The sequence below is a fragment of the Limnohabitans sp. TEGF003 genome, from assembly GCF_055395455.1.
The window spans coordinates 1,052,320-1,105,644 of sequence record NZ_AP029225.1; the positions used below are offsets into that span (position 1 = coordinate 1,052,320).

Genomic DNA, 53,325 nt, shown 5'->3' on the forward strand with positions numbered 1-53,325 from the left:
AGCTGACTACAGTCCCGGCAAGCGCATGGCCCTTGTGGGAGGGGCAGGCTCCTCATCGGCGTCATATCTTCATTTGTGCATAAGCAAACAACAAATGATTGGTTTGAAATGGCCGCAAACCCCGCCAGAATGCGAAGCTTCCACATTTGAGCACCCGATCCGGGTCCAGGTCGAGCAAAAAACCATGGTCGCAGATCACCGAGGCGTTGTATTGATATGACAATCAAGTCTGTTTGCGTTTTTCATGCGCTCCCCAACACCCGCCGTCAGTTGCTGCAAGGCGTTGCAGCAACTGGGGTTTGCGCTTCACTCTGGCCTTGGCCCTCCCTGGCCGCGGCCTCGTCGGTGTTTGATACCAAAAGCCTGGCCCAGTTGGCCAAGGCCTTGGGGGCCAAATCGGTCACGGCCAGTGCCGAGGTGCGCCTGAATACGCTGGATTACGCCGAGAACGGGGCGGCAGTGCCGGTCGATATCGCGACATCGCTGACCGGTGTCGAGCGTATTGCCCTGTTCGTCGAAAAAAATCCCACGCCACTGGTGGCGGTGTTCGCGCCCGGTGAATTGCTCGACACCGCCCTGACTTTGCACACCAAGATGGCCCAGACCTCGGCGGTGTATGCCTTGGCGGTGCTGGCCGATGGCCGGGCGCTGTTCGCCAAAAAGGATGTGAAGGTGATCCTGGGCAGTTGTGGTGCGGTGTCCGACACCCCGGACAACGTGGACGCCAAACGCGTCACGGAGCCCACGCGCATCCGTGCGCAAATCCAAGGCGAGTCAGCACTCGTTCGCATGCGAATGGCCCACGAGATGGAGTCCGGCCAACGCAAGAATGCGGCCGGCAAGCTGGTGCCTGCCTGGCACATTGAGCTGGTGACTGTTCAGCTGAACGGCAAACCGGTCCTTACGGCCCAATGGGGCCCTGGGGTAGCACGCAACCCTTATTTGCAATTCAGCCTCAAAAAAGCAGGGGCTGGTGACAAGCTCTCAGTCAGCTGGCGCGACAACCGGGGTGCCTTGCGCGTTGATGACTGGCAGTTGGGATGACCCATTGCCTGTATCAGACATTTTGAGAGAGCCCCAATTTTTTCGTGCCACCCCGCTGGCTTTGAGCCCGCAGCTGAGCCTGCATGGTGGATGGCATGCGGAATTGGGTGACAATTGAAATTCTTTCGTGATCCATGCCAGGAGCGTGCATATGGTCAAAGCGACCAAAAAATCTGCAGAAATTCCGTCTATAGCTGTATCAGATGCACAAATTGAAAAGGCTGCAGAGGTATTTCGCGTGATGTCCGCTCCCATGCGTTTACGGATCATCAGTTGTTTGTGCAGTGGTGAAAAGAACGTGGGTGAGTTGCTCAACGCCATCAACACCACCCAACCCAATATGTCACAGCATCTGAACATGCTTTACGCTGCGGGTGTGCTGGACAAGCGTCGAGAGGGTGTGCAAATTTACTACCGCATCGTGAACAACAACATCGTGAACATTTGTCGAGCCGTTTGCAAGCAGACGGAAATTGAAAGCTGACCGTCAGTTTCGGCTGGGGTTTCTACGGGCGCAGGTATGTTTTATTAACAGCTAATATTCATACATCAGGAGAAACGAATGAAGCGCTGGCTGGTATTGATTTTGAGCTCTTTGGCTTGCACCCTGGCTTTTGCCCAGATCAAGGTGGTCTATCACCTCAGTGAAGGCATTCCACAGGCCTCGCGGGCCATCAACAACATCCGCAACCACTTGTCTGCCGATCCGACGGCCAAGATTGTTGTGGTCACCCATGGTCTGGGCATCGACTTTCTGATCGATGGTGCCACCAACCAGATGGAACAACCTTTTGCAGGCGGTGTCAGTGACTTGGCCAACAAAGGCGTTGAGTTCCGTGTATGCAACAACACCCTGGTTTCGCGCAAGATAGCAGCCGACAAGCTGGTCATGGAAGCCAAGGTGGTGCCTTCGGGCGTGGCTGAAGTGGCCAAGCTGCAGGCCAAGGAAGGTTTTGTCTACCTGCGTCCTTGATGCAGGACTTCACTCAGGAGTACCCATGAAGATTCGAAATGCATTGACACTGCTGGCCTTGCTTGCAAGTGCCAATCTGGCGCAAGCCCAGGACGCCCTTCAGGTGCGCAGCTGGGCTGCATCCTGTGCCAACTGCCACGGCACCGATGGCCGCGCCCAGCCGGGCATGGAATCGCTGGCCGGTGCCAACAAGGACGACATGGTCAAGAAGATGCTGGACTTCAAGGCCGGCCGCAAGCCCGCCACCATCATGCACCAGCTGGCCAAGGGCTACAGCGACGAGCAGATCGTCGCCATTGCCGGCTACTTTGCCGCCCAGAAGAAGTAAGGAGCGACCCTCATGATGCAACGTCGACATTTCCTGCAAACCGGTACCGCCCTGGGTGCGGCCGGCCTCATGTCTGGTTGTGCCACCGTCGGTGGCGGCAGCGGCCCCAAAGTGGTGGTCATTGGTGGCGGCTACGCCGGCGCCACGGCGGCCAAGTACATCCGCATGTGGTCGGACCAGAAAATCCAGGTCACCTTGGTCGAGCCCAACCCGGCCTTCGTCTCCTGCCCGATCTCCAACCTGGTGATCGGCGGCAGCAAGACACTGGCCGACATCACCACGCCCTATGACAACCTGGGCAAGCGCCACGGCGTGCAGACGGTCAAGGACCGTGTGGTCAGCATCGACGCGGCCAAGCGCCTCGTCAAGCTCGCCGGCGGCACCGAACTTGCCTACGACCGCCTGATCGTTTCGCCTGGCGTGGACTTCATGTGGGAGACCCTGCCTGGCATGAACAAGGCCGGTGCGAAAGAGCAGGTCATGCACGCCTGGAAGGCCGGCGATCAGACCCTGACGCTGCGCAAGCAACTCGAAGCCATGCGCGACGGCGGCGTGTTCGCCATGTCGATCCCGCTGGCGCCCTACCGCTGCCCGCCCGGCCCTTACGAGCGCGCCTGCCAGGTGGCTGAATATTTCAGCAAGCACAAACCCAAGAGCAAGGTCCTGATCCTCGACGCCAACGAGGACGTGACTTCCAAGGGTCCGCTGTTCAAGAAGGCCTGGGCCGAGCGCTACAAGGGCATCATCGAGTACCGCGGCAAGCACAAAGTCCTGGATGTCGATGTGACAGGCAAGACACTCAAGTTCGAATTCAACGATGACGTCAAGGCCGACGTGCTCAATGTCATTCCTAACATGCGCGCTGGCGACATTGCTGTCAATGCCGGTCTGGCCACGGCCAACAAGCGTTGGTGTGAAGTGGACTTCCTGACCTTCGAGTCCAAGGCCGCGCCCAATGTGCATGTGCTCGGCGATTCGATCCAGATCGCCCCCGCCATGCCCAAGTCTGGCCACATGGCCAACCAGCATGGCAAGACCTGCGCGGCTGCCGTGGTGGCGCTGCTGACGGGTCAGCAAGTCAACCCGCTGCCTATCTACAACAACACCTGCTACAGCTTTGTCTCCAGCGAAGATGTGGTCCATGTGGCCAGCGTGCACCGCTACGACGCCGAGAAGAAGACCATGCTGACTGTCCCTGGCTCGGGCGGCGTATCTTCTGCTGCCAACGAGCTCGAGGGCCGCTACGCGCTGGCCTGGGCCCGCAACATCTGGGCCGACACACTGGCTTGATTTGCCGCAGGACACAACGCCGCAGTCGCAAGACCTGCGGCGTTTTTTTCGGCAGATCCATCAGGACATGAGCATGAAAAAATTGCATCGAATCGCACGGACCGTGGCCCTCCTCGGCATGGCAGGCCTGTCGGCCGCTGCCTGGGCGCAGGCCGATGAGGCGCGTGCCAAGAAGATCGTGGGTGGTGTGTGCTTTGTGTGCCACGGCATGGAGGGCGAGTCCTCCAGCGAGGTCTTCCCGCGCCTGGCCGGTCAGCACTGGGAATACACCGCCAAGCAGCTGGAGAACTTCAAGAGCGGCAAGCGCAAGAGCACAGCCATGGCGGACATGGTTGCGAAGCTCACTCCCGACGAAATGGTGGCGCTGGGCCGGTTCTTCGAAAAGCAAAGCCATCCATCCGAGCCGCCCAAGGACAAGGCGCTGTCCGCGGTGGGTCAGTACATCTACCACCAGGGCAACAAGTACAGCGGCCTGGCGGCTTGCGCCAGCTGCCACGGTGCCGAAGCCAAGGGCACGTCCAGCCTGCCACGTCTGGCCGGCCAGTTTGCCGCCTACACCGAAACCCAGCTCAAGCAGTTCAACCAGCGCGAGCGCACCAACGACAACGCGGTGATGCACGCCATTGCCAGCAAGATGACGCCGCTGGAGATGGCGGCGGTGGCCGAATACCTCAGCGGCAAGTGAGGCGGGCCGATCAGCCGAAGCTCGGCGCTTGTGGCTTGGCCACCGGCATGCCCGCCGCCACCCAGGCGTCGTAACCGCCAGCGATCGACTGCACGTTCAGATAGCCCATGGCTTGCAGTGACTGCGCGCTCAGTGCGGCGCGGCCGCTGGTCTTGCAGTACAGCACGACGCGCAGGTCTCGCGGCTGGTAGGCCGGGTTGCCGGTCAGCTTGAATTCGAGCATGCCGCGCGACATGTGTACCGCGCCGGGCAGGTGGCCCTGGGCGTACTCGTCGGCTTCGCGTACATCGATCGGCAGATCGGCCTGCTGCACGGCATCCTGCGCTTGCGCAACGTTCACTTCATGGATGCCGGCCTTGGCGGCGGCGACGAGGTCGAGGGCGGTTTTCATGGTCTTCTCCGTCAGGGTTAAAACGGCATGGTAGCGCTTTGGTCCGGGCTCAAGGCGCCAGCGCCGGGCTGGTTTGCTGCGCGATGGGTGCCGGCACCGGGCCGTCGATCCACCGGTCGGTGAGACCCGCCCCCACCCACATGCCCACCAGCGTGAGCCAGGCGGTCAGCGCAAAGATGGCCCCGCCGGTCACCCCGGCACCCACCGCACAACCGCCGGCCAGCATCGAGCCAAAGCCCATGAAGACGGCGCCCACGATGTAGCGGCGCATGCTGTAGCCGTCCTTGAAGCCTTCGAGCTTCCAGTCGCCACCGAGTATCGCGCCCACAAACGCGCCCAGAAACACGCCCGGCATCAGCCCGAATTCAAAGCCGATCGGCGGCGCCGGCCATTGCAGCACGCGCATCAGCCACTCGGCCGAGGGGCCGCTGAAGGTCAGGCCCTGGATCTGTACCGGGTCGAAGCTTTCGCGGGCCACCCATTGGCTAAAGCCCCAGGCCGCGGCCACCGTCAGGCCGGTGCCGATGCCGCCGACCCACATCCAGAAGCTGCGCACCGGGCTGCGCCAGATGAAGTAGAGCGCGGCGGCAAACCACACCAGACCGAACAGCAGACCGGCTTCGTGGCCCATGCCCACTCGTGCCAGCAGATCACGCGAGGGGCCGCCGTCGACCATCCACCAGCTGCTGATTTCGGAGCGCAATGGTGAGAGCGCACCCGACAGGGCCGACTGCGCCGTGACGGCAAAGATCAGCCCCGAGAGCAAGGCGCGCAAATTGCCGTTGGCCGAAAGTACCAGCAGGCGGCTGGCGCAACCGCGTGTGAGCACCATGCCTGCGCCAAACAGCAAACCACCCAGCAGCCCACCCGACAGGCTGCCGCGTGCTGCGATCTGCCGTGCACTGCTGGTGTCGAGCAGGCCATACAAGACGAGCGATTGCACGCCGACCACTGCTGCAGAGAAAGCCAGCAGCCAGACGCTGAGTTTTTCATCAAAGCGCCGATGCCAGAATTCGATGACAGCCGCGCGCAGGCAAAAGCGCGAACGCTGTGCCAGAAAGCCGAAGCCAAGACCCAGGATTGCGCCGCCTGCAGCAAGCACGCTGTTCGTGCCGTATGTTTCCACCCATTGCGACATGATCATGGCAGTCCCTTGTTTAAATTCGATTTGACTGATATATATCGTAAGTGCAGTCCAAATGCCAAAGCATGACATGTGTCAAGCCATGGGGTATCTGTCATGTTTTGACATCGCTTGACTTCGTTGTGGTCCGGCTGCCATCGAATCACTGTTTTCTTATATAAACGACGGATTGCGCTTGAAAACCATTCTCTTTGATGACATCGGTGATCCATGAACCACTTAGCCCGTCGCCGTTTTCTGGCTTTTTCTTTAGGCGCAGTCTGTGTCGTATCGGCTCGTGCCCAGACTGCTGCTGCATTGCCTGCTGCCCGCTCACTGTCTGATGAGTTGGCGGTTGCCCTGAAAGCTGGGCAGCCTCTCGTGGTCATGGTCAGCCTGGAGGGCTGCATCTTTTGCAAGATCGCCCGGCAGAGCCACCTGGTGCCCATGCATCGGCAGGGCCAGCCTATCGTGCAGCTGGACATGCGCAGCGCCCAGTTGGTCACCGACTTTGACGGTCGCCAGACCACGCACGACGAGCTGGCACGCCGCTGGAAGGTCTCGATCACACCCACGCTGCTGTTTTTCGGGCCTCGCGGCCGTGAAGTGGCCGAACGCATGGAGGGTGCCTACCAGCCCGACTTTTACGGCCCCTATCTGGAAGACCGCCTCAGCCGTTCCCGGGCGACGCTGAAGACCTGAAACCATGATTCCCATTAAGATCGAATCGGCGTGGCAGGGCACGTCCGACTGCCGCAGCTGCGGCATCCGCGACATGGTCCTTTTTGCCGACCTCAACGAACAGGACTTTGGCCAGATCCACACGCCCATTGATGACGTGGTGTATCCGCCGCAAGCCCTGCTTTTTGGCGAGGGGCAGGAGGCCAGGGGGGTGTTCACCATCCGCCAGGGCATGGTCAAGCTGGTGCGCTCGACCGTGGATGGCCGTGAGCGCATTGTGCGTGTGCTGCGCCAGGGCGATGTCTGCGGTATCGAGGCCATGGCCACGGCCCGATACGACACCGAGGCTGTGGCATTGGTCGAAACCAGCGTCTGTCGCATCCCGCTGTCGGTGCTGCACCATCTGGCAGCCCATTCGCCGCGTTTGCATCTGCGCCTGATGCAGAAATGGCAACAGGCGCTCAAGGACGCCGATGACTGGCTCGCCGAACTGAACTTTGGCAGTGCCCGCCAGCGGGTGGCGAGCCTGGCACTCAAGATGCGCGATCCCGAGCAACCACGACAGACCCGGTTCTTTGCACGCGAAGACATGGGGGCCATGCTCGACCTCAAGCTCGAAACCGTGAGCCGCGAGATCAGCGGTCTGGTGCGCGAGGGTGCCCTCAAGCCCCTGGACCGTCAGGGTCGTCGCTATGAAATCGCCGACGAACATGGCCTGATGCCGTTCTGACATCAGTGTTGTCTGAATGTGGACCAGGGGTCCCGGTGCAGCGCGGGCAGCGCACCTTTCAGCGGCCGAGTCGCTGCGATCCCCATTGCTCCAGCAGCCGCTGGTCATGGGCACTTTCGGCTTCGACCGAGTCCCGCGGCAGTTGGCGCAGGCATTCCTCCATGTCGCGCGGGTCAGGCGGTGCCGAAGGTGTGGAGGCGAGCCTTGCAGGAGCCGAACGACCATCCCAGGCAAAAGGGTTGCGAAAGGTCACAGGCTCTGGCTGGCAGTCATCCCTGTAGAGCGGCGGCGCGTTGGACGCAAAGGGCGAGAAGTCAATGGTTTTCTCAAAGACCAGTGGCTGGCCTGTGGGGGGGCGGCAATGGCGGCAGGCTTTCAATGGCCTGCTTTGCCAGCCGCTCGGCCACTTCCGAGGTGGACCATAGTGTCTGCAACCGCTGCAGTCGGCCATCGGGTGCGATTTCTACCCGAAAGCGCACCAGGCCCTGGTTGGGTCCTTCGACGACGGTGCCCATCATGCTTCGTACCTGCTGACCCCGACTGTGGCGGTACCCCTTGCTGTTCTTACGTGTGTAGCGTGCGGCAAAGGCCCAGTCCTCGGCACTGGGTGGCGGGGGCGCCGCCATGCTCATCGAGTTCGACTACGAGGGCAAGCTGGTGCCTTCGCTGCCCATGATCGAGCCGCTGCAGGACAGCTACTTTGCCTGGCTCATGAAATACGCCATGCTCAAGCCGGCCTACATGGCCGTGCTCAAGGGCCGGGTCTGATCGCAGGAGACGCACACCATGTATGAAATCTGGCTCGCCCTGAACATCGTTTACGAAATCGCGCTGGGCCTGCGGCCGGCGCTGCTGATCTTGCTGGGGATCTGGCTCGCAGTGCTGGTGGCCAATCGCCAGGGGCTGTGGGCGGTGCCCTTGACTCGTTTGCTGACGATCGCCGTCGTGGTGGCGGTGGCGGTGGGCGTGGCGCTGCCTTCGCTCACGCTGTCCTCATTCGGCAATTTCGGCTACTGGGTCGACTGGGCCAATTGGCTGGCCATGGCTGTCGGTGCCGGCGTGGCCATGGCCGTCGGGCTCTGGCCCTTGATGGCCCGACGCCAAGGTTGAAACCCGTTCACAGCGGCTTGCGCGCCGTCAGTCCCACCAGGGCCGAGCGGCCGTGGTGGCCGCTGCCTTTGGCCAGCTCTGCCTCGTAAGTGCGCAGGTCCAGCACCTCATAGCCGGCAAAGGCCTGCAGCAGCAGGGCTTCGTCGTACAGGTGCTCGCGCTTGCCGGGACCACCGGTGTTGTAGCGCAGCTGCTCATGGCCATAGCCCTGGATCACCAGCGTGCCACCGGGCTTGAGGCTCTCGTACATGCTGGCAAACAGCACGTCGCGCTCAGTCGGCGTGGCGAACTGGATGAAGATGGCCACCACGTTGTCCCAGCCCCCGGGCTGCCAGTCAAAGCCCTGCCAGTCGCTGCAGACCCAGTGAACCTGCACGCCACGCGCCTGCGACAGGGCGCATGCCTTGTTCAGCGCCACGGACGAAAAGTCAAAGGCATCGACCGCCAGGCCCTGTTCGGCCAGCCAGACGCCGTTGCGGCCTTCGCCGTCGGCCACGGCCAGGGCGCTGCCCGGGTGCAGGTGCGCTGCCTGCTGCTGCAGGTCATGGTTGGGGGTTTCACCAAAGAGGTAGCTTTCCTGCGCAAAGCGCTGGTTCCAGATGTTCAGGGGGTCTTGAAATCCGCTCATGCAGGGCTTTCCGAAAGTGCTATATATTCGTAAATGCTTATTTTTCAGGATCTTTGATCCAAGTCGTTTGAAAAGGAAATGGCATGACGCTCTGGCGCTTCTTGACCCCGGCCTTGCTGTCCGGTTTGATGGCCTGTTCGGATGGGCATGATCTGCCCAAGGTTAGCCTGGAGCAGGCCCGTGCTGACCACGAAGCCGGGCGCATTGTGCTGATCGACATCCGTGAACCCAAAGAGCATGCCACTGGAGTGGCGGCTGGCGCACGACTCTTGCCCATGAGCCAGCTCGGTCAGCGGCTGGGTGAAATTACGCAGTCCACCGACAAACCGGTATATCTGATTTGCAACACCCAGAATCGCTCGCAAGCGGTGCTGTCGGGCCTGGTCGAAAAAGGTTACAGGCATGTGTATTACGTGCAGGGCGGGATGAGCGAATGGGCTGGCCGCGGATGGCCTATGGTGGCACCAGCGGTTCAATAAACCTGATCGTCTCCGTGAAATCCCTTAACTTTTTGATCAGTTTGTAGCATCCCGAATGCGTTGTCTTCGATTAAATTAGCGTATGGTTATATTCAACCGATTTCTTTATCTCAAGGAGCAATCATGAAAGTCCTGTCGATCGCCATAGTCCTGACGGCAGCTGTTTCGACCCCCGCCTTTGCCAACTTGGCTCTGGCCCAGAAAAATGCCTGCATGGCCTGTCATGCGGTCGACAAGAAACTGGTGGGTCCGTCCTACCAGGATGTGGCCAAGAAATATGCCGGCACCGATGCGGCTGTGCTGGCCAAGAGCATCAAGGCTGGTGGTTCCGGCAAGTGGGGCCCGGTGCCCATGCCGGCTCAGGCAGCGCTCAGTGATGCCGATGCACTGACCCTGGCTAAGTGGGTCCTGGCGGGTGCCAAGTGATATCCATGCACTGTTGATTTTCTGAAAGCTCGTCTGGTACCCGAGTCTTTCTTTTGCCGCTCCCTGGCTGACCAGTGAGCGGCTTTTTTTCATCGTCGTTACAACAAGGAGATCCAACTATGCGCCAAGTCCTGTTGATTCTGGGTCTGAGCTGTGCTTTCGTCGCTCAGGCACAGCCCGAAATCTTCAAAGGTGCCGATCTTGCCCTGGGGGCCAAACTGATAGCCGAAAACAAGTGCGTGTCATGCCACGCCCAAAAAGTTGGCGGCGACGGAAATGCTATTTATAGGCCACAAGGGCGTATCAACACCCCGGGTTTCCTGCGCGGCATGGTCGAACAATGCAACACGGAACTGAATCTGGGTTTTTTCCCCGAAGAGGTCAATTCAGTCGCTGCTGTTCTGAATCGTGATCACTATAAATTTAAATAATTAATCTCTTATATAGGGTATCTCCTATATTTGCCGAGGCAAATTTATTTGATGATTTGCACCGGGGCTTCTTGGGTTGCGACGCCCAAGCTGCAGCTCGTGGCCGATGTCAAGCGCATCGACTGGTCGAGTGTCATGAAGAACTTCCGCATGACCTTCGAGTCGGCCCAGGGGATGGGCACCATGGGGTTCACCATGCCGCAGAACTGGAAAGACCAGACCGTGGTCTCGCTGGGGGGGGCATACAAGCTCGATGATGCCTGGACGTTGCGTGCCGGTCTCAGCCTGTCGAGCAACCCCGTGCCCGACGCGTACGTCCATCCACTGTTCCCGGCCATCGTCAAAAACCATTACACGGCGGGCTTTGGCTACCGTTTCAGCAAGAGCACTTCCCTGGATGCTGCGATCTCGCACGCGCCCAAGGTCACTGTTCACGCGGGCATGCTCGGCGGCGCACCCATCACGCACAGCCAAACGAATGCCCAGTTGATGCTAAGTGTGCGTTATTGAGACAACTTGGGCGGTGCAACATCGGGTTTGTACTGATGGGGCACCGGCTTCCGTGTAATTTCCGATTCAGCTACGACGCTTAAGCTAAATATCAGTGAATTCAAATATAAGAATTTAATTGAATGGAACACACGCTGGACGAAATGCAAGCCGTGTTCTAGAGGGCCGCCGAGTGGTTTGGCGTACTGTCGACACCGCAGCGCCTGCGCATCATCAGTACGTTGTGCCAGGGTGAGAAAAACGTCGGTCAATTGCTTGAGGAAATGAATGTTTCCCAGCCCAACATGTCTCAGCAGCTGAGCTTGATGTACCGGGCGGGTCTGGTGGTTAAACGGCGCCAAGGTGTGCAGGTTTTCTACAGCATCGCCAATGATTCGGTCGTTGCGGTGTGTCGTGCGGTTTGTACCCAGGTGGCCATCGAGCTGCCGGTGAACTGAAAAAAAGATCCCTACAAGGAGTTCGAGGTGGAACAACACAAAATATCTGGAAGGGTGCAGAAGGCACCGGAAAACTTTCTGGACCAGAGCGGCATCCGCACCGTGTTTACCGAAGGCAAGAAAGGTCGACGCGATTTCATACGCAGTGCGTTTGCTGCTGCAGCTGCTGGTGCAGCGGCCCCGATGGCTCTGGCACAAGGCAATCCGGTGCCGACGGAGGGTGGCGATCCCAATATCCTTAAATTGCCCGAGCACAGCACTGGCCTGGGCCAGGGCGTGGCCGTCGAAGGCTACGGCAAGCCCTCCAAGTACGAGGCCAATCTGCAGCGTCGTCAGAGCCCTGGCCTGACGCAAACCACCCAGGCTTCGGTGTCGTTTGCGCCGCTGCAGTCGCTGTTTGGCATCGTCACGCCCAGCGGACTGCATTTCGAGCGCCATCACCAGGGCTGGTGGGACATCGACCCGTCCAAGCACCGCCTGATGATCAACGGCATGGTCAAGACCCCCAAGGTCTTCACCATGGACGAGATCATGCGCCTGCCCTCGGTCTCGCGTTTTCACTTCATCGAGTGCGGTGCCAATACCGCAGTCGACTGGGGCAATGTGGCCGTGCCCACGGTGCAATACACCCACGGCATGCTCTCGTGCAGCGAGTTCACCGGCGTACCGCTGATCACGCTGCTCGAGATGGCCGGTGCCGACCTCCAGAAGGGCAAGTTCGTCCTGGCCGAAGGCGCAGACGGTTCGTCTATGACCCGCACCATCCCGATGAGCCTGATCACCTCGGGCGAGGTGCTGGTCGCTTTTGGTCAGAACGGCGAAATGCTGCGCCCCGAAAACGGCTACCCGCTGCGTCTTGTGGTGCCAGGCGTGCAGGGCGTGAGCTGGGTCAAGTACCTGCGCCGCATCGAAGTGGGTGACATGCCCTATGCGGCCAAGGACGAGGCGGTGCATTACATTGACCTCATGCCCGATGGCACCCACCGCCAGTACACCAACATCCAGGAATGCAAGAGTGTGGTGACCACGCCTTCGGGTGGCCAGGTGCTGCTCGACAAGGGTTTCTACAACATCACCGGCCTGGCTTGGTCTGGCAAGGGCAAGATCAAGCGCGTGGATGTTTCGGTCGACGGTGGCCGCAACTGGCGCACCGCCCGGCTCGAAACCCCGGTGCTGTCCAAAGCACTCACTCGCTTCAACATCGACTGGGTCTGGGACGGCAAGCCCGCCATCATCCAGAGCCGTGCGCAGGACGACACCGGCTTTGTGCAGCCGACCTACCAGCAGCTGCGCAAGGTGCGCGGCACGCGCTCGATTTATCACAATAACGCCATCCAGTCCTGGCTGGTGCAGGAAAACGGTGAGGTGAAAAATGTCCAGCTTTCGTAAGGCGATCCTGAGTCTGGCGCTGCTGGCCACGGTGGGTGTGGCCATGGCCCAGTCCAGCAAGTACCCCGGCATCGGCCGTGTGGCGACCGACAAGGAAGTCAAGGCCTGGGACATCGATGTACGCCCTGACTTCAAGGGTCTGCCGCCCGGTTCTGGCTCGGTGGCCAAGGGCCAGGATGTGTGGGAAGGCAAGTGCGCCCATTGCCACGGCATCTTTGGCGAGTCCAACGAGGTGTTCAGCCCGCTGGTCGGCGGCACCACCGCCGAGGACGTTAAGACCGGCCGTGTGGCCAACCTCTCGCGCACTGACTTTCCAGGCCGTACCACCCTCATGAAGGTGGCCACGGTGTCCACGCTGTGGGACTACATCAACCGGGCCATGCCCTGGAACAACCCCAAGACGCTGAGCACCGAAGAGGTGTACGCGGTCACGGCCTTTTTGCTGAATCTGGGCAACATCGTGCCTGACAACTACGTGCTGTCGGACAAGAACATTGCCGAGGTGCAGGCGCGCATGCCCAACCGCAACGGCATGACGACCCAGCACGCGATGTGGCCTGGCAAGGAGTTTGGCGGTACCGCCAAGCCCGATACGGCCAACACCCTCTGCATGAAGGACTGCGCGCCCGAGCCCAAGCTGGCTTCGCTGCTGCCGGACTTCGCCCGCAATGCGCATGGCAACCTGGCCGAGCAAAACCGCATCGTCGGTCCGCAGCGTGGCGCCGACACCAGCAAGCCCGAAGGCAAGGCCGGTGCACCGGTGTCGGCAGCGCCCGCAGCGGCTGTTGTGGCAGTGGCCACCCCACAAGCGGCCGGTGGTGGCAGTGACAGCAAGGCGGTCATCGCCTTGCTCAACAAGCACAGCTGCACGGCTTGCCATGGTGTCGACAAAAAAATCGTCGGTCCTGGCTTCAACGAGATCGCCAAGAAACACAGCGGCAAGGTGGACTACCTGGCCGAGAAAATCAAGAAGGGCGGTGTGGGTGTCTGGGGACCGATTCCGATGCCTGCGCAGTCGTTGCCCGAGGCTGAAGCCCGTCGGATCGCCGAATGGATTTCCAAGGGGGCCAGCAAGTGATTCGGGGTATTCCCGTGGCACTGCTGAACCTGTTTCAATAGCATCATCGATCACTAAAGGAGATTTCAGATGCAAAACCGTCGCGAGACACTCAAGCAAAGCGCTGTGGTGGCCGGCCTGCTGGCTACGGCTGGTTTCCCCCAGTTCGCCCACGCGGTCTTCAACAAGGCTGCCTTTGACGCCAAAAGCGTGCAGGACACCGTCAAGGCTGCCGGTGGCACCAGCCTGGCCGAAAGCAAGGACGTGACCATCACCGGTCCGGACATCGCCGAAAACGGCGCCGTGGTGCCGCTGGGCGCCTCTACCGCCATGTCAGGCGTCAAGCACATGCTGATCTTGGTCGAGAAGAACCCCGCCGCCCTGGTGGCCATGTTCCATGTGAGCGATGCTGTAGATGCCAGCTTCTCCACCCGCGCCAAGATGGGCCAGTCGTCCGATGTGTACGCCGTGGCCATCATGAACGATGGCAAGGCCCTGTGGGCCAAAAAGGAAGTCAAGGTCACGCTTGGCGGTTGCGGCGGCTAAGCCTTTGAACGCAAGACTTCATTCACCGATTTACTGAAAGATTGAGGAGAAAAACATGGCAGATCCGATGCGTATCCGCGCTCAGGCCTCTGGCGACAAAGCCACTGTGCGCGTGCTCATGAGCCACGAAATGGAATCCGGTCAGCGTAAAGACGCGGCTGGCAACACCGTGCCCGCCTGGTTCATCCAGGAAGTGACCGCCACCCACAACGGCAAGCAGGTCCTTGCTGCCGAATGGGGTCCGGCTGTGTCCAAGAACCCGTTCCTGCAATTTGTCGTCAAAGGCGCCAAGGCTGGCGACAAGATCGCCGTGACCTGGAAGGACAACAAGGGCGCCACGCGTACCGACGAAGCCACGGTGTCCTGACCGGACTGGCCGGCCAGAGGGTGAAGACCACATTCGGGGGACTTCACCCTTTTTCCATTCATAACCACGAGGTGACAATGAACAAGCATTCCAGGATGGCCCTGACCATCGGCGTGGCGCTCGCAGCCGGTTCGGCGTGGGCGCAGAAATCGGCGAGCGAAGGCATTGACGAATACCGTGCCATGCTGCAGGACGGCAACCCGGCAGACCTGTTTGAAGCCAAGGGCGAAGACCTCTGGAAGCAAAAGCGTGGCCCCAAAAATGCCTCGCTCGAAAAGTGCGACCTGGGCAAAGGCCCCGGCGTGTTCAAGGGTGCTTTTGTCGAACTGCCGCGCTATTTTGCCGACACCAACCGCGTGCAGGACCTCGAGTCGCGCCTCGTGACCTGCATGGAAACCCTGCAGGGCTTCAACGCTGCCGACATTGCCAAGACCCCGTTCGGACGTGGCGAGATGGCCAATGTGACCGCGCTGGCGACCTGGATCGCGGCCGAGTCCAAAGGCATGAAATTCAACCTGCCCTACAGCACGGCGCAGGAAAAGACCTTCTACGAAGTCGGCAAGCGCCTGTTCTTCCAGCGTGGCGGCCCGCATGATTTTTCCTGCGCATCCTGTCACGGTGAAGAAGGCAAGCGCATCCGCCTGCAGGACCTGCCCATCCTGACCAGGAACCCGGGCGACGGTGTGGGCTTTGCCGCCTGGCCGGCCTACCGCGTTTCCAATGGCCAGATGTGGAGCATGCAGCTGCGCCTGAACGACTGCTACCGTCAGCAGCGCTTTCCCTACCCGGGCTTTGGCAGCGACGCCACGATTGCCCTGTCCACCTACCTCGGTGTGAATGCCAAGGGCGCCAAGTCGGTGGCCCCGTCCATCAAGCGCTGAACGGAGACATTGCATGAACAAGAACACCCAACTCATCCTGGCGGCTCTGGCGTCTGCGCTGGTGGTGGCCGGTTGCGCCACCGGCCCCTCGGTGGCCGAACTCAATACCCTGACCGACCAGATCGTCAAGGCGTCCTTCCGTGACCAGGGCATTGCCAAGGTCGACCGCGTGCTGGCGACCGACGAGACCAACCGTGTCTGCAGTGAGGCCGATGTGGCCGGCAAGCCGCTCGACGAGAAAACGGCCAAGCGCATCGAGGAAGCCAACATGAAGTCCATCAAGTGGCCTTCAGACGGCAAGTTTCTCGGTGACTGGAAAGAGGGCGAGAAGATCGCCCAGAGTGGCCGCGGCCTGACCTGGACCGACGATGCGAAGACCGTCAACGGTGGCAACTGCTACAACTGTCATCAGATCAGCAAGGAAGAAATTTCCTTCGGCACCATCGGTCCTAGCCTTTACCACTACGGCAAGATCCGCGGCGTGACCGATCCGAACAGCGCAGCGGCCAAACCCATCGTGGAATACACCTGGGGCAAGATCTGGAATTCCAAGGCCTACAACGCCTGCTCCAACATGCCGCGTGCGGGTCATGCCGGCATCCTCAATGAAGCCCAGGTGCGCCACATCGTGGCCCTGCTGCTCGACCCCAACTCGCCGGTCAACAAGTGATCGGCCCATGAACCCGGCACGGCCGGGTTTTTTTGCCTTCCAAATATCAGTGGTTGCCAATTCATGAATCTCTCCAAACGCGAATTCCTGCAAGTGATGGGTGCCGGCACCATGGCCGGCATGAGCCTGGGCCAGTACGCCGAGGCCAGCGCCGCCACCGCCGCCAATGGCCTCTACGACATCCCGAAGTTCGGCCAGGTGTCCTTCCTGCACATGACCGACTGCCACGCGCAGCTCAAACCCATCTACTTCCGCGAGCCCAACATCAACCTCGGCATCGGCTCCATGAAAGGCCAGCTGCCGCACCTGGTGGGCGAGCACCTGCTCAAGGTCGCCAAGGTGCGCCCCGGCACGGCTGAAGCGCATGCGCTGACCTACCTCGATTTTGAAAAGGCGGCCAAACGCTACGGCAAGGTCGGCGGCTTTGCGCACCTGGCCACGCTGGTCAAGCGCATGAAGGCCAGCCGCCCTGGTGCGCTGCTGCTGGACGGTGGCGACACCTGGCAGGGCTCGGGCACCTGCCTCTGGACCAACGGCCAGGACATGGTCGACGCCTGCAAGCTGCTGGGCGTGGACGTGATGACCGGCCACTGGGAGTTCACGCTGGGCATGGAACGCGTGAAAGAGATCGTCGAGAAGGACTTCGCCGGCAAGGTCGACTTTGTGGCGCAGAACGTCAAGACAGCCGACTTTGGCGACCCGGTGTTCAAGCCCTATGTGATCCGCGAGATCAACGGCGTGCCCTGCGCCATCATCGGCCAGGCCTTCCCTTACACGCCGATCGCCAACCCGCGCTACATGGTGGCCGACTGGGAGTTCGGCATCCAGGACGAGAACATGCAGAAGATGGTCGACGAGGCCCGCGGCAAAGGCGCGCAGGTGGTCGTCGTCCTCAGCCACAACGGCATGGACGTGGACCTGAAGATGGCCAGCCGTGTCAGCGGCATCGACGCCATCATGGGCGGCCACACGCACGACGGCATGCCGGTGGCCACCCTGGTGTCCAACAAGGGCGGCAAAACCATCGTCACCAACGCCGGCTCCAACGGCAAGTTCCTCGGTGTGCTCGATTTCGACGTCAAGGACAAGAAGGTCAGCGACTTCCGCTACAAGCTGCTGCCGGTGTTCTCCAACATGTTGCCGGCCGACCGGGAGATGGACGCGCTCATCACCAAGATCCGCGCCCCTTACGAAAAGCAGCTCAATGAAGTGCTGGCCGTGAGCGAAGGCCTGCTGTACCGCCGCGGCAACTTCAACGGCACGGGCGACCAGCTGCTGGTCGACGCGCTGATGGATGTGCAGGGCGCCGATCTGGCGTTTTCACCGGGCTTTCGCTGGGGCACCACGCTGCTGCCAGGCCAGGCCATCACCCGCGAGTGGCTGCTGGACATGACCGCCACCACCTACTCGTACGCCACCGTGACCGAGATGAGCGGCGAGATGATCAAGACGGTGATGGAAGACGTGTGTGACAACCTCTTCAACCCCGACCCCTATTACCAGCAGGGCGGCGACATGGTGCGTGTGGGCGGCATGAGCTACGCGGTGGATCCGACCGCCAAGATGGGCAGCCGCATCAGCGACATGCGCCTCAAGGGCCAGCTGATCGAGGCCGGCAAGAAGTACAAGGTGGCCGGTTGGGCGCCGGTGGCCGAAGAGGCCCGCCACCAGAAGCTCAAGCCGGTCTGGGAAGTCGTCGAGCAGTGGCTCAACGCCCAGGGCGGGAAGGTGGGGGCCCGCAAGCTCAACGCGCCCAAGGTCAGTGGTGTGGTGCCCAATCCGGGTTATATGGCCTGAAGCCAGTTGCAGGGGAGTCCGACAACATGAAGCGTCGTCATCTGTTGACTGCCGTTGCTGCCACCGGTGTGGCGGCCGTCTGGCCCGAAGCCCGCCTGCTGGCCCAGCAGGTGCAGGACTTTGTCGAGGGCCCGCCCATGAAGGACATCCCGGCGCAGCAGCTGTCCCGTCGGGTCTGGATGATCTATTCACCCGACGGGTTCCCGACCCCCGAGAACCGCGGCATGATGTCCAACGTGGTCTTCGTGGTGACCTCTGCCGGTGTCGTGATCCTGGATTCGGGCAGTTCGCTGCAGATCGGTGAAATGGCCATCCGCATGATTCGCAAGGTCACCGACAAGCCGGTGGTGGCGGTCTTCAACAGCCACTACCACGGCGACCACTGGCTGGGCAACCATGCTTTCGTCAAGACCTATGGTGACAAGCTGCCCATCTACGCCTTGCCGCACACCATCGAGCAGATCAAGGGGGCTGAAGGCAACCTCTGGCGCAGCCTGATGGAGCGCTGGACCAACCAGTCCACGGCAGGCACGAAAGTGGTGGCGCCCAACACCGCGGTTCACCACGGTCAGACCTTGACGTTTGGCGACACCACGCTGCGCATGCATCACTATGGCAAGGCCCACACCCCTTCAGACCTCTGCATGGAGGTGGTGGAAGACCGGGTGACCATGGTGGGCGACATCGCGATGACCAATCGCATCGCCAACATCGACGATGGCTCCTATCCCGGCACTTTCAAGTACTACGAGGCCCTGCAGAAGGCCGCGGGCGAGCAGCTCTGGGTGCCTGGCCATGGCGAGGCCCGCAAGGATCTGCTCAAGTCCTATGGCGACTTCATGGCCGGCATCTGGGACAACTGCCTGCAGGCGGTCAAGGACGGCAAGAGCGAGTTCGAGGCCAAAGCCATGGTGCTCAAGGACCCTCGTGTCTCCGCCCGCGCCAAAACCATGCAGGGCTTTGACGGCAACATCGGCAAGTACACCAGCCTGGCGTATCTGGAAGCGGAGAAAGAGGCCTTCTGAAGGTTGATCTGCAGTCTGAAAGGCTTCGGGAGGCAGCGGTCAAATTGATTTTGGCTCAGCCCCGTATCCCTTGAGACGGCAGTGTCATGCGCACCCTGGCGCCGCCGTGCTGGTTGTTGTCGAGGGTCAGGCTTCCCTGAAACTGGGCCAGGATGCCCCGCGTCATGGTCAAGCCCATGCCCGCCAGTGCGTCAGTGGTGGGCAGCTTGTTGGCCTGGATGGGCGCCAACCAGTCCGGCGAAAAACCGGGGCCCGAGTCGCTGACTTCTATCCAGGCCTGGGAGCCGGACGCAGCCAGCACCAGGCTCACACTGCGGCGAGGCTGACCCTGTACCGCCTGCATGGCGTTGCGCAACACCTGAACCAGGGCCTGGGTCAGCGGCAGCCGCTCGGCGTGCACACACAAGGGGGTCGATGGCACTGAGACATGCAAGGTGACGCCCTGGTACATCAACTCCTGACGCAACAGGTCGTGGGCATCTTGCACGACCGCTTGCAGTGGCTCCGTTGCCGCTGGCGCTGCACCTGGCTTGGGGCGCAGGAAGTTGCGAATGTGCTCCACCATGTCTGCGCTGCGGCGCAAGCCTTGCACCACTTGTGCCAACGATGTTTTCACCTGCTGCACATCTGGCGATGTCGTCTGCAGCATGCGGCGCGCGATTTGAACCTGCAGCAATGTGGCCGTGAGTGGCTGCAAGATGGCATGCCCCAGCGAATTGGCCAGCGCGCCCAGTGTGTGCTGCCGGTCCAGCAGGGTCAGGGCCTGGCTGCGTTCATGCCATTGCTGGGACTGCCACTGTGCCTGGCGCAGCGCCATGTTGTGGCGCAGCGAGCGTTCCAGCGCCAGGCCCCAATACCCCAAGTAGGACAACAGCAGCGTGAAGAACGCAACACCGCCCAGGAGGTGACTGACCAGACTGTTTTGCAAGGTCTGCAAATTGGCCTGGCCCCGCACCGTCGCCACGGCAGCGAGCACCATGCTGGCGGTCATCAGGCCATAGCCCAGGGTCATGAACCAGGCGTTGCGGCTGCGCTCCTGGCGCGCCAGTAGCCATGCCGATGCCGTGAGGATCGACAGGCCCACGCAGTTGACCAGGCGCACCAGCACCGCCAGCTCCTGCGCGCCTTTGTCGGCGAAGCCCAGTTCAATGACCGCCCCATAAGCCAGCACCACGGCCAACAGCCATGGCCAGCCCCAGGTGCGCTTCAAGTCCATCCGCAAAGACTGGGACAGCACCAGAAATGAGCCCAGAAACAGGGCCTGAGCCACGCTGTAACTCCAGACATCGGGCATCTGGCCGCGCAGACTGATCAGCCACACACTCACGCCCACCAGTGTCCCACCCCAGCACCACCACAAGCTCGCGCCTCGCCGCGGCCGTCCCAGCATCATCCAGGTCATCACCGACAACAGCAGGAACAGCAAAGCACTGACCCTGAACACCGTGATGATGTCGAGTGGGTTGTTCATGCCGCATCTCCCGTGGCCGCAGGCATGGACAACACGACTTCCAGCCCGCCTTGCGGGTGGTTGTGCAGTTGCAATTGCCCCTGGTGGCGGGTCACGATCTCGCGCGAGATGGCCAACCCCAGGCCCATGCCTTCATGGCGTGAACTTTGGAAAGGCTGACCCCAGCGCTCGATCAGCTCATCTGGCATGCCTGGCCCTGCATCACGGATCACCAGCAAGACCCGGTCATTTTGCGCCTCGCAGCGCAGCCACAGGCGTCGGTTGGGGCACTCTGCCATCGCCTGCAGCGCATTGCGCAGCAAGTTGATCACCACCTGCGAAAAGCCCAACCCATCGCCCACACACCACAAGGGGCGTGGCGACCGCTTGTGCATCAGCTGGACCGACAGGCGCAGACAGTCAGGCGCCATCTGCTCCAGCGCGCGGTCCAGCACGGCTTGCAGGTCGACCCGTTCGTGGTGCTGCACCACCAGCTCGTTTTCGCCACGGATGCGCTGCAGGATCCGCACGGTGCGCTCGACGCCGATTTCGATTTGATCGAGCAAGCTCAACAGCATGGGGCTGGCTGCCGGGGCGATGGCCCATTGGCGCTCGGCCATTTGCGCGTTCATCGTGGCCGCCGTCAGAGGCTGGTTCAACTCATGGGCGAGCGAGCCCGACACGATCGCCATGCGCCCGTGCCGGTCCAGGTGCGTCAGTTGTGTATTCAGCAGTTGGGTTTGCAGGGCTGCCTGCTGGGCTTGCTGAGCCTGCAGCTTGTCGCTGGCCGCCGTGTCCAGGACCATGCCCACGTAACACACATGGGTCACCACGGTCATGAGCAGGACCACCAGCGAAATCACGCTGGCGTCCCAGGTGTTGCTGAAAGGGCTGGGGTCCACGATGTGACCGGCGGTCCACACGCTGTGGGCCATCAGCGACAAACCGACCACCAGGTGTGCGCCGGCGATCAATGCGGCATTGGCGCTGTGGATGTGCCGTGACAGGCGCCAGGCCCAAAAAGCCGTGTACACGCCCAGAACGCCCAGCGTGAACCGGAACAACACGCCGCGCCAGGCATCGGATGCCCACTCGAACAAGGCGCTGTAAAACAACAAGGCCAGCAGCATGCGAACCGTCCAACCTGCGGCGCTCCAGGCTTGCCCCAGACTCATGCGCAGCGATTGGGCACTGCACACAAAACAGCCGATGATGAGCGTGTTGGCCAGATGAAAACTCACCACTGTCGGCACCTTGGGGCGCAGGCCCAGCAGCACAATGCCCACGCCGGCCATCAGGCCACCCAGGCACCACATGTCTGCGGCCCAGCTGCCCTGCCTGGGCAGAATCAGCCACTTCATCATGGGCAACACCAGGAACAGCGCGGTGGCCAGCAGCAGGGTGGTCTGGCTGTCGAACATGCTCAGTGTCCGAACAGGGCAGTTTCCAGGGACTCCAGGCCGAAGGGTTTGGCCAACAAGGTCACCCCTTGCAGATCCGTGGACCGTGTATGCAATGTCTCTTCGAGCGCCGCAGTGATCATCACCAGGCGCAGCTGGGGCTGCAGGCGGCGCAAGGCCACCACCAGGTCAATGCCGTTCATGCCCGGCAGGTTCAGGTCCAGGACCACCGCCTGCAGCTGCGCCTGCGTTCCGTCCGGGAGCTGCAAGAGCAGTTGACCCTTGTGGGTCTGCAGCGCCTGGAGCAAGGATTCGGCGCTGTGGTGCACGCTGGTGGGCACGCCTTGAAAGGAGAGCAGCATTTGCAGAGCCTGTGTGATCTGCACCTCATCGTCCACCAGGGCCACACACTGCGGCAGTGCCTGGGTTTCACTTGTTTCCATTTGCACCATGCCTTGAACCTTTTATCTCTGCCCATGCTCGAAGGCAGCATCATAAAAGATGCCCATGGGGTGCACGGGACTGCGTCATGAAATGCATTTGTGTGTTTCATGAGGTGCCCGAATCACCGGTGTCGGCTCACCCGTGTGGGTCGGGTGATTCAGCGCACGGACTTGTTCACCGAGCGGACTTATTCTGGCCTGCGTCAGGACAGCGAAGTGAAGGCTGCGCGGCGTCCGGCTGACTTTTCCATTTGGCGGGCGATGTTGCCGCAGACCAGGTCGCACAGCGCAAAAATTGAGGGATCGGCGATGCGGTAGTAGGCGCTGGTGCCCCGGCTTTCGCGCTCGACCAGGCCTTGTTGGGTCATCAAGGCCAGGTGGCGTGAAACGTTGGCGGCGGTGAAGCCACACATCTGGGCCAGCTCGCCCACATTGCGCTCACCCGAGCGCAGGATGTTGAGAATTTGCAGCCGTGTGGGCTCGGCCAGCACCTGGAAGTAGGCCGCAACTTCCACCAACGCGCCTTCTGGCAACTGTTCCATGGGGGTGCACTCCTGAGGTTGGGGGGATTGTTTCATGGGTGGATGAACCGTGTTGTTTTTTATTGTATCATTGCATAATCAAGCAATCAGTTAAATTATCAAATAACAATTGATAAAGGACCAATCCATGCAACGCTCCTCCCTGCTGACCTTGGCCATGGGTGTATCCCTTGTCACATCCTTCTGGGCGCAAAGCACGGCCATGGCCGCCGATGCGGCGTCCTTGAAGGTGATCACGGTGCAAAGCAGCGCGGCGGGTCAGGCCGACAGCAGCCTGGATGCCGTGGTCGAGGCGGTCCGCCAGACCACCTTGTCCACCCAGGTGGCCGGTGCGGTGGTGGCCTTGCGCGTCAAGGCGGGCGATCAGGTCAAGGCCGGGCAGGAGTTGCTGCGCATCGATGCGCGTGCCGCCCAGCAAGGCGTGGTGGGGTCTACGGCCCAGGTTGAGGCGGCGCAGGCCCAACTGGCTGTGGCCAGCCAGGAACTGGCGCGGCAAAAACAGCTGCTGCAAAAACAGTACATCAGCCAGGCCGCGTTTGAGCGTGCACAAGCCCAGTGGGACGCGGCCAAGGCGCAGGTGAAAGCCATGCAGGCCCAGACCCAGGCCGCACAAACGCAGTCGGGGTTTTTCATCGTCAACGCGCCCTATGCCGGTGTGGTGAGCGATGTGCAAGTCACTTTGGGTGACATGGCCATGCCGGGCCGGGCCTTGATCACCCTGCACGATCCGTCGGCTTTGCGCGTCACGGCGGCGGTGCCTCAGGCCATGCTGGCTTCGGTGGGGGCCCAGCCCAAGGCGGTCCGTTATGAACTGCCCGGTGTGGCGGGCCACAGCACGCCGCAAGTGCCGCAGCAGGTGCAGGTACTGCCCTCCGTGGACCCGGTCACGCACACCGGTCAGGTCCGTCTGGGTTTGCCCGCTGGCATCGAGGGGCTGGCCCCGGGCATGTTTGCGCGGGTTTGGTTGCCAGGTGCTGTCAATGGCAAATCTGTGGCGCCGCGCCTGTATTTGCCCGCCAGCGCCATCGTGCGCCGGGCGGAGATGACGGGGGTCTACGTGATCAATGCCCAGGGCCAGCCCAGCCTGCGTCAGGTGCGACTGGGGCAGACGGTGGGCGAGCGGGTGGAGGTGCTCAGCGGCTTGCGTGCCGACGACAAAGTGGCTGCCGAGCCGCAACTGGCGGGCGCGGTGCGCTGAAAGGGCTTGGACATGAACGAGCCCCGCCACATGAACACAAACATGAGCATTTCCGGCCGCATCGCAGCCCTGTTCCAGAGCGCGCAGATCACGCCGCTCTTGGCACTGGTGGCTTTGCTGCTGGGCATTTTTGCGGTGATGGTCACGCCGCGTGAAGAGGAACCCCAGATCAATGTGACCATGGCCAATGTGCTGGTGCCTTTCCCGGGTGCGGCCGTGCGCGATGTGGAGCAGATGGTGGCGGTGCCGGCCGAGCAGGTGCTCTCGCGCATCGTGGGCGTGGAGCACGTCATGTCGGTGTCGCGTCCGGGTGTGGCGGTCCTCACGGTGCAGTTCAAGGTGGGCGTGCCGCGCTCCGAAGCCCTGGTGCGTTTGCACGACACGATCCGCGACAACGCCGACTGGCTGCCCAAGGGCCTGGGTGTGATGGAGCCCTTGATCAAACCCAAAGGCGTGGACGATGTGCCCATTGTCACGCTGACCCTGTTCAGCAAGAACACCGAGACCGGAGCCTACAGCCTGGAGCGCGTGGCGCACAGCATGGAGGCCGACCTCAAACGCGTCAAAGGCACGCAGGACGTGCAGACCCTCGGCGGCCCCGAGCGTGCCGTGCTGGTGCAGATCGAGCCCGAGCGCATGGCCGGTTTTGGCGTCACGGTGAGCGATCTGCGCATGGCCTTGCAGTCGGCCAACTCGGGGCTGCCCGTGGGCGAGCTGATCGCGGGCAACAAAAGTGTGAGCATCGAGGCCGGGCCATTCCTGTCGCAAGCGGCCGATGTGGCCGATCTGGTGGTGGGTGTGCAAGGCGGCCGCCCCGTGTTTCTGAAAGATGTGGCCAAAGTGGAAGAAGGTCCCTTGCCCGCCACACGCTATGTGACGCACGGCCTGGGCCAAGCCGCTGGCGGCGGCGAATACCCCGCTGTGACTTTGGCCATCACCAAAAAACCGGGTGAAAACGCCATCGACGTGGCCAATGCGGTGATGGACCGTGTGGCGGCGCTGCGCGGCACGGTGATCCCGGCGGATGTGGAGGTGGCCGAGACGCGCAACTACGGCACCACGGCCAACGACAAGGCGCAAAAGCTGATCCAGAAGCTGCTGTTTGCCACGGCTTCGGTGGTGGCGCTGGTGTTCATTGCGCTGGGCAAGCGCGAGGCAGCGATTGTGGGCACGGCCGTCATTCTGACGCTCACGGTGACGCTGTTCGCTTCCTGGGCCTGGGGCTTCACGCTCAACCGCGTGTCGCTGTTTGCGCTGATTTTTTCGATCGGCATTCTGGTGGACGATGCCATCGTGGTGGTGGAAAACATCCACCGCCACCAGCAGTTGTACCCGGGCAAGACGCTGGCCGAGATCATTCCCGGTGCGGTCGATGAAGTGGGCGGCCCCACAATTTTGGCCACGCTCACTGTGATCGCCGCGCTCTTGCCCATGGCCTTTGTGAGCGGTTTGATGGGCCCGTACATGAGCCCGATCCCGATCAACGCCAGCATGGGCATGCTGCTCTCGTTGGTCATTGCCTTTGTCGTCACGCCCTGGCTGGCGCGCATCTGGATGAAGGCTTCGCATGCCGACGCTGCGCACGCAGCACCGACCGGTTTGGCAGCCAAGCTTGGTCCCTTGTTCGAGCGCGTGTTCGCGCCCTTGCTGAACAACGAGCAAGGTGGGCGCAACCGCAAGCTGCTGGGCCTGGGCATTGCCGCGCTGATTGCGATTTCGCTGGTGCTGCCGGCCACGGGTCTGGTGCTGCTCAAGATGCTGCCCTTCGACAACAAGTCGGAGTTTCAGGTGGTGGTGGACATGCCTGTGGGCACGCCGGTGGAAGACACCGCTGCCGTCATGCGCGAGCTGGGTGCCTACTTGGCGCAGCAACCCGAGGTCACCGATTACCAGGCTTATGCGGGCACCTCGTCGCCGATCAACTTCAATGGCCTGGTGCGCCAGTACTACCTGCGCTCTGGCGGCGAGGTGGGCGACATGCAGGTCAAGCTGGTGGACAAGAGTCAGCGCAAGGACCAGAGCCATGCGATCGCCACGCGCCTGCGCCCCGCCTTGCAGGCCATCGGCCAGCGCCTGGGCGCGAACGTGAAAGTGGTCGAGATGCCGCCCGGCCCGCCCGTGTTGGCCCCCATCGTGGCCGAGGTTTACGGGCCAGACGCGGAGGGCCGCCGCAGTGTGGCCAAAGCGGTCCGTGCCATTTTTGAAAAAACCGACAACGTGGTGGACGTGGATGACAGCAGCATCGCCGCCGCTCCCCGCCAACTGCTGCTGGTGGACCGCCGCAAAGCTGCGGCGCTGGGCATTCCCCAGCAGGCCATCGTGACCACCTTGCGTGCGGGCCTGGCCGGAGAGGCTGCGACCTATCTGCATGACGGCAGCAAATACCCCGCTGCGGCCTTGATCCAGTTGCCCGCCGAGCGGCATGGCGACTTGTCGGCCTTGCTGCAGCTGACGGTGCGTGGCGCCTCGGGCAAGCTGGTGCCGATCCGCGAGCTGGTCACGGTGACCGACAGCGAGCGCGAGCAACCCGTGGTCCACAAAGACCTGCTGCCCGTGAACTTTGTCACTGCCGACATGGCCGGAAAACTGGACAGCCCGCTGTACGGCATGTTCCAGATGCGCAGTGCCATTCAGAAGATTCAGACGCCCGATGGCCAGGCGCTGACCGAGTACTTCATCCACCAGCCGTCCGACGCCTGGCGCGGCTACGCCCTCAAGTGGGACGGCGAGTGGCAGATCACCTACGAGACTTTCCGCGACATGGGCGCGGCCTATGCGGTGGGCCTGGTGCTGATCTATCTGCTGGTGGTAGCGCAGTTTGGCTCCTACCTCACGCCTCTGATCATCATGGCGCCGATCCCGCTGACCATCATCGGTGTCATGCCCGGGCACGCGCTGCTGCAGTCGCAGTACACCGCCACCAGCATGATCGGCATGATCGCGCTGGCCGGCATCATCGTGCGCAACTCCATCTTGCTGGTAGACTTCATCCACCTGCAGGTCAAAGAGGGCGTGCCTTTCAAGCAGGCCATTGTGCAGTCGGCCATCACCCGTGCCCAGCCCATCATGCTCACGGGCGGCGCGGCCATGCTGGGCGCTTTCTTCATCCTGGACGACCCGATCTTCAACGGTCTGGCCATCTCGCTGATCTTCGGCATCTTTGTCTCGACCGTCCTCACCCTGGTCGTGATCCCCACGCTCTACTACGCGGCCTACCGCCGTCAGTACGAGAGCACCCCTTGAGTTTCGTCAACCCTTAGGAGAACTTCCATGAAATCCTGGCAAATCGTCCGCCTCGTCGCAGGCACCTTCATCCTCTTGTCGCTGGCCTTGGGCATCGAAGGCAGCCCCATCTTTGTGAGCCCCTGGTGGCTGGCATTCACCGCTTTTGTGGGGGCCAACCTGCTGCAAAGCGCGCTGACGAAGTGGTGCCTGATGGAATCCATCCTGCGCAAATTCGGCGTACAACCCGGCTGCTGATCCGCCTTCAGCCCAAGCGGAGAATCACATGAACCCACGCACGCTGCTGGCGGGGGCTGTGCTGGCGCTGTGCGCCACAGCCACCCCGGCCACCGACCTGTTGCAAGTCTGGCAGGCTGCCCGCCAGCATGACCCGCAAGGCGCGGTCAGTGAAGCGGGTCGTGCGGCCGGGGCAACCCGACGCGAACAGGCGGCTGCTTTGTGGCGGCCCAACCTGGGTCTGAGCGCCAGCGCGGGCTGGGCCAACGGACAGAGCCAGATGAAGGGGGCGCAGTTTTCTGCGCTCAATTCAGGCCTGTCTGACCAAGCCAATTTCAGCACCTCGATCAACGGCGGGACCGCCACCCGCTGGGCCCTGAACGCCAGACAGCCGCTTTACAGCCCCGAGCGCCGTGCCCAAGCGGCCCAGCTGCAAGTGGCCGCACAGGCCAGCGAGCACGAGTGGCAACTGAGCCAACAGGACTGGATGCTGCAGACCACACAGCGTTACATGGATGTGGTGCAGGCCGAACGCCGCCTCGCGCTGGTGCTGCAACAACAGCAGGCGGTGAATCAAGCCCTGACAGAGGCGAAAGACCGCTTTGCCTTGGGCGATGCGCCGATCACCGACACCCACGAAGCCCAGGCGCGTGCGCAGGCTTTGGCGGCCGAGGCCATTGCCGCCCGCAATGCGCTGGACATGGCGCGGCAGGTGCTGGCCGATGTGACCGGTTGGCCTGCCGAGAACTTGCAATTGCAAGCCCCGGTTCGCGTGGTCACGGGGCAGGCCATCGAGCCCTTGGCCACCTGGCTGCAGCGTGCCGAGCAGCACAGCCCGGTGCTCAAGCTGCAGCAAGCCCAGGTTCAATCGGCGCAGCAGGACATTGACAAATACCGCGCATCGGCCTCGCCCACGCTGGACCTGGTGGCACAAGCCTCGCGCGAGCGGCTCGGTGGTTCGGGCGACTTCGGCGCAGCCAGCAACACGCAAAGTCAGCAGATGGTGGGTTTGATGCTGAATCTGCCGCTCTACACCGGTGGCTGGCGCAGCGCCAAGCTGCAAGAGGCCGTGCACCTGCACGACAAAGCCTGTGCCGAGCTCGAGCGCAGCCGCCAACAGGTGGCCCAAATGACCCGTGCCGCCTGGCAAGCGGTGCAAAGCGGGCAGGCGCGTCTGGCTGCGCTCGATGCAGCCCGCACGGCCAGCCAGGCGCGGCTGGACGCGACCCGGCTGGGCCGTCAGGTGGGTGACCGCACCACGCTGGATTTGCTCAACGCACAAAATGACGCCAGCGCCGCCGAGCTGGCCTGGCTGCAAGGGCAGATCGACACCTTGATGGCGCAGCTGCGCCTGCATGCCATGGCCGGGCAACTCGATGTGCCGCAGCTGCAGGCGGTCAACGCGGCCCTGCAGCCCTGAAAATGGGCGCTGTCATTTGGAGAGCAACACACATGAGCACCTTTGATCACCCCGCATTGATCCAGAACATCAGCCAGGCCATGAGCGGCTTGCGCAAGGCCCAGCCCGAGGCCATGCAGGGCTTTGGCCAGCTGGCCAAGTCGGCCATGGTCGAAGGCGCCATCAGCGAAAAACACAAGGAACTGATGGCCCTGGCGATCGGCATCACCCAGCATTGCTCGGGCTGCATCGGCTTCCATGTCAAGGCTTTGCGCCGTCTGGGCTGCACACGCCAGGAGCTGGAAGAAATGCTGGCGGTGTGCGTCTACATGGGCGGTGGCCCTGCGCTGATGTACGCGTCCGAGGCCTGGGCGGCCTGGGATGCATTTGCGCCTGCACAGGCCTGAGCCTGAGCTACAGGTGTTTGCCTTTATCTGTTTGCAGATATAAGCAAACAACAAATGATTCGTTTGAGAAAGCAGTGGCTGCGCCCACAATCACGGCCATGACTGGATACGTGCCGATCGTTGCGATGGGTGCGTTCAACAGCCCCTCTGTTTCCCAAATCGAATCCCCATGAAAAAACACACCCTCATCGCTTTGGCCGCCACGCTGGCTTTGTCCGGTCTGTCGGCCAGCGCCCAGACCTTGCTCAACGCTTCCTACGACGTGGCCCGCGAGTTCTACAAGGACTACAACGCCGCTTTTGTGGCGCATTACAAAAAGACCACCGGCAAGGATGTGAAGATCGACCAGGCCCACGGTGGCTCCAGCGCCCAGGCGCGCGCCGTCAACGACGGTCTGGACGCCGATGTGGTGACCATGAACACCACCACCGATGTGGACTTTCTGGCCAGTACCGGTGTGGTGGCCAAGGACTGGACCAAGCGCTTTCCCCACAGCGCGTCGCCCACCACCTCCACCATGCTGTTCCTCACACGCAACGGCAACCCCAAAGGCATCAAGGACTGGGACGATCTGGTCAAGCCCGGCATCAAGGTGATCGTGGTCAACCCCAAAACCGGTGGCAATGGCCGCATGGCCTATCTGGCCGCCTGGGGCTATGTGAAGAAGAAGGGCGGCTCGGACGCCGAGGCGGCTGACTTTGTGAGCAAGCTTTACAAAAACGTGCCGGTGCTGGCCAAGGGCGGGCGCGATGCGACCACCATCTTCCTGCAGCGCAACATCGGTGATGTGCTCGTGACGTTCGAGTCCGAAGTCGTGTCGGTGGACCGCGAGTTTGGCGAAGGCAAGGTGGATGCGATCCACCCGTCCATCAGCATCGTGGCCGAGAACCCGGTGGCCGTGGTCGAGCGCACCGTGGCCAAGAAAGGCACCGGCACCCTGGCCAAGGAGTACCTGGACTACTTGTATTCTGAAGAAGCACAAGAGATCGCGGCCAAGCACGCACTGCGCCCGCGTTCGCCAACCGTGCTCAAAAAATACAGCAAGACCTTCAAGCCTTTGCAGTTGTTCACCGTGAACGAAGTGTTTGGCTCGCTGGCCGATGCCCAGAAAGTGCACTTCAACGACGGCGGTCAGTTCGACAAGATCTACACCGTCAAATAAGTTTCCCCCATGAGTGCTTTGTCCATCGCGGCACCCGCCCCACGGCGGGCGCCAGCCAGGGTGTTGCCCGGGTTCAACCTGACCCTGGGCTTCACCCTCTTTTACCTCTGCCTGATTGTGCTGATCCCTTTGTCGGCGTTGGTGTTCAAAACCTTCACCTTGACCTGGGACCAGTTCTGGGCGGCTGTCACAGGCCCCCGGGTCATGGCGTCTTACCGGCTGACCTTTGGGGCTTCGCTGATCGCGGCCCTGGTCAATGTGGTGTTTGGCTTGTTGGTGGCCTGGGTGCTGGTGCGCTATGACTTTTTTGGCAAAAAGGTGGTCGATGCGCTGGTCGATTTGCCCTTTGCCTTGCCCACGGCGGTGGCGGGCATCTCGCTCACGGCGCTGCTGGCGGGCAATGGCTGGATCGGCCAATACCTGGAGCCGCTGGGCATTGAGCTCGCCTTCAACCCCAATGGCGTGGTGATCGCACTGATCTTCATCGGCTTGCCCTTTGTGGTGCGCACGGTGCAGCCGGTGCTGGAAGACACCGAAAAAGAACTCGAAGAAGCCGCGACCTGCCTGGGCGCAACACGCTGGCAGACTTTCTCGCGGGTGATTTTTCCGTCGATTGCGCCTGCATTGCTCACGGGTTTTGCCATGGCGTTTGCCCGCGCCATCGGCGAATACGGCTCGGTCATTTTCATCGCGGGCAACATGCCCATGGTGTCCGAGATCACGCCGCTCATCATCATCGGCAAGCTCGAACAATACGACTATGCCGGTGCCACCGCCGTGGCCTTGGTCATGCTGGTCTTCTCGTTTGTCTTGCTGCTGGTGATCAACGCCTTGCAAACCTGGCAGCGCCGCCGCTCGGGAGTGTCCTCATGAGCCAGACGCTCACTTCCAACAAGGTGCAGGCGGGCACCACCGAGGCCCGCTGGATCCGTTACAGCCTGATCGGCACCGCGCTGGTTTTCATGTTCTTGTTCCTGGTTCTGCCTTTGGCGGCGGTGTTCACCGAAGCCTTGCGCAAAGGGCTGGACGCCTACCTGGAGGCGCTCAAGGAGCCAGACGCCTGGTCGGCGATTCGCCTGACGCTGATCACCGCCGCGGTGGCGGTGCCGCTCAATCTGGTGTTTGGCGTGGCTGCAGCCTGGGCGATTGCCAAATACGAATTCAAGGGCAAATCGCTTTTGACCACGCTGGTCGATTTGCCTTTTTCGGTGTCGCCTGTGGTGGCGGGTTTGATTTACGTGCTGATGTTCGGCGCACAGGGCTGGTTTGGCCCCTGGCTGCAGGCGAACGACATCAAGATCGTGTTTGCGGTGCCGGGCATCATCTTGGCGACGGTGTTTGTCACTTTTCCTTTCATCGCCCGCGAGCTGATCCCGCTGATGCAAGCACAGGGAAGCGACGAAGAGCAGGCGGCCATTGTGCTGGGCGCTACCGGCTGGCAGACTTTTTGGCGCGTCACTTTGCCCAACATCAAATGGGGGCTTCTGTATGGCGTGATCTTGTGCAACGCCCGTGCCATGGGCGAGTTCGGCGCGGTGTCGGTGGTGTCCGGTCACATTCGGGGCCAGACCAACACCATGCCGCTGCATGTGGAAATTTTGTACAACGAATACCAGTCGGTGGCGGCGTTTGCTGTGGCCTCGCTGCTGGCCCTGCTGGCGCTGGTGACTTTGGCCATCAAGTCGGTCATCGAATGGCGCCATGCGCAAGAGCTCAAAGCCGCTGCCGACACGCCGCCCGAGCGGCCCATGACCGAGTTGACGTCGCCATGAACTGGATGTGGGAGCGAGCCCCTGCTCGCGAATATGTGCGTTCGCACAGCCTGCATTCGGCTGCAGGGGCAGTCTCCCACAGGGGACGCAAGCCACAGCAAACTGTGTGTGAGCCCGACGCATCAGCCGCTTGAACACCGAACACCTATCAAGACACACCATGAGCATCGAAATCCGCAACGTCCATAAGCAGTTCGGCGACTTCACCGCACTGAATAACGTCAGCCTCGACATCGAATCGGGCGAACTCGTCGCGCTGCTCGGCCCCTCGGGCTGCGGCAAAACCACGCTGCTGCGCATCATCGCGGGCCTGGAAACGGCTGACCATGGCACCATCGCCTTCAGCGGCGAAGACACCACCCATGTGCATGTGCGTGAACGCCAGGTGGGTTTTGTGTTCCAGCACTACGCCTTGTTCCGCCACATGACGGTGTTTGAAAACGTGGCCTTTGGCCTGCGCGTCAAGCCTCGCAAAGAGCGTCCCAGCGAGTCCGAAATCCAGCGCAAAGTCCACGAACTGCTGGGCCTGGTGCAGCTCGATTGGCTGGCCGACCGCTACCCCTCGCAGCTGTCGGGCGGGCAGCGCCAACGCATTGCGCTGGCCCGCGCACTGGCGGTCGAGCCCAAGGTGTTGTTGCTCGACGAGCCTTTTGGCGCCCTGGACGCCAAGGTGCGCAAGGAGCTGCGTCGCTGGCTGCGCCGACTGCACGACGAGCTCAATGTGACCAGCATTTTCGTGACGCACGACCAGGAAGAAGCGCTGGAAGTCGCTGACCGCGTGGTGCTGATGAACAAGGGCAACATCGAGCAGATCGGCTCGCCGCAAGACGTATGGGACCATCCGGCCAGCCCCTTTGTGTATGGCTTCCTGGGCGATGTGAACCTGTTCCACGGCCGCGCCCACGAAGGCGAGATGCTGATCGGTGCCGACCAGCACGCCATCCGTCTGGAAAGCCCGGAGCATGGCCAGGTGCAGGACGCCAAGGCTTTTGCCTATGTGCGCCCGCACGATCTGGATGTGACCCGCTATGTCCCGGGCAGCGCCCACACCGGCATTGTGGCCAAGCTCACACGCGCCATCGTGGTGGGTCCGGTGGCTCGGCTGGAGCTGGAGCCTGTGGAAGCGGGCATGTTTGGCCGGGATGCCGTGATCGAGGCGCAGTTGTCGGCCTCACAGTACCGCCAGCAGGACTTCAAGGAAGGCGAAACCCTGGTGTTGACACCCCGCAAAGCGCGGGTGTTTGTGGAAGGGTGATCGGGCGGCTGGGCCCCTTGGCTGAAAAAACTGCGAGCATGCGCTGGCGCACAAGGCGAATCCGCGCCATGGGTTAGAGTGCGCCCATGAACCGAAGAGATGTTTTAGGCGGTGTGACGGCTTTGGGGGCGGCTGCACTGGCGGGACAGTCCGCATGGGCCCAAACCCCCAAAATTTCACGTCTGGTGATTGTGGGCGGGGCCGAAGACCGGCTGCAGGACCGCCTCATCTTGCGCAAATTCACCGACTATTGCGGTGGCAGCCAGGCCCGCATCCGCGTCATCACCGCGGCCAGCGGTGACCCCGAGGGCGTTTGGCAAAGTTACCAAAATGCATTCAGGTCCATCGGGGTGGAAGACGTGCAACGGCTGGCCATCGATGACCGGGACAGTGCCCACGCTGCGCCACTGCAAACCGAGATCTTGCAAGCTGACGGCATTTTCATGAGCGGCGGCGACCAGTCCAAACTCATGGACACTTTGTGGGACACCCCGGCCTACCAGTCATTGCACCAGTCCTTTCACCTCCACCGTTGCTGCATCGGTGGCACCAGCGCTGGTGCGGCGGTCATGTCGCGCCACATGATCGCCCAAGGGCCCTCGGTGCTGCGACCCAGCAAGGAGGCGGTGGACACCGACATCGGGCTGGGTTTGTTGTCTCAAGCCGTGGTGGACCAACATTTCTCCGAACGCAGACGCCTGGCACGTTTGTTGTCCACCTTGGCCATGCGCCCGGATTTGCTGGGCGTGGGCATTGACGAAGACACTGCCTTGGTGATCGAGCGGGGCGAAGCGATGGAGGTCATCGGCAAAGGCACGGTGACCTTGGTGGACCCCTCCCAGATGCAGTCGAATGTGAACGAGCTGGACACTCTGGAGCAAATTGAAATGCTGGGGGTTCAGTTGCATGTGTTGCCGGCCGGTCACCGCTACAGCCTGAAAACCCTGGCCAAGACCACACGCTCGGCCCCCTTGCGTCGCGCCATCCAGCGCTTGGTGGCGGTGGGGCCTATTCGGGGTTGACTGCACACCCATGGCTCACGGCTTTGGTGTTTAAATGGGTGCGGAATGTGAACAGAATGGGAACAAATAAGCATGAAGGAAATTTTTCAATCGCTCTGTACGTATCGACCTAGCTATTTTTTCCCATGCTTTGCCCCTGTTCTGAGGCTTTTCCCATCTCAAGATCGGTCTAACGCAGCGTTAGACTGCCTCGCCAACTGATCGCCCTTTGCCTTGTGTGTCTTGCTGCACGGGCTCGGCCTGCAATAGACCGCTCCGTAAAAGGCTGCGAAGGGGGGCACCTTCATCGTGCGGCTATGGCATGGACCAGCAAAGGCCTTACCGGGCGTTGCCGTAGATGCGCCTGTTCTGTTGGCCTATAATTTTTATATGCCACGCAAACCAACAAAAAACCAATGGGAGATGCTGATACGGCATTTGGCCGTCGAAAGTGGCGGTGTGTTTTTTACCCGCCATGCGCTGGCCCGGATGCGTGAGCGGCAAATCACACGGCTGCAAGTGTTGGAGGTTTTGCAGCGGGGCGTGATTCGGCGCGAGCCTGAACCGGACCTCAAAACAGGCCATACCTTGTGCCGCATGGAGCGAGCCATTACAGGGCGAAACCTTGGGGTAGTGCTGGCGCTGGAAGATGCCAGCGCCGGGACTGGAATTGTTGTCACTGCGTTACTGATTGGAGAATGAACCATGTACCACTACACAGACGGAGGCTTGCAAAACGTGCGGCTGGCCAACGGCTACCGGGTGCAAAAAACACCCTACGGCGAAGCGGTGGCCATCGATGACCTGGAAGGGCTTACGCAAACCATTTGCATGACCCTGACCAAGAAACCATCGAAGCTGACCGGAGCTGAATTCCGCTACCTGCGAAACGGCCTGTTGTTGTCCCAGCCCAGCCTTGGGCAAATGCTGGGCGTGAGCGGTCAGGCCGTGGCCCTGTGGGAGAAAACCGGACGGGTGCCCAAAATGGCAGACGTCATGATTCGCCTGTTCTACACGGCCCACGCCAACGGGCATGAACAGGTTAAAAATATCGTGACGGCGTTGAACGAATCTGAACGTTTCACCGTGACGCTGAGCGAGACGGCCAAAGGCTGGCAGGCCAGCACAGAAGCCACGGTAAAACCTGGACAAACTACCATTCGCACTTCGCCACGGGCCAAACGCACCACGCTTGCGGCCTGAGCGCTGCAACCTCTTACACAAACTGCCCACGGACGGTTTGTCTCCGTAGCAGTGTTCAGAAAAGAAATAGGAAATAAAAAAATCCGCACCGTTTTGAACGTGTGCGGATTCAGGTGTGGTGCCCCCGACAGGAACCGAAAACCGCATGGTTAATGAGTAAAAGTCAAAAAATGGGGTTTTTTTGGGCCTGAAATAAAAAAGCCCACCACCCTTTGCAGAGTGGCGGGCAAGGACCGCTTGCGCGGCCTGGAGACAACGGCAATCAGTCGCTTGGCTTGGGTCTTGGCCAGGCGTCCAGCAGGGTCAGTCGGTCGGCGTTGAGGCGGTCAGCCGTTGCTGCCAGGTCTGTAAGAGCGCCCGCACAGTGGCCGAGTAGCTCTCGGGCGGGGTCGGCTCGGTCAGGGGTGGCGGCGCAGGTATTTGCGCCGGGGTCAGCGGGGCTGGTGGCAAGGGTGTGGCGCAGGCGGTTAAGCTCAGTGCGAGCGCTGTCAGCGTCAGCACGGTGGCTTTGCGCCCGTTTGGCGGCGGTTTGCAGCGCATGGTCTTTGTCCTTTTGGAGTTGGGCGGTGGTGGTGGCGGCGTCGGCGGCGCTTTGCAGGGCTGCGGCGGCCATGGCGGTGCGGGTGTTGGCGTGGGCGGCGCGTTCACCTTGCCACCGGGCGTAAAAATAAGCGGCGGCCAGTGCCAAGCCAATCAGCAGCACGCGCTTGGCCCACCAAAACAGGTTGGCCAACATCACGCCACCACCGTGGGGTTGGTCACCTCAAGCGTGCAGGCGCGGCCTGCCGCGTGGGCGGCTTGCACCAGGGCCTTGACGGCTTGCACCGCCGGGCGGCTGGTGCCACCCACAATGCCCACGTCATTGATGGCCATGCCCAGCAGTGGGCAGCCTTCGGTGTCGGCCGGGGTGTTGCCCGCGTGCATGCGCACCCCCACAAAGCCGGGCACATCACGCACGGTGAGGGTGTCGGGGCCAAAGCGGGGCGAGTGCTCCAGCGTCAGGGGGTACGGCCGGCCCGTGTGCAGGGTGCTGGGGATGGCGGTGGCGGCTTTGATCTTCCAGTCGCTCACCGGGCGGCCGGGCAGCTCGCGCACTTCGTCTTCCAGCGTGTAGCAGACAAACACGCCATCGGCCAGCAGTTTGCCAAAGGTGGCGGGGCCGTTGGTGTGGGTGCGTTGCAGGTTAAAGGTGGTCATGGCGATCCTTTGGGCTGTGGTGTTGTGGCCTGCACGTCAATGTGCAAGGTGGTGTTGCCAGCCAGCCGCATGAGCAGCCGGGCCAGCCAGCCCGCCGACTTGACGGCGGTGCCGATGGCGGGGGCGCTGGCGGTGGCGTCTGCAGGCATATCGGGCGGTGGCGGTGGTGGTGGCGTGGCGCAGGCCTGCAGCAGCAGGCACGCGGCCAGCACGGTGGGCGCTGGGCTCATTCGTCAACCGCAAAAAAGCTCTGACGAAACGGCACCCAGACCTGCATGAATGCCGTGAAGTTGGCCGCCGTGATGACCAAGGTGCTGCCGTTGGCAAACAGAAACTTGGTTTTGAAATTGGCCCCCATCATCTCGATGCCCGCCTTGACCTGCAGCAGGCCCGCCGCGTCGGCGCTGGTGGCGCTGCACATGACGCCATCAAACTCGATGCCGGTCAGCTTGGGGGCTACTTCATCAGCAGGCGGCGCGATGTATTCGGGCAGCGCGGGCGGCTCGGCGTCATGAAAGTCGGCGCGGGTGAAGCCGAAGCGCTCGATCATGGTGGTGTCTTCGACGATGCGCCAGCACTTGGCTTCGTCGTCTTTTTCGGCCCGAAAAATCGTACCGGCCAGCGAGGCCATGAATTGGGCATGGGCGGGCGTGCCCTTGATCGCGTCCAGATCGGCGCGGGTGGTGATGATGTTCATGTGTTGAGCTCCAGGTGGTTGATGAGGTTGAGGGTGTCGGCGTGCCGTGCGTGGCCCAGCCATGAGGCTTTGAATCGGGCCAAGCCTTCGGCGTCTTGGTGCTTGGCAAAGTTGGCCAGCTTGCGCTTGGCGCGGGTCACGGAGTCTTTGCGCAGCAGTTTGTGGCGTGGCCAGATGCGGTAGCCGCAAAAGTTGATGCCCGCAGCCACGGGCGACACGTTCCAGCGGCTCAGGCGCAGGCCCATGGTTTGCTGGCTGAAGGCCTCGATGTCTTCCAGCCAGTGGCGCAGTTCATACGGGTTGCTGGACAGCACCACCAGGTCATCCATGTAGCGCGTCCAGTGCTTGGCGCCCAGTGTGGTGTGCACAAAGCGGTCGACCTGCCCGCCGTACACGTTGGCAAACAGTTGGCTGGTCAGACTGCCAATGGGCAGGCCGTGGCCGGTGCGCGGCACCATGGCGGCGATCAGGCGCAGCGTGCGCGGGCAGCTGATCTTGCGCTCGATCAGGCCATGCAGCACAGCCCGGTCGATGCTGAAAAAATACTTGCTGTAGTCCGTTTTCAGGAAATGCGTGGCCCCGGTGCGGCGCAGTGCCGACTGCACGTGGTTCACGGCCGCATGCGTGCCCATGCCGGTGCGGCAGGCAAAGGTGCCAGGCAGCAGCGTGGCGTCAAAGATCGGGCCGATCACGTTGACCAGTGCGTGCTGCACCAGCCGGTCTTTGAAGTCCAGCGCCGAGATCTGACGCTCTTTGGGCTCATAGACCGTGAACAGCCTGAACGGGCCCTGTGTGTAGCTGCCCTCCAAGATCTCAGCCTGGATGTGCTGCAGGTTCAGCTCGTGGTATTCCTTGAATTCCAGATAGCCGTAGGTGGCCCGCTTGTTGCGGGCGGTGTTGGTGTAGGCGGTGCGCAGGTTGTCGATGTCTGCGACCTGCTCTATCAGGTGTTTGTATTTTTTAGCCACAGTGCACCCCTGCAAGCCAGACGCGGGTTTTGTGCCCAGTGGCACTACTCCCCGCTTTTCTGAACCCCCAAAGGTGTTTGCCGAAGCAGGATCGAATGGCTGACCACATGATGAATGGTCGGCCCAGGGTGCCGTGACACACCTGGAGCGCCTTGTTTCGATTGATCATGTCCTCACAGACGAGCCGGGCACCGATGTTCCCGTTCGAGTTCCACGGGTAGTTGTTCCAGTTCGACGCGCGAGAACCGGAGTTCGCCGCGTTGTCCCAGTTGCCGCCGAAGATCGAAGCTCTATGACCCATGCGACCCCCTGCGTTTGTGCTGGTTGATCCATGTCCCGACCATCTTGCCCACCTCTGCAATCAGGGCTTGCGCCGTGCTGCACTGGTGTGGCGTGATGCCCTTGACTTGACCGCCCAGCAAAAACCGCAGCCAAAACCGCAGCGTGGCCAAGCCAGCGTCTGCGGCGTACAGGCGGGAAACCTGGTTCGATTTGCCCGCCTCCACAAACAGTTGGATTTGCCCCAGCAAGCACTGCAAGAACATGTCGCGCACCACCCCATGCTTGCGCGGCAAGTTCTGCGCAATCGGGTACAGGTACTGGATGACCGTCTCGTACTTTTCCACCACCGCCATTTGGTCAAAGCTGGTGAAGGCGTCTCGCTCAGGTGTCATGGTCCAAAATCTCAAAAAATACGGGGAAGGGCTTTCGCCCTATCAGTCAAGTGACAAGTGGTCACAGACGAGCCGGGCACCGATGTACCCGTACGAGTTCCACGGGTAGTTGCTCCAGGACGACGCGCGAGAACCGGAGATCGCCGCGTCGCCCCAGGCGCCGCCGAAGACCGAAGCGACAAGCCCAATGTCGTTGAACAAGTAAAGCTGGCCACGGTTGCCGGTGTTGTTTTTCCAGCCATCGACGCCACCGCCCGTGCGGTAGCTGAATTCCGCCCCCCAAGTCCACAGCACGCCCGTGGCCTGGTTCACGCCCCACTTGCTCACATAAGCCGCCGCCCAGCTGGTGCTGCCGGGGTCGCTGCCGATGCTGCTGTTTTCTGTGGTGCCATAGGCCAGTGCTGCAAACTCTTCATAAGCGGGCAGGCGTTTGCCAAAGCTCTGGCCCACCTCGGCGGCTTCCCACCAGTTGAGGGTGGCGTAAGCGGTCGAGCCGTTGCCGCCAAACTTGGCGGGCACCTTGGGCGGGCTGCTGCCGTCAGCAATGGTCACGGCGAATTTGCTGGACCCGTTGATCTGGTGGTCCACGCCCAGCAGGTAAATGTCGGACCAGAAAGACCCAGCCACCAGCGTCATGCCGCGTGGGTCGGCGCATGCGGGCCTGAACTTGAGGTCCCAAAACGAATACTCGTTGATCTGCGCCGTGCTGTTGCCGCCGCCAGGGCTGCCACTGTGCCCGCCAGGGCTGTAATGGAAGCCGCCAATCTTGCGGCTGTTGACGGTGGTGTAGCCCGTGGGCGCGGTGAAGCTGGCATCGGCCCGCACGGTGCCGTCTGTGCACGCATAAATGGCGTAGTCGGTGCCCGCCGTCAGTGCAGGCATAGTGATGTTGGTAGCCGCGCTGAAGAACAGCATGCTGCCGCCCACATCCACCCAGGTGCCTGCCTTTAGTTGCGCGGTGGTGTTGCTCTGTTTGCTGAAAGCCACCGAGCCGCTGTCGGCCTTGAAAAACGCCCCGCCCGACTTGTCTGTGGCTGTACCCAGGCGGGCGGCCATGTAGTCGTATTGGGCCAGCAGCCAGGCCTGCGCCTCGGCGTTGCTGGGTGTGCCCGCCATGACGGTGCGCGATGGAATGGTTGACATGTTGTTTCCTTTGTGTGGTTTGGGTTAATAGGCCTGAATGACGGCATCCACCAGGCCAGCGACAGGCGTGCCCGCCTCGTTCAGCACCTGGATCAGCGGCCCCAGCGTGGGCGACTTGTCGACAATGCGGGCCGTGATGCCGCCGCTGCCGTTGCTTTGCACGGTGATCTGCACGTTTTTGACCGCGTTGACCTCTTGCCCCAGCGGAAGGCGTGTGCCGGTGGCGCTGATGGTGGCGTCGTTGATGTTGATGTTGATGTCTGGCACGTCCAGCTGGGCCGACAGCGTGTTCAGCACATCCACGCCCACGCCGCCCGTGGTGCTGACGCGAAACTCCGTCCACTCGCCACGCTGCACGCCCAACCTGCCGGGCCACGGCGCCCAATCGGCCACGGGGCCAAAAAACATCTCTGTCGGGGCCTCAAAGAACAAATCACCACCAGGGCCAAAGAATGGCCCTGTGTTGGCCGTGCGGTATTCAATGGTGTAGCCGTTGACGTCAAAGTCATACTGCAGCACCAGGTCACCCGACGATGGCGCGGTCACGGTGAATTGGTAGACCATGGGCGCAGACTGCGAGGCATCAAAAAACGCCGCTGTCGACTCGCCAAAAAACGGCTGGTCGGCCATGCCGAAGAAAAAGTCCACATCGTCGGCGCGCAGCTTGCCGCCCGACACATAAGCCGCCGTCTTGGTGCCCGGCCAGGTGGTGTGCTGGTCATACGTCTCAATGATGTTGCTCACCAGCTGGTCGCCCAGGTCCGTCACGATGGTGGCGGCGTTCACGCTCTCATTGCCAGAGGTGTCCACCGCCTTGATCATGATGGTCACCTGCCCCGATGGGCGGGTCACCAGGTCAAACGGCGTCTCGGTGATCAGGCCGTCGTGCAGCGGCGTGGCGGCTGGCCACCAGGTGTTTTGACCGAAGTTGAAGCGCACCCGGTAGCCCGCCAAGTCCACCGCGTCCACGCCGGTCCAGCTGAGCGTGGTGCCATTGATGGTGAAGTTGATCACGTCTGGCGGGGGCAGCGTCAGGCCCTGCACGGCGTAGCTCACCCGCGCGGTGCCGCCCAGCTGGCCCAGCGAGTTGAAGGGCCGCAGCTCGATGTCCCATACCTCAGACAGACCCGCCGTCCAGGTGAACTGGCGTGAATTGGTGGTGCCCATGAGCTGCAGGGGTGCGCCGTTTGGTGCGCCCCACACCTGGGTGGAGCCGGTGTTCAGGCTCAGGTCAAAAGAGACCGTCAGCTCGGTGTAAAACGTGTTGCCCTGCCGCTTCAAAATCTCGGTGACAAACGCATTGGTCACGTTGGGCACGCGGCTCAGCAGGCTGATATTGGGCGGCGGCGTATACGCGCCGGTCAACACATAAGGCCAAAACTCATCAGGCAGCGGCACCACGGTCACACGCGCCCCAGCCATGTTGTCGGTCGGCTCCACCTTGGCAACTACAACACGCTGGCCCGGTGTAGCCTTGAAGTCGTAGATCCACAGCGCATCGAGCGGTTGCCCGTTCGCACCCGGTAAGGCCACACCCGAAGGCCACGCGCCCACCAGCTGCACCGTGCGGGTGCTGCCCGTGAATGGGGCGATGGTGAACACGCGGTACTGCATCTCACCCACCAGGCGCAGGCCGATGTACCGGCTGCTAGCCCCACCCGGGCCGGTTGCAGGAATGGTGTCGTCCAGCGTGAGCGTGACAATGCCGCCTGACTCGGTGGCCGACTGAATGCGCCCGCTGTAGCCCCATTGCGTCATGTCGTGACTCAGGGCCAGCACGGTGCCGCGCCGGTAGGTCAAAAACTCCAGGTCTTGCTCAAACGTGATCGACTTGGCCATGTAAATGTTTTGCGCCATGGCATGGCGGGCCAGCAGGGCGGCGTGCGCCTCGCTGGTGATGCCCATGTTGGACAAGCGGGCCGTGGTGCGCGGGTTGCTCATGCCGGGCGCGATCACGCGCAGGCTGTTCCAGGTGTTGCTGCGTGCGCGGTCAAAGTAGCCGTATTCGATTTCGTCCGCGCGGTCGTTGGTGTCGTAGCTCACGCTGAAACTGCGGGCCTTGATGTTGCCCATGTTGATGACGCCCTCGACCGGCTGCGCATCGTCCAGCCACTGCACGCCCAGCCGCCCTTCGGACCAGCTGATGGTGGCCAAGCCAGCGTAGGCAATCGCGCCCAGCAGGTCTTCGTGGCTCATGGCGTCTTGAATGACGGCGTCAAATGTCAAGCCCTTGGCCGCGCACCAGACCATGAAGCGCTTGAGGCCTTCCACATCAATGCGGCTGTCTGGCCAGCCCAGGCCTGCGACCAGTTTGCCGTTTTCATCATAGATGCCTCGGGCCAGCTGCAGGATCTGTGCGCCCGGGTTGCTCAGCCCGTTGGTGCGGCTGGTGGCCGTGGTCCAGGCGCTGCCGTTCCAGTAAGGCATGGGCTTGGCGGTGGCGATCCAGTTGAGCTCGTCCACCGCACCGCTCAGCTGCCCGCTGGCCTTGGCCGTCATGGCCACAATGCTCTGGCCGGGGTAGCTGGCCAGGTCTTGCTGGAATGACTTGAGCTGCGTCCACTGCACGGTGTTTTGGGCGCTGGTGCTGGTTTCGTTGGTCGTCAGCTTGCGCAGGCGCACATCGTATTGGCCTGCGGGCACTTGGATGTTGAACTGGGTGCGCAGGGGCTTGGTGCTGGCGTTGGTCAGCTTGGCTATGCCTGCTGCATAAGGCACATCGCGCCACTCTTTAGCGGAATAGGTTCCCCAATATGACTCTAACCCACCGTCGTTAATCCAACCTTCACGCACCACCCAGTATGACTCCCTATAGGTCGCCCCCGTATTCACCCCCACCCAATTCCCAGAACCCGCCACTGCGTACTGCACCTCCAGCACCACCGTGCGCGACTCATACGCCCCGTTGGTGTTGTTCACCCCAAAGATGTTGCCCTCGATGTCGATGCCGATTTGCAAGGTGTTGGGGCTGGTGGTGCGCTGCACCCAGGGGCCGTTGCCGCTGGGTGCGTCCAGCAGGCCGCCCGCGATGGTGTCCACGCTGTTGTTGGGCAGGCCTGTTGGCAGGCCGCTGCCGGGCAGGCCATAGGCCCGCAGGCTCACGTCTTGGTAAGCGCCCACCGCCGTCTGGCCAATGCGCACATTGCTCACCGCGTGGCAGTTGATGCCCGCGTGAAATTGCTGCACCAGATACTGGTCTTCACCCGCAAAGTAGGTGTAAGGCTGGCCCGCCAGGTCGGGCACCACATAGGGCTGACCCAGCACCAGGCTCATGGGCTGCCAAATGCGCATTTGGTTGCGGCCACCGCTCAGGCTGTAGGTCGGCTCGGTGGTGTTGACGGCCAGGTCCATGCTGCCACGCTTGGGCGGGGGCAGCAGCTTGTTGATGACCATGGCGCCAGCGGCAAAGACCAAGGCACCCGCAACGGCCAAAGTCACACCTGTGAGCCCGCTAAATCCTGCAAACCAGCTGCTGGTGCCCAGCGTGAAATACGCTAACGCCGCAAACGCGATGATCTTGACCACCTCTTTTTGCACCGCAGGCCTGCACTCGATCACCTGCGCGTGGTGCACGCGTGTGCGGCCCCACATGAGGGCGGGCACTTGCAGGCCGCCCACTTCCACAATCCAGGTGTCGGTCACGCCGTGGCGCTGCAGCACGGCCAGCAGCGTTTCGCCGTCTTTCATGAGCACCGCCACGCTGGTCTGGCCCTGCGTGGTCAGCGGGTGCGGGGTCACCACCAGCTGGGCGCTGCGCTCTGGCAGCAGGCCGGGGCGGCGCTTGAAGGGCGGCTCGGTCAGCGGCACCAATGTGGTGGGCACGGTGGTTTTCACTTCCATGTGTAAAACCCCTCGATTCTTTGGCCGCGCCATGCAAAGTCGCGCAGGCGGTTCAGCGACGCATTGCCCATCACAGCCGAGTTGTGCAGCACCCACACCTCGCCACGGTACACAAACACGGTGCCGATGTGCCACAGCAGGTGGCCAGCCTCGTTGGGGCTGGTGATGAGCACGCCGCAGCCGTGCACCGGCTCTGCAATGCGCTGGGCCAGTGCATCACGCGCAGCGCTGATCTGGGCGGCTTGCCCTGCCCGGCCCTGGGCGTGGCAGGTCAAAGCAGCGGGCACCGTGACCGTGCGGCCAAACACCTGGCGCTGCACATCCAAAAACAGGTGTGCGCAGTCGTAGGTGCCGGGCACGTATTCGACGCCGACATAAGACTGCGCGTCTGCAAAGTCTTGCGTTTCGTCGCGGCCTTGTTGGGCGGGTGTCGTGTACTGTGTCATATCAGCCTTGGAAAAGCGCAGGCGCGTTGACCGGGTCAAACCGGATGCGCACCGCCGTCTGGCGCATGGTGTCGTCTGGCCCCATGTTGGCCGTGACCAGCGTGGGCGTGATGTTGATGCCCGACAGCTGCGCGATGAATTCATAGTCCACCACCGTGGGCGTGGCCCGGCTCACCAGCTGCAGCGTGGCCAGCAGCGACGCGCCCACGGGCAGCCCCTCGATGGCGGCGGTCAGCTCACGCCCCACGTTGTCGATGCGGATCTGAGCGCGGGGGTTTTCTTGCTGGGCCTGCGTGGGCAGCTTCACACCAAAGGGCAGCGCCACATAAGTGTGGCCGCCAATGACCCAGTCACGCGTGTCATTGACGATGCGCACGGGGCTGGCAAAGCTGGCATGGTCAATGACCATCAGCTCCAAAAAGCCATGGTTGTCGGTGACCGCCTGCAGTTGGGCAATGCTCTGGGCCATTAGTAGGCGCTCCGCAGGTATTCGAGCTGCAAGCTGCGCTCTGCAAACGTCCAGGCGCGGCTGCCGGGCTTGAGCGGCCCCAGGTTGCCACCCACAATGCGGGCCTGCACCACGCTGCCCGTGCGCGGGTTGGTCCAGGCAAACCAGTCGGCACCCCCGCCGATCTGGGTGTAAACCCAGTCTTCAAAGTCGATGGCGTTTTGCTTGGTGCGAAAGTACAGCGTCACGGGCACGGTGACCATGGTGTCGCTGGCCATGCGCCGCTGTTTTGGCACGCTGCGCTCCATCTCGCTGCGCACGACCACGCTGGCGGGCTGCTCTGCCGTGTCGGCCCAGGCAATGTCGACGTAGGTGGGGAAGGTGGCCATTTATTGCGCTCCGCGTGGGGTGAACCGGCTGCCAATGGCGTTGAACAAACTGCCCGAACCGCTGGCCACACCATCGGCCAGGCCGTCTTGCACCTGGCGCAAGATCACGTCGATGGTGGTGGTGCCGTCCCCGTTTTGGCGCTGCTGCACATCGGCCGTTTGGCCGCTGGTGGGCATGACGTTGACGATGACATTGGAGCCGCCACCGCCCGACATGGTGACCGGGATGGTGCGGCCATCGGGCAGGGGGACATAGGCCTCGTTCATGCGGCCTTCGCCGAAGATCGACAGCTGCGGGCTGGTGGCAATGCCGCCATTGGCGTACCTGTTCAGGGGCATGGGGCCGTCTGGCGTCATGACGTTGCCGTTGGCGCTTTTGACCAGATACTGATCAAAGCTGCTGGGCAAGGCCTGCGGGGTTTGGCTTGGCCCCATTTGACCCGGGCCAAAAATATTACTTATTGCCGTGCCCAACACGCCCGACAACGGCCCCGTGATCGACTGCTGAATTTGCATGCGGATCATGTCGCTGATGATGCTGTCGGCCAGGCTCTTAAAGTCCAGCTTGCCAGTTTTGACGAAGTTGACCAGCGCGTCTTCCATGCCCCTGAAAGCGTTGGTCATGACGTTTTTGGTGTTTTCTCCCATCTTGCTGATGCTGAGCTGGTATTCCTTGACCGCATCGCTCACGCCGCGCATGGCGTCATATTGCTGGCTGATCTGGTCGGCCTGCTGCGCCATGAACTGGGCGCGGGTTTCGTTGGCCAAGCGCTGCACGGCGGCCAGCCGACCAAGCGCCTCAGCTTGATTGATATACCCCATGTTTTGGTCAGCCATCACCTGTGATTCAGCCTGGGCAACACGGATTGAAAGCTCGCGCTCAAAACGAAGTCGCTCAATTTCTTCGCCTGTTTTGCCGATCAGGCTCGTGTTGAATGCCATTGCTCTGGCTTCATCACTAAGCGCCAAGATGGTTCGGCCATACAGCTGCTCAGCCTGTTCTTGCAGAGCAATGTTTTCACGCATGGCCTTTTCTTCGGCCTCCCAAACCTGCTGCTTGTACTTGTAGCCATCAATCTGATCAGCGATGGCCAAAGCCTGCTCACGCTGAGACTTGCTGAATTTGTCGCCGCTCACACTAAGCATGCGCTGCACTTCGTCCACCTTGCTCATGGACCCGCTTAAGCTGGAGTATTGAGTAATCAGGTTATTGATAAAGTTGGCAGCCAGATTTCCGCTCTCTTTTGGCTTGTCTGGCTTTGCACCTGGAATCGGTGGCGCCTCATCCCATCCGCGAGTTTGAGCGGCGATAGATGGCGCCCTTCCTGATGACCTTGGGTCTGCGAAGGTGCCTCGACCGGCCCCAGCCTTTGAGGCCCCAGCCACAGAGCCCTCAAGAACTTTTCCGGACTGCTGGAAAATCCTTGCAAATTTCAGCATGGGCAAGCCATCCATCCATGCTGGAATTTCTGGCAACTTTGATACAGCTCTTGAAATAGAGCCAAAAAGCCCTTCTCCGTTAACTTTTGCGTCAATGAAGGCCTGAGACAATTTGCCAAGCGCATCAACCAGTGGATTCATGATCGAGGCTGCAGCAGACTCGGAAACCAAAGATATTTTCTTCAAGTTGTCGTTGAGCTTTGCCGCATTTTCTGCCGCGTCCTTGTCAAGAACCGCACCCAACTTTGTGGCCTCGGTGGCAAGATCATTCATTCCTGATTTGCCAAGATTCAAAACCGGGATTAAGTCTTCACCGGATTTCCCAAAAACCTTCATTGACCAGGCCGCTTTTGCGGGGCCATCTTCCCATTTTGAAAATCGGTCAGCAATATCGGCAAGCACTTCGTCTGTGTTTCGAAGCTTCCCGTTTGCGTCGTTAAAAGACACACCAAGCGCCTTGAAAATCTCGGCAGCCTCATCGCTACCACCTGCCGCGTCGCCCATGAGCTTTGCCAGCTTGCGCAAACCACCGCCCAGCTGCTCGGTGGTGGTGCCCACCGACTCACCGGCAAAGCGCAGCTTGCTCAGCGCCTCGACCGACACGCCTGTTTTTTCAGCCATGTCATCGAGCATGTCAAGCGTTCTGAGCGCCTGCGAAAACTGAGTCACCGCCGATGCGGCTGTAACCGCACCACCCCCCAAAATGCCCATCAAGCCTGAAACGCGGGTAATCGTGTCGCCTATGCTCGACATATTGCGCTTGGCTGACTCCAAAGCCGCCTTGGTCTGGTCTACCGCCGTCAGGACAATTTTTGCTTCAGACATTCCAGGTCAGGCCCCACTTTGTTTGCGCCACAGGCGCAAGGTTTCTCTTTCCATCACTTGCACCGCCTCGGTTACCTCGGGCCAGTCGGCCCGGGGCACCTCTTGCATTTCCAGCACGAAGGCCATGGCCTCCATGCGCAGGCCGATTGGCCCATTCATGCCCACACTCCACTGCGTGGCCATGGCCCTGAACACGGTGAACGGGGCCACGTTTTCGGGCCATATGTCCAGGTGCTCGGGCTCTTTGGGCTTGTCGGCCTTGAGTCCAAAGGCTGCAAGGGCTTGGTCGATGTGTTCTTTGTCTTCAAAGCCTTCAACCAGGCGCCTTGCAGCCTCGATCAGTTTTTTCGTTTCGCCTCGGTCAGCTCTTGCATGTACGCCCGAAAAATCTCTCCCTCTGCGGCAGAGTAGTTTTCAAGCAGGTCTGTAAGAGCTGTCAGGCTGTACGGAACCTGCAAACCATCCTCACCAAAAACACCAACCCAATCGGCAATGATCTTGTGCAAATTTTCCGAACCACTTTTTCCTTTTGCGTCGGTCATCCACTTGGACAGCGCGGCCTTGTTTTGGTGCCGGAAGGTGAACGACACTTCCAGCGGTTCGGCCATGCCGGGCACAGACAGCGGCACAGCGGCCACAAAGGTGGGGTTGGGGTTGAGCTTGAACATGGGTGGGTTACTTGGTGTAGATGATCAAATCGTCGTTGCCCACCACGGGCACGCTGCGGGTGTCGAAGCCGATCAGGCGGCGACCATTGGCGTCGGCCTTGGTGGGGTTGATGAGTTGCACGGCGGCCATGTGCACGCCCACAATGGCGCCAGCGGCGGTGCCGTGCTCCAGGCTCACGGCCTGCAGGGTGTTGCTTTTCACGCTGGCCATGAAGGTGACTTCTTGCGCGGCGGTCAGATCCAGCTGGATGGAGCCGGTCACGGCCCGGTCGGTGATGTCCACATACTCACCGCCCAGCAGCGGGGTGTATTGCACAGCGTTTCCAATGTCCAGCTGCAAGCCCTGGCTGGTGTAGCTGGTGCCACCGGTCACAGCGCCGGTGGCATAGGTGCCGCCAAACTTCACATCGCCCGTGTTCGGGTCGGTGATGACGATGGGCTGCTTCCAGCTTGTCAGGGTGGTGGTGGGGTTGGCCACAGCGGTCACGCCGCCGTCTTTGCCGGTGAAGCTGAAAGCCAGTGTGGGCCGCTCGCCAATGCCCATCATGAGCTTGAAGGTGCCCTTGGCCCCCAGCAGCTTGTGCAGCACGCCGTCGTCGTAGTAGTACAGCGTGGCGCTCTTTTGGTTGCTGGGGGTGTCGGGGGCGTATTGCTTGTAACCGGCTGCGCCCGTTTCGGCAAAGCCACAGGCGCGGAGCAGCTCGCCCCAGGGCGCGGCGGTGCCAGCGGTGCCGCTGCCTGCCAGCTCCACCGTGAAGTCGATCGACACATACGCGGTGCCCACCAGCTGCTCGCTCGCGCCAAAGTAGTTGCGCACGATGGAGCGGTCCACGTTTTGCGCGTTCAGCGGGTTGATGGTCACATCACTGATCAGCAGCGCGTTGGCCGCGCCCGTGGGCGTGGCGTCGGTGCCCTCAGTAGTTTCGGTCTTGGCCAGCATGGCCGTGTTGCGGATATAGCGGGGCATGTTTACTCCAGGTTGAGTGATTGGGTGCGGTGGCGAACCAGGTAAGACATGAGCGCACAGCCCATGCGGTCCTGTTCGTGGTCAAAGTCAAAATTGATGGCCTGCAGCTGGCAGTCGGCTACCAGGCCGCCCAGCGTGGGGTCTGCGGCCAGGCGGGCGTAGGCGTCTTGCATCACCTGGTCCACCGCCAAGTCGGGCGACAGGCTGGTGCTGCGGGCATAACACTCGACCACCACAATGGTGTCGGCGTTGATGGGTGAGCCAAAGATGGCCAGGCGCTCCAGCTGCGACTCTTGCAGCCGCACCACCACAGCGGTCTGCCATTCGGCGGCCAGCGGCTTGATGCGGGCACGGCTGATGTTGGGGCTGACAGGCGTGCCAGCGGCCAGCGCCTGCACCATGGCCCCAACCACATTGGCAAACACGGTGGTCATGCGGCGGCCTCCAGCGTCAGGGTGCTCACGCCGGTGCCGTCAGGCTGGTGCACGGTGACAAGGTAGCTTTTGCCGTTGACCACAACAGGCTTGCCAATGGGGTCGGCAGGCACCTGGGCGGTGGGCAGCGTGACCATGGGGGCCACGCTGCTCATGCCATAGGGCCCCGCATCGCCCAGGGCGTAGGCAGCATCAAAGATCACCGACATGTTTGTGCCGTCAACGACTGCCGTGGTGGCAAACTCGCTGGCTTCAAAGAACACGTCGAATGATTCGTTGAACATGCTGGCCTTGGGCTTTGCGGTTCGCCGTCTATCAGACGGTGATGGCGTCGACCATGCTGGCGAACGACTCGATGTTGCGCACAGCCACATCCACGTCCTGCAGGGCCACGACACGCACGGTGCCAGCGGTGGAGCCGGTGTAAGGGTCCACCATCAGGTCCAGGCTGCCCCACATGCCAATCATCAGGTCGGCCCAGTTGCCGAACAAGATGGCCGACAGGTTGGTGCCGGTGCCCTTGGTCAGGTTGGACGGCACAGCGTTGGTGATGGCGGTGCTGTAGCCGTTGAGCGGTGTGGTGCCGTTTTCAAAGATCGGCTGGCCGTTGGAAGTGGTGAACTTCTCTGTGCTCTTGAGCTTGCCGCGCACCTTGGCGTTGGTCAGGTAGCCCATGGTGCCCACATCGGCGTTGGCCGATGCAATGGCAGTCTCCAGCGCCACGATGTTGGCCCATGTGGGCGCAGCGCCGTTGGTGCCGCCCACCACTGCGGGTGTGGCCAACAGGGTCAACAGGCCCGATGGCTGGTTGCTGGCGCTAGAGCCGTTGATGGCGGCTTGCTGGATGGCCAGGCCCAACACGGTGGCCAGGTCGGTCTGCACCAAGCTCTCGACCGCGATGGAGCTTTGCAGCAACAGGCGGCGGCTGATGTCGGTGTAGCCGCCCACGGTCTTGGGGGTCATGGTCACCTGGCCAAAGGTCTGCTGGCTCTCTGTGGGCGCAGTGTTTTCAGCCACCCAGTAGGCCGTGGCGCTGCCGGTCTGCTTAGGGATCGCGACTTGGCCGACCAGGCCGGTCATCATGCGAGCGCCCAGGCCGTTGATGACCATGGCGTTGCGCAAAATGTCGATGAAGCTGCCAGACAGCAAGTCTGTGGCCACGGTGTTGCCGCCAGCGGTGGCAGTGCCCACCAACAGGTCGCGCTTTTGCACTTCGTTGGGGATGAACAGGCCACGGGCCGATTTGCCCATCACTTTGGCTTGTGCGTCAGAGCACTCGCGCTCAAAAGCGGCGGCGCGTTGGGCGGCGGCGTCCGTGGGGTTGGCTAGTGCGTTGATGGCACGCAGCATGCTGAACTGCTTGACCTCTTTCTCGCTCATGCCGATGTCGGCAGTGGGCACAGGCTTGGTGCTGATCGAGCGCAAGGCTTCGGCCTGGAACTGCTCGACCGTATGACCGGCTTGGATGGATTTCATGGCCAATTCGGCACCACCGGGGATGGTGGCGGCGATCTTGGTGATTTCGGCGGCGTGGTTACGCTCAGAGACTTCGACTGGTGCAGTCATTTTGGGTCCTTTGATGGATGGGGTGATAACGGTTGGGGTTTTGGTGCGCTCTGCGTCTGCAGCGGGCATGAGGCTGGTGCCTGTGGCGGCTTGGTCTTCGGGGTCGGTCTTGGGGTCTTCGTTGTCGTCGCCGACTTCGATTTCCACCTCCACCGTCACCTTGGCCCCACGCTGCTCTGGCACCGCACTGCGGCCCACGCCGACAGATGCGTCTGCTGGCACGCTGACCAGCGAAATTTCATAAGGCTCCCAGTCCGTCACGCGGTAGGTTTCCACACCGTCCTTTGTGCTTTCCAGAATGGCCTCATGGATCATGTAGCCGACGCTCACGTTGCGGCGGATGCCGTCGCGCACGTCTTGCCACACTTCCTCTGCTCGGACGCTTTTGCCAAAGCGCACCACGGCGCGGACAACCTTGTCCGTGCCGATTTCCACAGATTCAACAACGCCAATGACATCGCGGGTGTCATGGTCGCAAAGCAGGTTGGCACCGCTGCGCAGGCGGCCGGTGCGCATGCTGGCCGGGGTGCAGTCCAGCACCTCCACACCCCACCAGCGCTCATAAGGCGTCTCGCTGGCAAAGGCCAGGGTGGCGGTGCGGGCGTCTTCATTGATGGCCGCACGCTCCACCACCAGCGCACGGGCCAGCGGCTTGCCAGCGCCAGGCGAACCGGCTGGGCCGCCCAGGTTGATCTGGTCGCGCAAGGCGGCTGCAATGGCTGCGCCGATCTGCTTGGTTTGGGGTGCGTGGGTGGTCATGTGTGTGGCCTTTGCTCGTGATTAAATGCGGGGTGTTGTTCACTTGTTAAGACAAAGCGGTGAACATCGGCGATCAGGGGTGCAGCAGCGCCACCAGCTCAGCCTCGCGGCGGCGGCGCGTGCGGCGCAAGGGGGCGGGCGGCGGCATCCAGTGCCAGGGCGCGCCCGTGCGAAACGGGTGGCGGCGGCGCTTCTTGACGCCACCGGCGGAGGTGGCGTCTTCGCTCACCTTGCCCCAGGTGTTCTTCCAGGAATAGGCCCAGCTCTTGGCCCAGCTGCTGCGGCGGGTCATGGTGCAGGCCCCCACTCGGTGCCTTCTTCGCCCGTGCCAGTCACGGTCACGTTGTTGACCTGGACAATGTTGGCCTTGAGCGTGGCAGCCAAAATGTCGGCCACGATGGCCGCTTGCAGGCCCGCGCTTTCGGCCGTGGCCGGGCTGCCCAGGATAATCTGATAGCCAGCGGCGTTGCCGCGCACGCGATCATAGGCGGCAGCGCCAGTGTCCTGGTGCACCACCGGGCAGGTGATTTGCACGTGACCGTTGGAATTCGTGGTCAGGTACAGGCTGATCGGGTTGCCCGTGGGGATGCTGATGGTCTGCGACACAGCGTTGGCGCGAATCGGGTTAGACCACAGCCACACCAGAGCCGGGATGTGCATGATGCGCTGTGTTGCGCGGTACAACTCGGTGAAGTTGGCCGTGATTATCACGCCGCTTGTATTGGTGACAGACACCTGTGCAACGGAGGCGTCATACTGAAAAATGTCGGCCACAGCTTCGTTGTAGACCTTGAGCCACTGCGGTGTTTCGTCGCTGGCCTGCTGGAAACGCAAGCCTATTTCGAGCGAAAGCGTTGCCAAAGTGTCCAGCGTTGAACCGGCCCAATCGTAACCGGGTGCTCGTACCTGCACGTCATAGGTGCCATCAGACAGCAGGATCAGGGCTGTGTTACCAGTGCCGCTGATGTTGGTCCAAGTGCTGCCGCCTGTGGGTCGGTGGCGCAGGAACCATGTGATGCCAAAACTGTTTGGGTCAAGCCCGGTCACGGTCACGCGCAGGCCGTCGGCGTCGCGGTATGGGAAATCCACGCTGCCGCTCACGGTCACGCGGCCGGTTCCCGTCAAAGCGAGTTCTTTGAACTTGTTGTCTTTGACAAGCGCCACGCCTGTGGGCA

64 protein-coding genes and 2 pseudogenes (2 of these 66 cut by a window edge) are annotated in these 53,325 nt (G+C 61.8%); 37 read left to right on the top strand and 29 right to left on the bottom strand.

Features of this window, described 5'->3' with window-relative positions; translation table 11 throughout:
* The 8 genes and pseudogenes from ACZ5RT_RS05120 to ACZ5RT_RS05155 form a co-directional block, all read left to right on the top strand.
* Position 1, top strand: a 1-nt sliver of a protein-coding gene (locus ACZ5RT_RS05120; RefSeq protein WP_464453726.1) for an MBL fold metallo-hydrolase. Its footprint begins 884 nt before the window's first position; just 1 of its 885 coding nucleotides falls inside the window; the start codon falls outside the window, past its left edge; only part of the stop codon is in view: it crosses the left edge, with 1 base visible at position 1.
* Positions 2-216: 215 nt separating this feature from the next.
* A pseudogene (locus tag ACZ5RT_RS05125) lies at positions 217-327 on the top strand (twin-arginine translocation signal domain-containing protein); the annotation flags it as partial.
* An 18-nt stretch (positions 328-345) separates the two neighbouring features.
* Positions 346-1,044, top strand: coding sequence for a thiosulfate oxidation carrier complex protein SoxZ (gene soxZ / locus ACZ5RT_RS05130; protein WP_464454193.1), 699 nt, complete (start codon positions 346-348; stop codon positions 1,042-1,044).
* Between the two features lie 151 nt (positions 1,045-1,195).
* Entirely contained in the window at positions 1,196-1,528 is a 333-nt protein-coding gene (locus ACZ5RT_RS05135; RefSeq protein ID WP_464453727.1) for an ArsR/SmtB family transcription factor, read from the top strand.
* 78 nt (positions 1,529-1,606) lie between these two features.
* Complete coding sequence (locus tag ACZ5RT_RS05140) at positions 1,607-2,017, top strand: DsrE family protein (RefSeq protein ID WP_464453728.1); 411 nt, start codon at positions 1,607-1,609, stop codon at positions 2,015-2,017.
* A 25-nt stretch (positions 2,018-2,042) separates the two neighbouring features.
* Positions 2,043-2,345 (top strand): c-type cytochrome, encoded by a 303-nt coding sequence (locus tag ACZ5RT_RS05145; RefSeq protein WP_464453729.1) that lies wholly within the window; start codon positions 2,043-2,045, stop codon positions 2,343-2,345.
* A gap of 15 nt (positions 2,346-2,360) precedes the next feature.
* The gene (locus ACZ5RT_RS05150) at positions 2,361-3,635 is read left to right on the top strand and encodes an FCSD flavin-binding domain-containing protein (protein ID WP_464454194.1); all 1,275 of its coding nucleotides are present in this window, start codon (positions 2,361-2,363) and stop codon (positions 3,633-3,635) included.
* Positions 3,636-3,708: 73 nt separating this feature from the next.
* On the top strand, positions 3,709-4,320 hold the full coding sequence (locus ACZ5RT_RS05155) for a c-type cytochrome (protein WP_464453730.1): 612 nt from the start codon (positions 3,709-3,711) through the stop codon (positions 4,318-4,320).
* A gap of 10 nt (positions 4,321-4,330) precedes the next feature.
* Here the strand turns inward: ACZ5RT_RS05155 and ACZ5RT_RS05160 are convergent, their stop codons facing one another.
* Both ACZ5RT_RS05160 and ACZ5RT_RS05165 read right to left on the bottom strand, forming a co-directional pair.
* The gene (locus ACZ5RT_RS05160; protein WP_464453731.1) at positions 4,331-4,711 is read right to left on the bottom strand and encodes a rhodanese-like domain-containing protein; all 381 of its coding nucleotides are present in this window, start codon (positions 4,709-4,711) and stop codon (positions 4,331-4,333) included.
* A gap of 49 nt (positions 4,712-4,760) precedes the next feature.
* The gene (locus tag ACZ5RT_RS05165) at positions 4,761-5,855 is read right to left on the bottom strand and encodes a YeeE/YedE family protein (protein WP_464453732.1); all 1,095 of its coding nucleotides are present in this window, start codon (positions 5,853-5,855) and stop codon (positions 4,761-4,763) included.
* Between the two features lie 210 nt (positions 5,856-6,065).
* Here ACZ5RT_RS05165 and ACZ5RT_RS05170 point away from each other — a divergent pair, with 210 nt between their 5' ends.
* The gene (locus ACZ5RT_RS05170) at positions 6,066-6,536 is read left to right on the top strand and encodes a thioredoxin fold domain-containing protein (protein ID WP_464453733.1); all 471 of its coding nucleotides are present in this window, start codon (positions 6,066-6,068) and stop codon (positions 6,534-6,536) included.
* A 4-nt stretch (positions 6,537-6,540) separates the two neighbouring features.
* Positions 6,541-7,245, top strand: coding sequence for a Crp/Fnr family transcriptional regulator (locus ACZ5RT_RS05175; protein WP_464453734.1), 705 nt, complete (start codon positions 6,541-6,543; stop codon positions 7,243-7,245).
* Positions 7,246-7,571: 326 nt separating this feature from the next.
* On the opposite strand, the gene ACZ5RT_RS05180 is transcribed toward ACZ5RT_RS05175, so the two are convergent.
* On the bottom strand, positions 7,572-7,763 hold the full coding sequence (locus ACZ5RT_RS05180) for a hypothetical protein (RefSeq protein WP_464453735.1): 192 nt from the start codon (positions 7,761-7,763) through the stop codon (positions 7,572-7,574).
* Positions 7,764-7,869: 106 nt separating this feature from the next.
* On the opposite strand from ACZ5RT_RS05180, the gene ACZ5RT_RS05185 reads away from it, so the two are divergent.
* Positions 7,870-8,013, top strand: coding sequence for a hypothetical protein (locus ACZ5RT_RS05185; RefSeq protein WP_464453736.1), 144 nt, complete (start codon positions 7,870-7,872; stop codon positions 8,011-8,013).
* Between the two features lie 18 nt (positions 8,014-8,031).
* Positions 8,032-8,355 carry a hypothetical protein gene (locus ACZ5RT_RS05190; RefSeq protein WP_464453737.1) on the top strand — a complete coding sequence of 108 codons (324 nt, stop codon included), beginning with the start codon at positions 8,032-8,034 and terminating at the stop codon, positions 8,353-8,355.
* A gap of 7 nt (positions 8,356-8,362) precedes the next feature.
* Here ACZ5RT_RS05190 and ACZ5RT_RS05195 read toward each other — a convergent pair whose 3' ends face one another.
* Positions 8,363-8,983 carry a class I SAM-dependent methyltransferase gene (locus tag ACZ5RT_RS05195; RefSeq protein WP_464453738.1) on the bottom strand — a complete coding sequence of 207 codons (621 nt, stop codon included), beginning with the start codon at positions 8,981-8,983 and terminating at the stop codon, positions 8,363-8,365.
* 83 nt (positions 8,984-9,066) lie between these two features.
* On the opposite strand from ACZ5RT_RS05195, the gene ACZ5RT_RS05200 reads away from it, so the two are divergent.
* The 4 genes from ACZ5RT_RS05200 (at position 9,067) to ACZ5RT_RS05215 (ending at position 10,829) form a co-directional block, all read left to right on the top strand.
* The gene (locus ACZ5RT_RS05200; protein ID WP_464453739.1) at positions 9,067-9,462 is read left to right on the top strand and encodes a rhodanese-like domain-containing protein; all 396 of its coding nucleotides are present in this window, start codon (positions 9,067-9,069) and stop codon (positions 9,460-9,462) included.
* A 123-nt stretch (positions 9,463-9,585) separates the two neighbouring features.
* Complete coding sequence (locus ACZ5RT_RS05205; RefSeq protein ID WP_464453740.1) at positions 9,586-9,888, top strand: c-type cytochrome; 303 nt, start codon at positions 9,586-9,588, stop codon at positions 9,886-9,888.
* Between the two features lie 119 nt (positions 9,889-10,007).
* Positions 10,008-10,319, top strand: a complete 312-nt coding sequence (locus tag ACZ5RT_RS05210; RefSeq protein WP_464453741.1) for a hypothetical protein — start codon at positions 10,008-10,010, stop codon at positions 10,317-10,319.
* Between the two features lie 51 nt (positions 10,320-10,370).
* Positions 10,371-10,829, top strand: coding sequence for an OmpP1/FadL family transporter (locus tag ACZ5RT_RS05215; protein WP_464454195.1), 459 nt, complete (start codon positions 10,371-10,373; stop codon positions 10,827-10,829).
* Here ACZ5RT_RS05215 and ACZ5RT_RS05220 read toward each other — a convergent pair.
* Positions 10,823-11,305, bottom strand: coding sequence for a hypothetical protein (locus ACZ5RT_RS05220; protein ID WP_464453742.1), 483 nt, complete (start codon positions 11,303-11,305; stop codon positions 10,823-10,825). The two genes, ACZ5RT_RS05215 and ACZ5RT_RS05220, sit on opposite strands and share 7 nt — an antisense overlap.
* Positions 11,306-11,320: 15 nt before the next feature.
* On the opposite strand from ACZ5RT_RS05220, the gene soxC reads away from it, so the two are divergent.
* The 8 genes from soxC to ACZ5RT_RS05260 all read left to right on the top strand — a co-directional run bounded on the left by soxC (position 11,321) and on the right by ACZ5RT_RS05260 (position 18,998).
* On the top strand, positions 11,321-12,655 hold the full coding sequence (gene soxC, locus ACZ5RT_RS05225) for a sulfite dehydrogenase (protein ID WP_464453743.1): 1,335 nt from the start codon (positions 11,321-11,323) through the stop codon (positions 12,653-12,655).
* On the top strand, positions 12,639-13,733 hold the full coding sequence (locus tag ACZ5RT_RS05230; protein ID WP_464453744.1) for a c-type cytochrome: 1,095 nt from the start codon (positions 12,639-12,641) through the stop codon (positions 13,731-13,733). Before soxC ends, ACZ5RT_RS05230 begins: the two co-directional genes overlap by 17 nt.
* 69 nt (positions 13,734-13,802) lie before the next feature.
* On the top strand, positions 13,803-14,258 hold the full coding sequence (soxY, locus tag ACZ5RT_RS05235) for a thiosulfate oxidation carrier protein SoxY (RefSeq protein ID WP_464453745.1): 456 nt from the start codon (positions 13,803-13,805) through the stop codon (positions 14,256-14,258).
* Positions 14,259-14,313: 55 nt separating this feature from the next.
* The gene (soxZ, locus tag ACZ5RT_RS05240; protein WP_464453746.1) at positions 14,314-14,625 is read left to right on the top strand and encodes a thiosulfate oxidation carrier complex protein SoxZ; all 312 of its coding nucleotides are present in this window, start codon (positions 14,314-14,316) and stop codon (positions 14,623-14,625) included.
* A 95-nt stretch (positions 14,626-14,720) separates the two neighbouring features.
* Entirely contained in the window at positions 14,721-15,506 is a 786-nt protein-coding gene (soxA, locus tag ACZ5RT_RS05245; RefSeq protein ID WP_464453747.1) for a sulfur oxidation c-type cytochrome SoxA, read from the top strand.
* Between the two features lie 13 nt (positions 15,507-15,519).
* Complete coding sequence (gene soxX / locus ACZ5RT_RS05250) at positions 15,520-16,176, top strand: sulfur oxidation c-type cytochrome SoxX (protein ID WP_464453748.1); 657 nt, start codon at positions 15,520-15,522, stop codon at positions 16,174-16,176.
* Positions 16,177-16,239: 63 nt separating this feature from the next.
* On the top strand, positions 16,240-17,973 hold the full coding sequence (gene soxB / locus ACZ5RT_RS05255; RefSeq protein WP_464453749.1) for a thiosulfohydrolase SoxB: 1,734 nt from the start codon (positions 16,240-16,242) through the stop codon (positions 17,971-17,973).
* A 26-nt stretch (positions 17,974-17,999) separates the two neighbouring features.
* Complete coding sequence (locus ACZ5RT_RS05260) at positions 18,000-18,998, top strand: MBL fold metallo-hydrolase (protein ID WP_464453750.1); 999 nt, start codon at positions 18,000-18,002, stop codon at positions 18,996-18,998.
* A 55-nt stretch (positions 18,999-19,053) separates the two neighbouring features.
* Here ACZ5RT_RS05260 and ACZ5RT_RS05265 read toward each other — a convergent pair whose 3' ends face one another.
* On the bottom strand, positions 19,054-20,400 hold the full coding sequence (locus tag ACZ5RT_RS05265; protein WP_464454196.1) for a sensor histidine kinase: 1,347 nt from the start codon (positions 20,398-20,400) through the stop codon (positions 19,054-19,056).
* On the opposite strand from ACZ5RT_RS05265, the pseudogene ACZ5RT_RS05270 reads away from it, so the two are divergent.
* A pseudogene (locus tag ACZ5RT_RS05270) lies at positions 20,293-20,538 on the top strand (hypothetical protein); the annotation flags it as partial. The gene ACZ5RT_RS05265 and the pseudogene ACZ5RT_RS05270 overlap by 108 nt on opposite strands.
* On the opposite strand, the gene ACZ5RT_RS05275 reads toward ACZ5RT_RS05270, so the two are convergent.
* The 3 genes from ACZ5RT_RS05275 to ACZ5RT_RS05285 form a co-directional block, all read right to left on the bottom strand.
* Positions 20,466-21,869 (bottom strand): sensor histidine kinase, encoded by a 1,404-nt coding sequence (locus ACZ5RT_RS05275; protein WP_464453751.1) that lies wholly within the window; start codon positions 21,867-21,869, stop codon positions 20,466-20,468. The pseudogene ACZ5RT_RS05270 and the gene ACZ5RT_RS05275 overlap by 73 nt on opposite strands.
* A gap of 2 nt (positions 21,870-21,871) precedes the next feature.
* On the bottom strand, positions 21,872-22,291 hold the full coding sequence (locus ACZ5RT_RS05280) for a response regulator (protein ID WP_464453752.1): 420 nt from the start codon (positions 22,289-22,291) through the stop codon (positions 21,872-21,874).
* Between the two features lie 203 nt (positions 22,292-22,494).
* Positions 22,495-22,833 (bottom strand): ArsR/SmtB family transcription factor, encoded by a 339-nt coding sequence (locus tag ACZ5RT_RS05285; RefSeq protein ID WP_108427546.1) that lies wholly within the window; start codon positions 22,831-22,833, stop codon positions 22,495-22,497.
* Between the two features lie 127 nt (positions 22,834-22,960).
* Between ACZ5RT_RS05285 and ACZ5RT_RS05290 the strand changes: the two genes are divergently transcribed.
* The 12 genes from ACZ5RT_RS05290 (at position 22,961) to ACZ5RT_RS05345 (ending at position 35,689) form a co-directional block, all read left to right on the top strand.
* Positions 22,961-24,031, top strand: a complete 1,071-nt coding sequence (locus tag ACZ5RT_RS05290; RefSeq protein WP_464453753.1) for an efflux RND transporter periplasmic adaptor subunit — start codon at positions 22,961-22,963, stop codon at positions 24,029-24,031.
* 42 nt (positions 24,032-24,073) lie between these two features.
* Positions 24,074-27,274 carry an efflux RND transporter permease subunit gene (locus ACZ5RT_RS05295; RefSeq protein ID WP_464453754.1) on the top strand — a complete coding sequence of 1,067 codons (3,201 nt, stop codon included), beginning with the start codon at positions 24,074-24,076 and terminating at the stop codon, positions 27,272-27,274.
* A 27-nt stretch (positions 27,275-27,301) separates the two neighbouring features.
* A complete protein-coding gene (locus ACZ5RT_RS05300) occupies positions 27,302-27,511 on the top strand; it encodes a YgaP family membrane protein (protein ID WP_291923875.1) in 210 nt (69 codons plus the stop codon).
* 28 nt (positions 27,512-27,539) lie between these two features.
* On the top strand, positions 27,540-28,910 hold the full coding sequence (locus ACZ5RT_RS05305; RefSeq protein WP_464453755.1) for a TolC family outer membrane protein: 1,371 nt from the start codon (positions 27,540-27,542) through the stop codon (positions 28,908-28,910).
* Positions 28,911-28,942: 32 nt separating this feature from the next.
* Entirely contained in the window at positions 28,943-29,296 is a 354-nt protein-coding gene (locus tag ACZ5RT_RS05310; protein ID WP_464453756.1) for a carboxymuconolactone decarboxylase family protein, read from the top strand.
* Between the two features lie 169 nt (positions 29,297-29,465).
* Entirely contained in the window at positions 29,466-30,458 is a 993-nt protein-coding gene (locus ACZ5RT_RS05315) for a sulfate ABC transporter substrate-binding protein (protein WP_108427551.1), read from the top strand.
* 9 nt (positions 30,459-30,467) lie between these two features.
* Positions 30,468-31,331: a sulfate ABC transporter permease subunit CysT gene (gene cysT / locus ACZ5RT_RS05320; protein WP_291923871.1), complete on the top strand. Its 864-nt coding sequence runs from the start codon at positions 30,468-30,470 to the stop codon at positions 31,329-31,331.
* Positions 31,328-32,230, top strand: coding sequence for a sulfate ABC transporter permease subunit CysW (gene cysW / locus ACZ5RT_RS05325; RefSeq protein ID WP_464453757.1), 903 nt, complete (start codon positions 31,328-31,330; stop codon positions 32,228-32,230). Before cysT ends, cysW begins: the two co-directional genes overlap by 4 nt.
* 160 nt (positions 32,231-32,390) lie before the next feature.
* Positions 32,391-33,485, top strand: coding sequence for a sulfate/molybdate ABC transporter ATP-binding protein (locus ACZ5RT_RS05330; protein WP_464453758.1), 1,095 nt, complete (start codon positions 32,391-32,393; stop codon positions 33,483-33,485).
* Between the two features lie 86 nt (positions 33,486-33,571).
* Complete coding sequence (locus tag ACZ5RT_RS05335; protein WP_291923868.1) at positions 33,572-34,507, top strand: cyanophycinase; 936 nt, start codon at positions 33,572-33,574, stop codon at positions 34,505-34,507.
* 369 nt (positions 34,508-34,876) lie between these two features.
* The gene (locus ACZ5RT_RS05340) at positions 34,877-35,188 is read left to right on the top strand and encodes a DUF4258 domain-containing protein (RefSeq protein ID WP_424375182.1); all 312 of its coding nucleotides are present in this window, start codon (positions 34,877-34,879) and stop codon (positions 35,186-35,188) included.
* A gap of 3 nt (positions 35,189-35,191) precedes the next feature.
* Positions 35,192-35,689: a helix-turn-helix domain-containing protein gene (locus tag ACZ5RT_RS05345; protein ID WP_422172286.1), complete on the top strand. Its 498-nt coding sequence runs from the start codon at positions 35,192-35,194 to the stop codon at positions 35,687-35,689.
* A gap of 262 nt (positions 35,690-35,951) precedes the next feature.
* On the opposite strand, the gene ACZ5RT_RS05350 is transcribed toward ACZ5RT_RS05345, so the two are convergent.
* The 20 genes from ACZ5RT_RS05350 to ACZ5RT_RS05445 all read right to left on the bottom strand — a co-directional run.
* On the bottom strand, positions 35,952-36,425 hold the full coding sequence (locus ACZ5RT_RS05350; RefSeq protein WP_464453759.1) for a hypothetical protein: 474 nt from the start codon (positions 36,423-36,425) through the stop codon (positions 35,952-35,954).
* Positions 36,425-36,886, bottom strand: coding sequence for a DUF5675 family protein (locus ACZ5RT_RS05355; RefSeq protein WP_464453760.1), 462 nt, complete (start codon positions 36,884-36,886; stop codon positions 36,425-36,427). Before ACZ5RT_RS05355 ends, ACZ5RT_RS05350 begins: the two co-directional genes overlap by 1 nt.
* A complete protein-coding gene (locus ACZ5RT_RS05360; protein ID WP_464453761.1) occupies positions 36,883-37,116 on the bottom strand; it encodes a hypothetical protein in 234 nt (77 codons plus the stop codon). The genes ACZ5RT_RS05355 and ACZ5RT_RS05360 overlap by 4 nt, the downstream gene beginning before the upstream one ends.
* Entirely contained in the window at positions 37,113-37,583 is a 471-nt protein-coding gene (locus tag ACZ5RT_RS05365; RefSeq protein WP_464453762.1) for a hypothetical protein, read from the bottom strand. Before ACZ5RT_RS05365 ends, ACZ5RT_RS05360 begins: the two co-directional genes overlap by 4 nt.
* A complete protein-coding gene (locus tag ACZ5RT_RS05370) occupies positions 37,580-38,551 on the bottom strand; it encodes a reverse transcriptase domain-containing protein (protein WP_464453763.1) in 972 nt (323 codons plus the stop codon). Before ACZ5RT_RS05370 ends, ACZ5RT_RS05365 begins: the two co-directional genes overlap by 4 nt.
* Positions 38,552-38,841: 290 nt before the next feature.
* Positions 38,842-39,225 (bottom strand): diversity-generating retroelement protein Avd, encoded by a 384-nt coding sequence (gene avd, locus ACZ5RT_RS05375; protein WP_464453764.1) that lies wholly within the window; start codon positions 39,223-39,225, stop codon positions 38,842-38,844.
* A 42-nt stretch (positions 39,226-39,267) separates the two neighbouring features.
* Complete coding sequence (locus tag ACZ5RT_RS05380) at positions 39,268-40,368, bottom strand: phage major tropism determinant (RefSeq protein ID WP_464453765.1); 1,101 nt, start codon at positions 40,366-40,368, stop codon at positions 39,268-39,270.
* Positions 40,369-40,392: 24 nt separating this feature from the next.
* A complete protein-coding gene (locus ACZ5RT_RS05385; RefSeq protein ID WP_464453766.1) occupies positions 40,393-44,208 on the bottom strand; it encodes a host specificity factor TipJ family phage tail protein in 3,816 nt (1,271 codons plus the stop codon).
* The gene (locus tag ACZ5RT_RS05390; RefSeq protein ID WP_464453767.1) at positions 44,199-44,654 is read right to left on the bottom strand and encodes a dsRNA-binding motif domain-containing protein; all 456 of its coding nucleotides are present in this window, start codon (positions 44,652-44,654) and stop codon (positions 44,199-44,201) included. The genes ACZ5RT_RS05385 and ACZ5RT_RS05390 overlap by 10 nt, the downstream gene beginning before the upstream one ends.
* Position 44,655: 1 nt before the next feature.
* Positions 44,656-45,123 (bottom strand): DUF1833 family protein, encoded by a 468-nt coding sequence (locus ACZ5RT_RS05395; protein WP_464453768.1) that lies wholly within the window; start codon positions 45,121-45,123, stop codon positions 44,656-44,658.
* Entirely contained in the window at positions 45,123-45,491 is a 369-nt protein-coding gene (locus ACZ5RT_RS05400) for a hypothetical protein (protein ID WP_464453769.1), read from the bottom strand. The genes ACZ5RT_RS05395 and ACZ5RT_RS05400 overlap by 1 nt, the downstream gene beginning before the upstream one ends.
* On the bottom strand, positions 45,492-47,756 hold the full coding sequence (locus tag ACZ5RT_RS05405; protein ID WP_464453770.1) for a phage tail tape measure C-terminal domain-containing protein: 2,265 nt from the start codon (positions 47,754-47,756) through the stop codon (positions 45,492-45,494). It lies immediately after the preceding gene.
* A gap of 6 nt (positions 47,757-47,762) precedes the next feature.
* A complete protein-coding gene (locus ACZ5RT_RS05410; protein WP_464454197.1) occupies positions 47,763-48,098 on the bottom strand; it encodes a DUF1799 domain-containing protein in 336 nt (111 codons plus the stop codon).
* Complete coding sequence (locus tag ACZ5RT_RS05415; protein ID WP_464453771.1) at positions 48,095-48,424, bottom strand: phage tail assembly chaperone; 330 nt, start codon at positions 48,422-48,424, stop codon at positions 48,095-48,097. The genes ACZ5RT_RS05410 and ACZ5RT_RS05415 overlap by 4 nt, the downstream gene beginning before the upstream one ends.
* A gap of 7 nt (positions 48,425-48,431) precedes the next feature.
* Positions 48,432-49,391: a phage tail tube protein gene (locus ACZ5RT_RS05420; protein ID WP_464453772.1), complete on the bottom strand. Its 960-nt coding sequence runs from the start codon at positions 49,389-49,391 to the stop codon at positions 48,432-48,434.
* 2 nt (positions 49,392-49,393) lie between these two features.
* Positions 49,394-49,825: a hypothetical protein gene (locus ACZ5RT_RS05425; protein WP_464453773.1), complete on the bottom strand. Its 432-nt coding sequence runs from the start codon at positions 49,823-49,825 to the stop codon at positions 49,394-49,396.
* Entirely contained in the window at positions 49,822-50,109 is a 288-nt protein-coding gene (locus tag ACZ5RT_RS05430) for a head-tail joining protein (protein ID WP_464453774.1), read from the bottom strand. Before ACZ5RT_RS05430 ends, ACZ5RT_RS05425 begins: the two co-directional genes overlap by 4 nt.
* Before the next feature lie 31 nt (positions 50,110-50,140).
* Positions 50,141-52,150: a phage major capsid protein gene (locus ACZ5RT_RS05435; protein WP_464453775.1), complete on the bottom strand. Its 2,010-nt coding sequence runs from the start codon at positions 52,148-52,150 to the stop codon at positions 50,141-50,143.
* A gap of 73 nt (positions 52,151-52,223) precedes the next feature.
* Positions 52,224-52,442, bottom strand: coding sequence for a hypothetical protein (locus ACZ5RT_RS05440; protein ID WP_464453776.1), 219 nt, complete (start codon positions 52,440-52,442; stop codon positions 52,224-52,226).
* Positions 52,439-53,325: the end of a hypothetical protein gene (locus ACZ5RT_RS05445; RefSeq protein WP_464453777.1), read on the bottom strand. The gene runs 1,606 nt beyond the window's last position; only the last 887 of its 2,493 coding nucleotides appear in the window; its start codon lies off the right edge, out of view; its stop codon occupies positions 52,439-52,441. The genes ACZ5RT_RS05440 and ACZ5RT_RS05445 overlap by 4 nt, the downstream gene beginning before the upstream one ends.

Bases quoted from the DNA above. Each gene is read 5' to 3' on its own strand.
- ACZ5RT_RS05135 (WP_464453727.1), top strand. From the start codon at position 1,196: ATGGTCAAAGCGACCAAAAAATCTGCAGAAATTCCGTCTATAGCTGTA.
- ACZ5RT_RS05140 (WP_464453728.1), top strand. From the start codon at position 1,607: ATGAAGCGCTGGCTGGTATTGATTTTGAGCTCTTTGGCTTGCACCCTG.
- ACZ5RT_RS05145 (WP_464453729.1), top strand. From the start codon at position 2,043: ATGAAGATTCGAAATGCATTGACACTGCTGGCCTTGCTTGCAAGTGCC.
- ACZ5RT_RS05150 (WP_464454194.1), top strand. From the start codon at position 2,361: ATGCAACGTCGACATTTCCTGCAAACCGGTACCGCCCTGGGTGCGGCC.
- ACZ5RT_RS05155 (WP_464453730.1), top strand. From the start codon at position 3,709: ATGAAAAAATTGCATCGAATCGCACGGACCGTGGCCCTCCTCGGCATG.
- ACZ5RT_RS05160 (WP_464453731.1), bottom strand. From the start codon at position 4,711: ATGAAAACCGCCCTCGACCTCGTCGCCGCCGCCAAGGCCGGCATCCAT.
- ACZ5RT_RS05165 (WP_464453732.1), bottom strand. From the start codon at position 5,855: ATGATCATGTCGCAATGGGTGGAAACATACGGCACGAACAGCGTGCTT.
- ACZ5RT_RS05170 (WP_464453733.1), top strand. From the start codon at position 6,066: ATGAACCACTTAGCCCGTCGCCGTTTTCTGGCTTTTTCTTTAGGCGCA.
- ACZ5RT_RS05175 (WP_464453734.1), top strand. From the start codon at position 6,541: ATGATTCCCATTAAGATCGAATCGGCGTGGCAGGGCACGTCCGACTGC.
- ACZ5RT_RS05180 (WP_464453735.1), bottom strand. From the start codon at position 7,763: ATGATGGGCACCGTCGTCGAAGGACCCAACCAGGGCCTGGTGCGCTTT.
- ACZ5RT_RS05185 (WP_464453736.1), top strand. From the start codon at position 7,870: ATGCTCATCGAGTTCGACTACGAGGGCAAGCTGGTGCCTTCGCTGCCC.
- ACZ5RT_RS05190 (WP_464453737.1), top strand. From the start codon at position 8,032: ATGTATGAAATCTGGCTCGCCCTGAACATCGTTTACGAAATCGCGCTG.
- ACZ5RT_RS05195 (WP_464453738.1), bottom strand. From the start codon at position 8,983: ATGAGCGGATTTCAAGACCCCCTGAACATCTGGAACCAGCGCTTTGCG.
- ACZ5RT_RS05200 (WP_464453739.1), top strand. From the start codon at position 9,067: ATGACGCTCTGGCGCTTCTTGACCCCGGCCTTGCTGTCCGGTTTGATG.
- ACZ5RT_RS05205 (WP_464453740.1), top strand. From the start codon at position 9,586: ATGAAAGTCCTGTCGATCGCCATAGTCCTGACGGCAGCTGTTTCGACC.
- ACZ5RT_RS05210 (WP_464453741.1), top strand. From the start codon at position 10,008: ATGCGCCAAGTCCTGTTGATTCTGGGTCTGAGCTGTGCTTTCGTCGCT.
- ACZ5RT_RS05215 (WP_464454195.1), top strand. From the start codon at position 10,371: ATGATTTGCACCGGGGCTTCTTGGGTTGCGACGCCCAAGCTGCAGCTC.
- ACZ5RT_RS05230 (WP_464453744.1), top strand. From the start codon at position 12,639: ATGTCCAGCTTTCGTAAGGCGATCCTGAGTCTGGCGCTGCTGGCCACG.
- soxY (WP_464453745.1), top strand. From the start codon at position 13,803: ATGCAAAACCGTCGCGAGACACTCAAGCAAAGCGCTGTGGTGGCCGGC.
- soxZ (WP_464453746.1), top strand. From the start codon at position 14,314: ATGGCAGATCCGATGCGTATCCGCGCTCAGGCCTCTGGCGACAAAGCC.
- soxA (WP_464453747.1), top strand. From the start codon at position 14,721: ATGGCCCTGACCATCGGCGTGGCGCTCGCAGCCGGTTCGGCGTGGGCG.
- soxX (WP_464453748.1), top strand. From the start codon at position 15,520: ATGAACAAGAACACCCAACTCATCCTGGCGGCTCTGGCGTCTGCGCTG.
- soxB (WP_464453749.1), top strand. From the start codon at position 16,240: ATGAATCTCTCCAAACGCGAATTCCTGCAAGTGATGGGTGCCGGCACC.
- ACZ5RT_RS05260 (WP_464453750.1), top strand. From the start codon at position 18,000: ATGAAGCGTCGTCATCTGTTGACTGCCGTTGCTGCCACCGGTGTGGCG.
- ACZ5RT_RS05265 (WP_464454196.1), bottom strand. From the start codon at position 20,400: ATGACCTGGATGATGCTGGGACGGCCGCGGCGAGGCGCGAGCTTGTGG.
- ACZ5RT_RS05275 (WP_464453751.1), bottom strand. From the start codon at position 21,869: ATGTTCGACAGCCAGACCACCCTGCTGCTGGCCACCGCGCTGTTCCTG.
- ACZ5RT_RS05280 (WP_464453752.1), bottom strand. From the start codon at position 22,291: ATGGAAACAAGTGAAACCCAGGCACTGCCGCAGTGTGTGGCCCTGGTG.
- ACZ5RT_RS05285 (WP_108427546.1), bottom strand. From the start codon at position 22,833: ATGGAACAGTTGCCAGAAGGCGCGTTGGTGGAAGTTGCGGCCTACTTC.
- ACZ5RT_RS05290 (WP_464453753.1), top strand. From the start codon at position 22,961: ATGCAACGCTCCTCCCTGCTGACCTTGGCCATGGGTGTATCCCTTGTC.
- ACZ5RT_RS05295 (WP_464453754.1), top strand. From the start codon at position 24,074: ATGAGCATTTCCGGCCGCATCGCAGCCCTGTTCCAGAGCGCGCAGATC.
- ACZ5RT_RS05300 (WP_291923875.1), top strand. From the start codon at position 27,302: ATGAAATCCTGGCAAATCGTCCGCCTCGTCGCAGGCACCTTCATCCTC.
- ACZ5RT_RS05305 (WP_464453755.1), top strand. From the start codon at position 27,540: ATGAACCCACGCACGCTGCTGGCGGGGGCTGTGCTGGCGCTGTGCGCC.
- ACZ5RT_RS05310 (WP_464453756.1), top strand. From the start codon at position 28,943: ATGAGCACCTTTGATCACCCCGCATTGATCCAGAACATCAGCCAGGCC.
- ACZ5RT_RS05315 (WP_108427551.1), top strand. From the start codon at position 29,466: ATGAAAAAACACACCCTCATCGCTTTGGCCGCCACGCTGGCTTTGTCC.
- cysT (WP_291923871.1), top strand. From the start codon at position 30,468: ATGAGTGCTTTGTCCATCGCGGCACCCGCCCCACGGCGGGCGCCAGCC.
- cysW (WP_464453757.1), top strand. From the start codon at position 31,328: ATGAGCCAGACGCTCACTTCCAACAAGGTGCAGGCGGGCACCACCGAG.
- ACZ5RT_RS05330 (WP_464453758.1), top strand. From the start codon at position 32,391: ATGAGCATCGAAATCCGCAACGTCCATAAGCAGTTCGGCGACTTCACC.
- ACZ5RT_RS05335 (WP_291923868.1), top strand. From the start codon at position 33,572: ATGAACCGAAGAGATGTTTTAGGCGGTGTGACGGCTTTGGGGGCGGCT.
- ACZ5RT_RS05340 (WP_424375182.1), top strand. From the start codon at position 34,877: ATGCCACGCAAACCAACAAAAAACCAATGGGAGATGCTGATACGGCAT.
- ACZ5RT_RS05345 (WP_422172286.1), top strand. From the start codon at position 35,192: ATGTACCACTACACAGACGGAGGCTTGCAAAACGTGCGGCTGGCCAAC.
- ACZ5RT_RS05350 (WP_464453759.1), bottom strand. From the start codon at position 36,425: ATGTTGGCCAACCTGTTTTGGTGGGCCAAGCGCGTGCTGCTGATTGGC.
- ACZ5RT_RS05355 (WP_464453760.1), bottom strand. From the start codon at position 36,886: ATGACCACCTTTAACCTGCAACGCACCCACACCAACGGCCCCGCCACC.
- ACZ5RT_RS05360 (WP_464453761.1), bottom strand. From the start codon at position 37,116: ATGAGCCCAGCGCCCACCGTGCTGGCCGCGTGCCTGCTGCTGCAGGCC.
- ACZ5RT_RS05365 (WP_464453762.1), bottom strand. From the start codon at position 37,583: ATGAACATCATCACCACCCGCGCCGATCTGGACGCGATCAAGGGCACG.
- avd (WP_464453764.1), bottom strand. From the start codon at position 39,225: ATGACACCTGAGCGAGACGCCTTCACCAGCTTTGACCAAATGGCGGTG.
- ACZ5RT_RS05380 (WP_464453765.1), bottom strand. From the start codon at position 40,368: ATGTCAACCATTCCATCGCGCACCGTCATGGCGGGCACACCCAGCAAC.
- ACZ5RT_RS05385 (WP_464453766.1), bottom strand. From the start codon at position 44,208: ATGGAAGTGAAAACCACCGTGCCCACCACATTGGTGCCGCTGACCGAG.
- ACZ5RT_RS05390 (WP_464453767.1), bottom strand. From the start codon at position 44,654: ATGACACAGTACACGACACCCGCCCAACAAGGCCGCGACGAAACGCAA.
- ACZ5RT_RS05395 (WP_464453768.1), bottom strand. From the start codon at position 45,123: ATGGCCCAGAGCATTGCCCAACTGCAGGCGGTCACCGACAACCATGGC.
- ACZ5RT_RS05400 (WP_464453769.1), bottom strand. From the start codon at position 45,491: ATGGCCACCTTCCCCACCTACGTCGACATTGCCTGGGCCGACACGGCA.
- ACZ5RT_RS05405 (WP_464453770.1), bottom strand. From the start codon at position 47,756: ATGTCTGAAGCAAAAATTGTCCTGACGGCGGTAGACCAGACCAAGGCG.
- ACZ5RT_RS05415 (WP_464453771.1), bottom strand. From the start codon at position 48,424: ATGTTCAAGCTCAACCCCAACCCCACCTTTGTGGCCGCTGTGCCGCTG.
- ACZ5RT_RS05420 (WP_464453772.1), bottom strand. From the start codon at position 49,391: ATGCCCCGCTATATCCGCAACACGGCCATGCTGGCCAAGACCGAAACT.
- ACZ5RT_RS05425 (WP_464453773.1), bottom strand. From the start codon at position 49,825: ATGACCACCGTGTTTGCCAATGTGGTTGGGGCCATGGTGCAGGCGCTG.
- ACZ5RT_RS05430 (WP_464453774.1), bottom strand. From the start codon at position 50,109: ATGTTCAACGAATCATTCGACGTGTTCTTTGAAGCCAGCGAGTTTGCC.
- ACZ5RT_RS05435 (WP_464453775.1), bottom strand. From the start codon at position 52,150: ATGACCACCCACGCACCCCAAACCAAGCAGATCGGCGCAGCCATTGCA.
- ACZ5RT_RS05440 (WP_464453776.1), bottom strand. From the start codon at position 52,442: ATGACCCGCCGCAGCAGCTGGGCCAAGAGCTGGGCCTATTCCTGGAAG.